At 45.6% G+C, this 57,671-nt stretch carries 50 protein-coding genes; 31 read left to right on the top strand and 19 right to left on the bottom strand.

Annotated elements, in window-relative coordinates; translation table 11 throughout:
• Positions 1–103 precede the first annotated feature (103 nt).
• The 11 genes from ACS8E3_RS11645 to betT all read left to right on the top strand — a co-directional run bounded on the left by ACS8E3_RS11645 (position 104) and on the right by betT (position 12,437).
• Positions 104–712 (top strand): YceI family protein, encoded by a 609-nt coding sequence (locus ACS8E3_RS11645; RefSeq protein WP_439244371.1) that lies wholly within the window; start codon positions 104–106, stop codon positions 710–712.
• Between the two features lie 136 nt (positions 713–848).
• Positions 849–1,757, top strand: coding sequence for a LysR family transcriptional regulator (locus tag ACS8E3_RS11640; protein WP_439244370.1), 909 nt, complete (start codon positions 849–851; stop codon positions 1,755–1,757).
• A gap of 129 nt (positions 1,758–1,886) precedes the next feature.
• Positions 1,887–3,011, top strand: coding sequence for an MBL fold metallo-hydrolase (locus ACS8E3_RS11635; protein WP_439244368.1), 1,125 nt, complete (start codon positions 1,887–1,889; stop codon positions 3,009–3,011).
• Positions 3,011–3,814 (top strand): SDR family NAD(P)-dependent oxidoreductase, encoded by an 804-nt coding sequence (locus ACS8E3_RS11630; protein WP_439244365.1) that lies wholly within the window; start codon positions 3,011–3,013, stop codon positions 3,812–3,814. Before ACS8E3_RS11635 ends, ACS8E3_RS11630 begins: the two co-directional genes overlap by 1 nt.
• 37 nt (positions 3,815–3,851) lie before the next feature.
• Positions 3,852–5,063 carry a low temperature requirement protein A gene (locus ACS8E3_RS11625; RefSeq protein WP_439244363.1) on the top strand — a complete coding sequence of 404 codons (1,212 nt, stop codon included), beginning with the start codon at positions 3,852–3,854 and terminating at the stop codon, positions 5,061–5,063.
• Between the two features lie 140 nt (positions 5,064–5,203).
• Entirely contained in the window at positions 5,204–5,362 is a 159-nt protein-coding gene (locus ACS8E3_RS11620) for an amidohydrolase family protein (RefSeq protein WP_439244380.1), read from the top strand.
• 359 nt (positions 5,363–5,721) lie between these two features.
• Positions 5,722–6,066 (top strand): DMT family transporter, encoded by a 345-nt coding sequence (locus tag ACS8E3_RS11615; protein WP_439244362.1) that lies wholly within the window; start codon positions 5,722–5,724, stop codon positions 6,064–6,066.
• 32 nt (positions 6,067–6,098) lie between these two features.
• The gene (locus ACS8E3_RS11610; protein ID WP_439244361.1) at positions 6,099–6,674 is read left to right on the top strand and encodes a TetR/AcrR family transcriptional regulator; all 576 of its coding nucleotides are present in this window, start codon (positions 6,099–6,101) and stop codon (positions 6,672–6,674) included.
• Positions 6,675–6,742: 68 nt separating this feature from the next.
• Positions 6,743–8,257, top strand: coding sequence for a betaine-aldehyde dehydrogenase (betB, locus tag ACS8E3_RS11605; RefSeq protein WP_439244359.1), 1,515 nt, complete (start codon positions 6,743–6,745; stop codon positions 8,255–8,257).
• 117 nt (positions 8,258–8,374) lie between these two features.
• Entirely contained in the window at positions 8,375–10,075 is a 1,701-nt protein-coding gene (gene betA, locus ACS8E3_RS11600) for a choline dehydrogenase (RefSeq protein ID WP_439244357.1), read from the top strand.
• A 316-nt stretch (positions 10,076–10,391) separates the two neighbouring features.
• Complete coding sequence (gene betT / locus ACS8E3_RS11595; RefSeq protein WP_439244355.1) at positions 10,392–12,437, top strand: choline BCCT transporter BetT; 2,046 nt, start codon at positions 10,392–10,394, stop codon at positions 12,435–12,437.
• A 47-nt stretch (positions 12,438–12,484) separates the two neighbouring features.
• Here the strand turns inward: betT and ACS8E3_RS11590 are convergent, their stop codons facing one another.
• On the bottom strand, positions 12,485–14,629 hold the full coding sequence (locus ACS8E3_RS11590) for a heavy metal translocating P-type ATPase (protein ID WP_439244354.1): 2,145 nt from the start codon (positions 14,627–14,629) through the stop codon (positions 12,485–12,487).
• 138 nt (positions 14,630–14,767) lie between these two features.
• On the opposite strand from ACS8E3_RS11590, the gene cadR reads away from it, so the two are divergent.
• Together cadR and ACS8E3_RS11580 are read left to right on the top strand one after the other, a co-directional pair.
• On the top strand, positions 14,768–15,202 hold the full coding sequence (gene cadR, locus ACS8E3_RS11585; protein ID WP_439244352.1) for a Cd(II)/Pb(II)-responsive transcriptional regulator: 435 nt from the start codon (positions 14,768–14,770) through the stop codon (positions 15,200–15,202).
• A 284-nt stretch (positions 15,203–15,486) separates the two neighbouring features.
• Complete coding sequence (locus ACS8E3_RS11580) at positions 15,487–16,413, top strand: bestrophin family protein (RefSeq protein ID WP_439244351.1); 927 nt, start codon at positions 15,487–15,489, stop codon at positions 16,411–16,413.
• A gap of 37 nt (positions 16,414–16,450) precedes the next feature.
• Here the strand turns inward: ACS8E3_RS11580 and ACS8E3_RS11575 are convergent, their stop codons facing one another.
• Both ACS8E3_RS11575 and ACS8E3_RS11570 read right to left on the bottom strand, forming a co-directional pair.
• A complete protein-coding gene (locus ACS8E3_RS11575; RefSeq protein WP_439244348.1) occupies positions 16,451–17,281 on the bottom strand; it encodes an IclR family transcriptional regulator in 831 nt (276 codons plus the stop codon).
• A 32-nt stretch (positions 17,282–17,313) separates the two neighbouring features.
• Positions 17,314–18,468, bottom strand: a complete 1,155-nt coding sequence (locus ACS8E3_RS11570; RefSeq protein WP_439244347.1) for an acyl-CoA dehydrogenase family protein — start codon at positions 18,466–18,468, stop codon at positions 17,314–17,316.
• A 223-nt stretch (positions 18,469–18,691) separates the two neighbouring features.
• Here ACS8E3_RS11570 and ACS8E3_RS11565 point away from each other — a divergent pair, with 223 nt between their 5' ends.
• From ACS8E3_RS11565 to ACS8E3_RS11530, 8 genes are all read left to right on the top strand, one after another.
• Positions 18,692–19,468, top strand: coding sequence for an enoyl-CoA hydratase (locus ACS8E3_RS11565; RefSeq protein ID WP_439244345.1), 777 nt, complete (start codon positions 18,692–18,694; stop codon positions 19,466–19,468).
• A gap of 161 nt (positions 19,469–19,629) precedes the next feature.
• Positions 19,630–21,219, top strand: coding sequence for a 3-hydroxyacyl-CoA dehydrogenase (locus ACS8E3_RS11560; protein ID WP_439244378.1), 1,590 nt, complete (start codon positions 19,630–19,632; stop codon positions 21,217–21,219).
• Positions 21,220–21,306: 87 nt separating this feature from the next.
• Complete coding sequence (locus tag ACS8E3_RS11555; RefSeq protein WP_439244342.1) at positions 21,307–22,509, top strand: 3-oxoadipyl-CoA thiolase; 1,203 nt, start codon at positions 21,307–21,309, stop codon at positions 22,507–22,509.
• 499 nt (positions 22,510–23,008) lie between these two features.
• The gene (locus ACS8E3_RS11550; protein WP_439244340.1) at positions 23,009–24,160 is read left to right on the top strand and encodes an acyl-CoA dehydrogenase family protein; all 1,152 of its coding nucleotides are present in this window, start codon (positions 23,009–23,011) and stop codon (positions 24,158–24,160) included.
• Between the two features lie 115 nt (positions 24,161–24,275).
• Positions 24,276–25,484 carry an acetyl-CoA C-acetyltransferase gene (locus ACS8E3_RS11545; RefSeq protein ID WP_439244339.1) on the top strand — a complete coding sequence of 403 codons (1,209 nt, stop codon included), beginning with the start codon at positions 24,276–24,278 and terminating at the stop codon, positions 25,482–25,484.
• A 55-nt stretch (positions 25,485–25,539) separates the two neighbouring features.
• On the top strand, positions 25,540–27,717 hold the full coding sequence (locus ACS8E3_RS11540; protein WP_439244338.1) for a 3-hydroxyacyl-CoA dehydrogenase NAD-binding domain-containing protein: 2,178 nt from the start codon (positions 25,540–25,542) through the stop codon (positions 27,715–27,717).
• On the top strand, positions 27,710–28,819 hold the full coding sequence (locus ACS8E3_RS11535) for a CaiB/BaiF CoA transferase family protein (protein ID WP_439244337.1): 1,110 nt from the start codon (positions 27,710–27,712) through the stop codon (positions 28,817–28,819). Before ACS8E3_RS11540 ends, ACS8E3_RS11535 begins: the two co-directional genes overlap by 8 nt.
• Before the next feature lie 43 nt (positions 28,820–28,862).
• Positions 28,863–30,554, top strand: coding sequence for an AMP-binding protein (locus tag ACS8E3_RS11530; RefSeq protein WP_439244336.1), 1,692 nt, complete (start codon positions 28,863–28,865; stop codon positions 30,552–30,554).
• A gap of 76 nt (positions 30,555–30,630) precedes the next feature.
• Here ACS8E3_RS11530 and ACS8E3_RS11525 read toward each other — a convergent pair whose 3' ends face one another.
• Both ACS8E3_RS11525 and ACS8E3_RS11520 read right to left on the bottom strand, forming a co-directional pair.
• Positions 30,631–31,365: a TetR/AcrR family transcriptional regulator gene (locus tag ACS8E3_RS11525; protein ID WP_439244334.1), complete on the bottom strand. Its 735-nt coding sequence runs from the start codon at positions 31,363–31,365 to the stop codon at positions 30,631–30,633.
• Between the two features lie 222 nt (positions 31,366–31,587).
• Positions 31,588–31,749, bottom strand: a complete 162-nt coding sequence (locus ACS8E3_RS11520) for a hypothetical protein (RefSeq protein ID WP_439244331.1) — start codon at positions 31,747–31,749, stop codon at positions 31,588–31,590.
• Positions 31,750–32,014: 265 nt separating this feature from the next.
• Here ACS8E3_RS11520 and ACS8E3_RS11515 point away from each other — a divergent pair, with 265 nt between their 5' ends.
• The gene (locus ACS8E3_RS11515; RefSeq protein ID WP_439244330.1) at positions 32,015–34,513 is read left to right on the top strand and encodes an SDR family NAD(P)-dependent oxidoreductase; all 2,499 of its coding nucleotides are present in this window, start codon (positions 32,015–32,017) and stop codon (positions 34,511–34,513) included.
• A 23-nt stretch (positions 34,514–34,536) separates the two neighbouring features.
• Here the strand turns inward: ACS8E3_RS11515 and pstB are convergent, their stop codons facing one another.
• From pstB to pstS, 4 genes are all read right to left on the bottom strand, one after another.
• A complete protein-coding gene (gene pstB / locus ACS8E3_RS11510; protein ID WP_439244377.1) occupies positions 34,537–35,316 on the bottom strand; it encodes a phosphate ABC transporter ATP-binding protein PstB in 780 nt (259 codons plus the stop codon).
• A 231-nt stretch (positions 35,317–35,547) separates the two neighbouring features.
• Positions 35,548–36,462 (bottom strand): phosphate ABC transporter permease PstA, encoded by a 915-nt coding sequence (gene pstA, locus ACS8E3_RS11505; RefSeq protein WP_439244329.1) that lies wholly within the window; start codon positions 36,460–36,462, stop codon positions 35,548–35,550.
• A gap of 69 nt (positions 36,463–36,531) precedes the next feature.
• Positions 36,532–37,482, bottom strand: coding sequence for a phosphate ABC transporter permease subunit PstC (gene pstC, locus ACS8E3_RS11500; protein ID WP_439244327.1), 951 nt, complete (start codon positions 37,480–37,482; stop codon positions 36,532–36,534).
• A gap of 44 nt (positions 37,483–37,526) precedes the next feature.
• Positions 37,527–38,678: a phosphate ABC transporter substrate-binding protein PstS gene (gene pstS / locus ACS8E3_RS11495; RefSeq protein WP_439244325.1), complete on the bottom strand. Its 1,152-nt coding sequence runs from the start codon at positions 38,676–38,678 to the stop codon at positions 37,527–37,529.
• A 421-nt stretch (positions 38,679–39,099) separates the two neighbouring features.
• Between pstS and phoB the strand changes: the two genes are divergently transcribed.
• Positions 39,100–39,798 (top strand): phosphate regulon transcriptional regulator PhoB, encoded by a 699-nt coding sequence (phoB, locus tag ACS8E3_RS11490; protein ID WP_439244323.1) that lies wholly within the window; start codon positions 39,100–39,102, stop codon positions 39,796–39,798.
• Positions 39,799–39,819: 21 nt separating this feature from the next.
• Complete coding sequence (gene phoR / locus ACS8E3_RS11485) at positions 39,820–40,932, top strand: phosphate regulon sensor histidine kinase PhoR (protein WP_439244321.1); 1,113 nt, start codon at positions 39,820–39,822, stop codon at positions 40,930–40,932.
• A gap of 96 nt (positions 40,933–41,028) precedes the next feature.
• On the opposite strand, the gene maiA is transcribed toward phoR, so the two are convergent.
• Positions 41,029–41,670: a maleylacetoacetate isomerase gene (gene maiA, locus ACS8E3_RS11480; RefSeq protein WP_439244376.1), complete on the bottom strand. Its 642-nt coding sequence runs from the start codon at positions 41,668–41,670 to the stop codon at positions 41,029–41,031.
• 110 nt (positions 41,671–41,780) lie between these two features.
• Here maiA and ACS8E3_RS11475 point away from each other — a divergent pair, with 110 nt between their 5' ends.
• Positions 41,781–42,656, top strand: a complete 876-nt coding sequence (locus ACS8E3_RS11475; protein ID WP_439244319.1) for an IclR family transcriptional regulator — start codon at positions 41,781–41,783, stop codon at positions 42,654–42,656.
• Positions 42,657–42,730: 74 nt separating this feature from the next.
• Here ACS8E3_RS11475 and ACS8E3_RS11470 read toward each other — a convergent pair whose 3' ends face one another.
• From ACS8E3_RS11470 to ACS8E3_RS11455, 4 genes are all read right to left on the bottom strand, one after another.
• Complete coding sequence (locus ACS8E3_RS11470; protein WP_439244316.1) at positions 42,731–43,306, bottom strand: VOC family protein; 576 nt, start codon at positions 43,304–43,306, stop codon at positions 42,731–42,733.
• A gap of 155 nt (positions 43,307–43,461) precedes the next feature.
• The gene (gene fahA, locus ACS8E3_RS11465; RefSeq protein WP_439244314.1) at positions 43,462–44,751 is read right to left on the bottom strand and encodes a fumarylacetoacetase; all 1,290 of its coding nucleotides are present in this window, start codon (positions 44,749–44,751) and stop codon (positions 43,462–43,464) included.
• Between the two features lie 247 nt (positions 44,752–44,998).
• The gene (locus tag ACS8E3_RS11460; protein ID WP_439244312.1) at positions 44,999–46,195 is read right to left on the bottom strand and encodes an amino acid aminotransferase; all 1,197 of its coding nucleotides are present in this window, start codon (positions 46,193–46,195) and stop codon (positions 44,999–45,001) included.
• Positions 46,196–46,381: 186 nt separating this feature from the next.
• Positions 46,382–47,314 (bottom strand): LysR family transcriptional regulator, encoded by a 933-nt coding sequence (locus tag ACS8E3_RS11455; RefSeq protein WP_439244310.1) that lies wholly within the window; start codon positions 47,312–47,314, stop codon positions 46,382–46,384.
• A 163-nt stretch (positions 47,315–47,477) separates the two neighbouring features.
• Between ACS8E3_RS11455 and hppD the strand changes: the two genes are divergently transcribed.
• From hppD to ACS8E3_RS11435, 4 genes are all read left to right on the top strand, one after another.
• Positions 47,478–48,578 carry a 4-hydroxyphenylpyruvate dioxygenase gene (hppD, locus tag ACS8E3_RS11450; protein ID WP_439244308.1) on the top strand — a complete coding sequence of 367 codons (1,101 nt, stop codon included), beginning with the start codon at positions 47,478–47,480 and terminating at the stop codon, positions 48,576–48,578.
• 129 nt (positions 48,579–48,707) lie between these two features.
• Positions 48,708–49,610 (top strand): phenylalanine 4-monooxygenase, encoded by a 903-nt coding sequence (gene phhA / locus ACS8E3_RS11445; protein ID WP_439244306.1) that lies wholly within the window; start codon positions 48,708–48,710, stop codon positions 49,608–49,610.
• A gap of 125 nt (positions 49,611–49,735) precedes the next feature.
• Positions 49,736–50,077 (top strand): 4a-hydroxytetrahydrobiopterin dehydratase, encoded by a 342-nt coding sequence (locus ACS8E3_RS11440; protein ID WP_439244304.1) that lies wholly within the window; start codon positions 49,736–49,738, stop codon positions 50,075–50,077.
• 168 nt (positions 50,078–50,245) lie between these two features.
• A complete protein-coding gene (locus ACS8E3_RS11435) occupies positions 50,246–51,670 on the top strand; it encodes a Na+/H+ antiporter NhaC family protein (protein ID WP_439244302.1) in 1,425 nt (474 codons plus the stop codon).
• Between the two features lie 385 nt (positions 51,671–52,055).
• On the opposite strand, the gene ACS8E3_RS11430 is transcribed toward ACS8E3_RS11435, so the two are convergent.
• Entirely contained in the window at positions 52,056–52,595 is a 540-nt protein-coding gene (locus ACS8E3_RS11430) for a peroxiredoxin-like family protein (RefSeq protein ID WP_439244300.1), read from the bottom strand.
• Positions 52,596–52,741: 146 nt separating this feature from the next.
• A complete protein-coding gene (locus ACS8E3_RS11425; RefSeq protein ID WP_439244297.1) occupies positions 52,742–53,434 on the bottom strand; it encodes a haloacid dehalogenase type II in 693 nt (230 codons plus the stop codon).
• A gap of 209 nt (positions 53,435–53,643) precedes the next feature.
• On the opposite strand from ACS8E3_RS11425, the gene ACS8E3_RS11420 reads away from it, so the two are divergent.
• A complete protein-coding gene (locus ACS8E3_RS11420; RefSeq protein ID WP_439244295.1) occupies positions 53,644–54,252 on the top strand; it encodes a TetR/AcrR family transcriptional regulator in 609 nt (202 codons plus the stop codon).
• 42 nt (positions 54,253–54,294) lie between these two features.
• Here ACS8E3_RS11420 and ACS8E3_RS11415 read toward each other — a convergent pair whose 3' ends face one another.
• From ACS8E3_RS11415 to ACS8E3_RS11405, 3 genes are all read right to left on the bottom strand, one after another.
• Complete coding sequence (locus ACS8E3_RS11415) at positions 54,295–55,389, bottom strand: RNA-guided endonuclease InsQ/TnpB family protein (RefSeq protein WP_439244293.1); 1,095 nt, start codon at positions 55,387–55,389, stop codon at positions 54,295–54,297.
• A 218-nt stretch (positions 55,390–55,607) separates the two neighbouring features.
• Entirely contained in the window at positions 55,608–56,162 is a 555-nt protein-coding gene (locus ACS8E3_RS11410) for a carboxymuconolactone decarboxylase family protein (RefSeq protein WP_439244291.1), read from the bottom strand.
• A gap of 283 nt (positions 56,163–56,445) precedes the next feature.
• Entirely contained in the window at positions 56,446–56,946 is a 501-nt protein-coding gene (locus tag ACS8E3_RS11405; protein WP_439244289.1) for a lactoylglutathione lyase family protein, read from the bottom strand.
• 108 nt (positions 56,947–57,054) lie between these two features.
• Between ACS8E3_RS11405 and ACS8E3_RS11400 the strand changes: the two genes are divergently transcribed.
• The coding region (locus tag ACS8E3_RS11400; protein WP_439244287.1) for a LysR family transcriptional regulator at positions 57,055–57,671 on the top strand (617 nt) is incomplete at its 3' end.

Raw genomic sequence — 57,671 nt, 5'->3', positions numbered from 1 at the left:
CTTAGTTTCGTAAAATATTAAACAGGCTTAATAAAAATTGAGCTTAAACTCATTTAAACCTCTGTACTCAACAAGGCTGTACTTAATAAAAGGATTATTCAATATGACCTCACAATTTTTAAAGCAAACCAATCGTGCTATCGCTATCGCCGCTATCAGTGGTCTTGGGGTGCTGAGCACTGTCGCTCACGCTGCAACTTATGAGCTTGACCCCCATCACACTGCAGTACGCTTCTCTGTAGACCACTTTGGTACTTCTACCAATGCAGGTGGTTTCTATGACTTGTCAGGTATTCTTGAGTACGCGCCTGAAGCAAAAAAGGGTTTTGTTGGCATTACCATTCCCATGGGCAGCTTAAGCACAGGGCTCAAAGCCTTTGATAATCATCTTAAATCTGAAGATTTTTTTAATGTTAAAGAGTATCCAACGGCTTATTTTAAATCTACCAACTGGCAGTTTGCTGGTGACAAAGTTAAGACAGTCACCGGCGATTTAACTTTATTAGGTGAGACGCATCCAGTGACTCTAACAGCGACTAAGTTTAATTGCTACGATAGTCCAATATTAGGCGTTGAGGCTTGTGGTGGTGATTTTGAGACCACTATTGATAGAACCAAGTGGGGTATCGATACCTATACGGATGGCGGCATAATGAAAAACGTCAAGCTAGTGGTGCAAGTTGAAGGCAGCAAAAAAGCCGATCTTAAATAGACGGTTTTAAGTGATTAAAGTGCTACTGATAAGTATATAGCCGCTTGATTTGTAGCTCATTTTTTAATGTAATAAGGGAGGTTCTCTAGATAGAATCTCCCTTAGTTTTTCAAACAAACAATAAAAGGCCGTTAAGATGGGACAGCTTGAAGACATGGCGATGTTTGTACGTATTGTCGAGGCGGGTAGTATTACCAAGGCCGCTGAGCAATTAAATATCGCCAAATCAGCGGTAAGTCGGCGCTTAAAAGATTTAGAGACGCGCTTAGGTAATCAGCTCATCAGCCGAACCACGCGTCAATCTAATCTGACTGAGGCGGGTGAGCAGTACTATCAGCGCGCATGCAGCATATTGAATGAGGTCGACGCGCTCAATGAGCAGACTAGCGGCGCGCCTACGCGTATCGAAGGTACGCTGAAAATGACCGCGCCTTTGACTTTTGGTTTGATGCATCTTAGCGGGGTGATTGACGATTATGCCAATCAGCATCCCAACTTGAACTTCGAGTTAGACTTCTCTGATCGTCATGTGGATTTGGTCGAGGAGGGCTTTGAGTTAGCCATTCGCATTAGAGAATTGCAAGACTCTACTCATCAAGCCAAGCGTTTGGCGCTGATTCGTTATGCCCTCTGCGCCAGTCCTGATTATCTCAGCGAAAGGGGTACGCCCAAAACCTTAGAAGATCTTAAGCACCATCAGTTTTTGCAATATGGTCTTGGCAAAGATGGCAGTATAGAGCTAACGGACGCCAAAGGTAAAACTCATACGGTCGCTACTCAGTCAAAAATAAAAGCCAATAATGGCGACTTTTTACTCGATATGGCGGTAAAAGGTCAAGGCATTGCTTTTTTGCCCACTTTTATCACCTATAAGACCGTAGCACGCGGTGATTTAGTTCCGCTCCTTGAGGAGTATCAATTGCCGACCTTAAACGCTTATGCTGTTTATCCCAAAAATCGATTCTTATCTCAGCGCTGCCGCTACTTGATCGACTTTATTGCCGAGCGTTTGGGGGATGATCCTTATTGGGATAAAGCGATATAGGCGCTGATGAGCAGACTTAGTAGTCTTTAAAAGCCGCTATAAAGCTTAAACCATTACTGCTAATATGATTTCAAAATAGTACGGCATCAAATAGTACTATCTTAAAATCCACTAATCATAAGGAGATGTATGATGGATCTACAAGCACTAGGGATGACAGCCCTTGATGACTTCGACAATGTACGCACAAGTCCATTACCGCAAGAGCGCCTAACAGCGGCGCGTAAGGCAGCTGAGGCGTTTCGAGAGCGCTTTATGGATGAGCCGGAAGTTGCCTACTATCAAAGTGTCAATCTGGTCCGGGTGCCTTATCCGACATGGTACGCCTACAGCGGTGTCTACACGCAAAGCACTTATAAGTTCCCTTATCTACATATTCTTAATCGTCTGTTCATCGTGCAGTTTCGCAATGCTTTGGGCGAGCTTAAGACCTTGTTGTTTTCACCCTCTGATATTGAGGCGGATCGCGAGACTCCCTTCTTTAAGCGCTTAACGAATAAAATGCCAGATTGGTCGCCGCTTGAGAGTGTAGTTGCGCCTATTTTTCGTGACGTGACTCAAGCTCTAGATGAGATTGGTCTAAAGCCTGAAGATGTCGACTACATCAGCTATGATCACTTGCATACGCAAGATGTACGGCAATGGCTGGGCAGTAAAACCGCCGATGAGGATAGAGCGGCTTATTTTCCCAATGCCAAACTACTAGTGCACGAAAAAGAATGGCAAAGTGCGCAAGGCTTACTCCCTGTGCAAGCAGAATGGTATTGCCCCAACGGTATCGAAGGCGTCGATCCTGATAAGGTGGTTACCTTTACCAGCAGTCTTAAGTTAGGGGACGGCTTGGCCCTGGTGCATACCTCAGGTCATACTGAAGGCAACCACTCGTTAGTGGCTAGAGTCCCTGATGGCATCCGCGTCACCTCAGAAAATGGCGTAGGGGCAGATGCTTATGCACCGATGAATTCTAAGGTAAATGCCATTCGCCGCTATGCCAAAAAAACAGGGATGGAAGTTATCTTAAATGGCAACACGCTGGAAGATAGCACCGATCAATACATCTCTATGATAATGGAAAAAACGATTGCTGGTCCCTCACTAAATCCTGACTTCCCTAACTGCGCTTCAAGTAGCGAAGCGACTCCTTATTGGCTCATTCCGGGTCATAAAGTCAGTCATCTAATAGGTGAAGCTAAGTTTGGCTCATTGCACACCGATGTAGCAAACAATAGCTCAACCCAAAAGGTAGGTGCTTGATGAGCTACTATAAAGATAAAACTGTCTATATCACTGGCGCCGCCTCGGGTATCGGGTTTGAAACCGCAAGACAGCTCATTGGGCAAGGTGCTCACTTAGTATTATTCGATGTACAATCACTCGATGACAGCGTCGCTACTTTGCAAAGCTTAAATAAAGACAATGCTACTATCAGCGCCTATGATTTAGACGTCACGGATGCCGAGATGACGACTCAGCAAATAGCGGCTGCTGCCAATGAGAGGTCTCCTGATATTCTTATGCATTTTGTCGGTATTACTGGCCCTTGGAGCTTTGATGAGATGAGCCAAGAGCAGTTCGAGCGCGTGATGGCGATCAATGTTTTTGGCACGCGTAATGTACTGGCAGCAATGCGGCCTTTCTTAACCCGTGGCAAACAAGTCATGGTCACCGCTTCGATGGCCTCATTCACCGGTAGCTACGGCTATAGCTCATATAGCGCCTCAAAATTCGCTGTTTGGGGTATGATGCAATCGATCAGTTATGAGTGGCAACCGTTAGGCATAGATATCACCGTGTTTGCACCGCCGCCCATCGATACCCCTCTTACTCAAGCCGAGGTCGGCGTGATGGCAGAAGCAGGCGTCGGCATGAAAAAGCTAGCAGGTGAGCTGAAGATTGAAGACGCGGTCAAATCTATGCTCAAAGGCGTAAAAAACCGAGAGTTCTTAGTCGTACCTGGCATCATGGCCAATATCATCCGCTTACAGCTGCGCTTTTTCCCGGTCAGCTGGGTGAATTGGATAGGTCATAAAACCGTGGCTTTTTCGCTCAAAAAATAATAAGGTAGAGCCTTTTTTAGCTTAGCGAATATAGCCCATGATGACCTTGCCTGCTATTGATAACATTTGTGCTCGCGATCCTGATGAGCCCAATCGCGCTTCAACCACGCTTGAGCTGTTGTTCGATTTGGTTTATGTGATAGCCGTTGCTGCCGCTGCAAGTGGCTTACACCAGCGTTTGCTTGTCCATGACTTTTCAGGGTTTTTAACCTTTGTTATCGCCTTTTTTATCTTATGGAATGCTTGGACAAGCTTTACTTGGTTTGCCTCAGGCTATGACCCTGATGACTGGTACTACCGGCTGTCAGTGATGCTACAGATGTTTGGCTCGCTGATGATCGCGGCTAATATCAACCAGTTTTTTGAGCAAGGTCTGACGTGGATAGGGGTGACGGGCTATGCGATCATGCGCCTTGCCAGCTGTAGTCAGTGGTGGCGCGTCTACCGACAAGTAGAGGGTCATCAGCGGGTAGCCAGTCGTAGTATTGTAGGATTACTCACTCTACAAAGCCTTTGGATACTCTGGTTGTTTTTACCAGCTACAATGCAAATGCCTGCGCTATTTATCTTTATAGTGGCTGAGTTAGTGATGCCATTATGGGCGCGGGCGGCGCAGAACCTCAACTGGCACCCGCATCATATCGCTGAGCGCTACGGTCTGCTGACCATTATTGTTTTAGGCGAAGGCGTGCTCGGCGTCAGTAACAGTATTCAGTACTTTTTAGTCAATTCCGACTCAGCAGCTAGTGTTATTATTTTATTAGGGTCAAGCCTAGTAGCACTGGTGTTTGCCTTATGGTGGCTGTACTTTACTATTCCCTTTGGCACTATCTTAGATAATGTGCGCCGGCGTTATGACTTGTTTTTATTTGGTTATGGGCATTTTTTTGTTTTTGCGACCCTTGCCGCACTTGGCAGCGCCCTTAACTTAGTGACGAATGCCCGGGCGGATACGATGGATCGTACCATTACCCAGCCTTACGCTATGGGGCTATTAATGATTATGCTCTTGGCATTTTTGCTGACACTAACCTTACTTCGATCTTTGATGTGCCGAAAATCAAGTCACAATCTCATCGCGATTGTCTTCGCCGCTATTATTATTGGCTTAAGCTATCTGGCAGTCACCCAAGGCTTACCTATTACTTATGGCATTTGGCTAAGCATTCTTGCGCCTATAACCATGACTTGGTGCTTTAAACAAGACAACAAAAAATGGCAGCCGCAAGCTATAGCCAGTTCGAAATAAAATCGATACTCTTTATCAAAACGCCCTATTTATTAACACGCACTGAGTTTATTCAGTGCGTTTTTTTGTAGCAAAATTTTTTATGAATTCTATAAAGACTTGTTAAATAAACCTAATTAGAAAGTACTTGATTCTCAAATATACAAACAGTTAAAGGGACGCTAGAATCTGGTAAGTATGCAAATTTTGTACTGTTGTCTGATGGTGACTTTACCGTTCCCGAAGAAAAAATAAAAGGGATCGAATCTGTGCTAACCGTTGTCTATGGCAAACCTGTTTATGGGGCCAAGGAGTATTAAAAGTACGAACTTAAACTGTCTCCGGTCATTCCAAGCTGGTCCCCTGTGAAGTGCTACGGCAGAGTTCAAAATAATACCAATAAATAGTTTTATCTACGGGGCCAACAGCCGATCTATAAGTAGATCGGTTTTTTTATGGTGCTAAAATTAGTCGCTAAGAATTGTCTAAATAGACAGGAATAGACATTAACGAATACTGGCTAGGTCAACAAAGTGACATACTAGCCCTTCACATTGCTAGTTTATTTCTATAAAATACCGACCGTGTGGTTTCTTTGGTATATATTCATACTATTTATTGTTGATCCTTTTACGCTTAATCGAGAGAGTATGCTTGATTTAAAATAGGTAATTTAACTATGAGTCCTACCACTATTGCTTACAGTTATCTTGCGATTGCTATCATTTGTGAAGTGGTTGGCACGACGTTTTTGGTCAAGTCAGAGCAGTTCACACGTTTGGTACCGACCCTGATTATGGGCGTGCTGTATGCCATCTCGTTTTATTTATTGACTCAGACTATCAAGACCATACCTCTTGGCATCGCTTATGCGCTGTGGGGCGGTCTGGGTATCGTGCTGACTTCGCTGGTCGGTGTGTTCTTTTTTAAGCAAAGCCTCGATACAGCTGCCATGGTCGGCATTGCGATGATCGTCGGCGGTGTGGTGGTGATGAACTTATTGTCTAATTCTGTGGTGCACTAGCCAGTTAGGTGAAAATGAGCATGGAAATAAAAATGGAAATACAAAACGCGCATAAACGTAAGAAACAACCAGAGCTTGTACGGCGGGCGCTGCTCGATGAAGCGGCACGTATCACGCTAGAGCAAGGCTTGTCTAAAGTGACCTTTCAAGCGGTGGCGGATGCCGTCGGCGTGACCAAAGGCGGTGTGATGCATCATTTTGCTACCAAAGATGCGCTAATCTTAGAGGTGTTTTATGATGCGATGGCCAAGTTTGAGGCAGAAGTTAATCAAGCCATGGCAAAGGACCCTGTTAGCTATGGCTCGTTTACCCGCGCTTATATCGATGCCACCATCAGCTTGGGCGAAAAAGGGCAGGCAGAGTTTAATAGCCAAGCGACCTTGTATGTGTTGATGCTAGGAGATCGGATGCTGCGTGAACGCTGGGCTGAGTGGTCAAACGAGCAGCTAAAAAAACACGCCAACACCGACAATACCGAAACGCTATGTATGGTGCGTCTGGTCGCCGATGGGATTTGGCTCTCGGACTTTTCGGGTATCGACATCTCGGATAAATCTTCACTACGTACGCGCTTGATAAATATGACGCAGCGCGACTTTGACGCTTAAAAGTGCATACAAACAGCGTTTATTTTTACTCTTAACCTATAACGGCATGATTTACTTAAGGAAAACTTATGACAACTACTAAGACAAACATAAATAACTTAAACGACATCATCGACTTAACACAAACACAGACCGCTTATATCAACGGTCGCTATCTGGCGGTCGATGATTCCCTAACTACCTTTGACGATATCAACCCAGCGACAGGTGAAGTGCTGGCGACCATTCAGCAAACGACGACTGAGCAGATCGATGAAGCGGTGAAAGCGGCGCAACAAGGCCAAAAGGTGTGGGCTTTGATGACCGCAGTTGAGCGTGGCCGTATTTTATCAAAGGCCGTTGAGATATTGCGCGAGCGTAATGATGTTCTGGCGTTGCTCGAAACCAAAGACACGGGTAAAGCTTACTCTGAGACCAAGTATGTCGATATCGTCACTGGTGCTGATGTCGTTGAATATTATGCCGGTCTTGCGCCAATGATTGAGGGTCGTCAGATTCCACTACGTGATAGCAGCTTTGTCTATACGCGCCGTGAGCCACTCGGCGTGGTCGCCGGTATCGGCGCGTGGAATTATCCGATTCAAATCGCCATGTGGAAAGCAGCACCCGCATTGGCTGCAGGTAACGCGATGATTTTTAAACCATCAGAAGTTACGCCATTAACCGCATTAAAGCTAGGAGAAATTTTTACCGAAGCTGGGCTACCAGATGGCGTCTTTAACGTCGTGCAAGGTGATTATAAAGTAGGCGAAGCCTTAACTCAGCATCCTGATATCGCTAAAGTTTCGTTCACGGGCGGTGTGCCAACTGGCAAAAAAGTCATGACGAGCGCGGCATCATCGTCGCTTAAAGACGTGACCTTAGAGCTTGGTGGTAAGTCGCCATTGATTATCTTTGACGATGCCGATATCGATACCGCTGCTGACATTGCGATGATGGCGAACTTCTATAGCAGTGGTCAGGTCTGTACCAATGGCACGCGCGTCTTTATCCCTAAATCGCTACAAGCCAAGTTTGAAGAGGCCATCTTAACGCGCGTCGAACGTATCAAATTGGGCAATCCAATGGATGAAAACATCAATATGGGGCCACTGGTGAGCTTCCCGCATATGGAGCGGGTGCTGGGTTATATCGAGCAAGGTAAAGCGGGCGGCGCGCGTTTATTGGCGGGCGGTGAGCGAGTGACAACCAGCGAGCTTGCTGATGGTGCGTTTGTCGCGCCAACGGTGTTTACCGGTTGCAGCGATGATATGACCATTGTGCGTGAGGAAATCTTTGGCCCAGTGATGTCGATATTGACGTACGAGACCGAGGAAGAAGTCATTCGCCGTGCCAACGATACCGAGTATGGCTTGGCCGCAGGGGTGGTGACCGCTGATTTGACTCGCGCGCATCGAGTCATTAGGCAGATTGAAGCCGGTATCTGCTGGTTAAATACGTGGGGTGAATCGCCTGCGCAAATGCCAGTTGGCGGTTATAAGCATTCAGGTATCGGCCGCGAAAACGGCATCGAAGCCCTTGAGCACTATACACAGACCAAATCTATCCAAGTAGAGCTTGGCAAGTTTGAGTCGGTATTTTAATCATTTGAACTTATGGAACCTTTAATAAGTAAGCAAGTATTCTGAGGGCTAATTTGTCCTTTTTACTCAACCTTACTGATATCAAATGATTTATTTCTTACTATTATGGAGCGTTTTATGACATCAACCACACCTGAATATGACTACATCATTGTCGGTGCAGGCTCAGCAGGCAATGTGCTGGCCACACGTTTGACCGAAGATGCCAACATTAAGGTGTTGCTGTTAGAAGCGGGTCGTCCCGATCACCGTCTAGACTTTCGCACGCAGATGCCAGCGGCGCTCGCCATGCCGCTGCAAGGCACCACGTATAACTGGGGTTATAAAACCGATCCTGAGCCTTATATGAATAACCGCGTCATGGACTGTGGCCGCGGTAAAGGGCTTGGCGGCTCATCACTGATTAACGGTATGTGCTATATCCGTGGCAATGCGCTCGATTTTGATGACTGGGCAAAAATAAAAGGCCTAGCAGATTGGACGTATCTCGACTGCTTGCCGTATTTTAAAAAGTCAGAAAACTGTGATGCAGGCGAAAACGACTATCATGGCGTCGGTGGTCCAGTTGAGATGACGACCTCAAAGCCAGGAGTCAATCCGCTATTTCAAGCGATGATAGAAGCAGGCGTGCAAGCTGGCTATCCGCGTACCGACGATCTAAACGGCTATCAGCAAGAAGGCTTTGGGCCAATGGATCGCTTCGTCACACCCAATGGTCGCCGCGCATCAACGGCTCGCGGGTATCTTGACCGTGCCAAACCGCGTAGCAATATCACCATTTTGACCGGTGCTTTGACCGATGTAATTTTATTCGATGGCAAGCGTGCTGTCGGTGTCAAAGTCGAGCATCAAGGTCAGACCAAGAACTTCTATGCCGCTCGTGAAGTAGTTATCTCGTCGGGCGCTATTGCTTCACCGCAGTTGCTACAGCGCTCTGGTATTGGCCCTGGTCAGTGGCTCAAAGACGTAGGCGTTAACGAAATTTTAGAGTTGCCAGGTGTCGGTAATAATCTACAAGACCATTTAGAGCTGTATATGCAGTATGAATGCAAACTGCCGGTGTCGATTGCCCCTGCCAATAAATGGTGGAATAAGCCTGCGATTGGTGCTGAGTGGTTGTTTATGGGTACTGGTCTTGGTGCGTCCAATCAGTTTGAGGGTGGCGGCTTTATCCGTACCGATGAGAAATTTACCCATCCTAATATCCAATATCATTTCTTGCCATTAGCTGTGCGTTACGATGGTCGCAGTGCAGTCAACTCTCATAGCTTCCAAGCACACGTCGGTTCATTGCGCTCGCCAAGTCGTGGCCGTGTCAAGCTCACCTCAAAAGACCCAAGCGCGCATCCAAGTATCTTATTTAACTATATGTCGCATGAGCAGGACTGGCAAGAGTTCCGCGCGGCGATGCGTATCACCCGTGAGATTATGCATCAGCCAGCGCTTGATCCTTATCGTGGCCGTGCTATCGCCCCAACCGATGATTTAGTGACTGATGCGCAGTTGGATGAGTACGTCCGTAATCACAGTGAGACCGCTTATCATCCGTCATGTACTTGTCCAATGGGTGAGGGCAATGATTCGGTGGTCAATGGTGAAGGGCTAGTGCACGGTATCGATGGTCTGCGCGTCGTTGATGCGTCAATTATGCCGAACATCATCAGCGGCAACCTAAACGCCACCACTATTATGCTGGCCGAAAAAATCGTCGATAAGATGCGCGGCAAGCAATTACCACGCTCGACAGCGGACTATTATGTCGCCAATGGCGCGCCGCTTCGAGCTGAGCCGATGCGCGCTTATGGTTCTGTTGTTTAAACTATTGGACAATGAATAATATAAGACAATTTCAATAAGAAGGCCTTTCAAAGTAAAGGTCTTTTTTATCAGCGCTAATCTGTTCACGCTATATCTTTTCTATCTTTACCGGGTTATAGCGTGACAGTTATTTCAGTTCGTATTGTTAGTTTTTGAGGTTTTGCTAAGGGTGGATTTCATTGCTTAGCAAATTATTATTGATTGGTACTGCTTTGTGCGTCATGTGTTCATGTATATATGACGTGGTGATTTTTCATTATGTTATGACGGACAAAGCAATATCAGACTGTGTTTCATTTACCTATTGAGGTCTTTTATGTACAGTTCGCCATCAGAAGATGCGACGAAACCCCTGAGTCTAAATAAGACTGTTTTTTTAGGTTCAGCTATTATTTCTATTTTACTGATTATTTGGACGATAGCGTTTCCAGATTATAGCGAGACATTATTAAGTAATGGCATGGCATGGGTATCAGAGAGCTTTGGCTGGTACTACATGCTGGTGGTTGCTGCTTATAGTATTTTTGCGTTGTTTGTGGGCTTTTCTAAATACGGCGATATCAAGCTGGGACAAGATCACGAAAAAGCTCAGTTTCCCTTTTTGGCGTGGGCAGCGATGCTGTTTTCAGCCGGTATCGGTATCGATTTATTATTCTTTGGTGCCTCTGAGCCGTTGATGCATTATCTGACGCCGCACACAGGGCTTGAGCCTGCCAGTGCCGAGGCGATGCGTGAAGCACTGTCGCAAACCTTTTTACATTGGGGTCTGCACGGCTGGGGGATTTATGCACTCATCGGTATGGCCTTGGCTTATTTTGCCTATCGTAAAAACATGCCGCTTGCGCTACGCTCACCATTGACTCCGGTCTTTGGCGAACGTTTAATCAAAGGCTGGCTCGGCGATGGTATTGATACCTTTGGTGTCGTCTGTACCTTGATGGGTATTGCGACCAGCTTGGGCATCGGTGTGTTGCAGGCCAATGCAGGCTTAACCCACGTTTTTGGTATCGAGTCGAGCAAAATGGTGCAGAGCCTTATTATCTTAGGTGTGGTCGCTGCTGCGGCTATCTCTGCCATGACTGGTGTAGAGCGAGGGGTACGTCGTTTATCTGAATTCAACATGCTATCGTCGATATTACTATTGATTGCGATACTGGTGATGGGCAATACGATATACTTGCTCAATACCTTTACCCAAAGTATCGGTCAGTACTTCCAGACCATCGTTTACAAGACTTTTGATGTTTATGCTTATGATGGCAGCGCTGGTGCCGACTGGAAATCAGGCTGGACGATATTTTTCTGGGCGTGGTGGGTCGCTTGGGCACCGTTTGTCGGCTTATTTATCGCGCGTATTAGCCGTGGCCGCACGTTGCGTGAGTTTGTATTTGGGGTGATGTTTATCCCGCTTGGCTTTATCTTTGCTTGGTTCTCTATCTTTGGTAATTCAGCGATAGACCTAGTGGCCAATGGTGCGACAGAGCTTGGTGAAATCGCTGTCAATGATGCGGCGATGGGCATGTTTGCCTTGTTTGAGTACTTTCCTTACAGTGATATTTTGTCATTCGCAGGCGTGGTCATCGGTTTAGTGTTCTTTGTAACCTCAGCGGACTCCGGCGCCTTAGTACTGGCGAACCTAAGCTCAAGAGGTATGACCAATGACACCGACGCACCGGTTTGGCTGCGTTTGTTTTGGGCAGCAGCGACCGGTCTTATCACTTTAGGTTTACTGTTCGCAGGCGGGTTTGCTTCCTTGCAATCGGTATCTGTGATTGCTGGTTTGCCGTTCTCGCTTATCTTGGTGCTCTACATGATGTCGATGTGGAAGTCGCTCAAAGAAGAGGGTAATAAGCGCAAAGCCAGTACCGTTGGCACCGCAAACGTCCTCGATAACGGTAAGAGCTGGAAAGCACGTCTGCAACGTATCGTCAGCTTCCCAGGTCATGCACAGGTGGAGAGATTCTTGCAAACTGTAGTCATGCCAGCCATGAGCGAGTTTGAAAAAGAGATGCAAGCAGGCGGTCTTAATACTGTTTTAGAGAGTCATAATGTGGAAAATATTAGTGACACTATCAATGCTAGTATGGATCATAATACCGATCATATAGATGGTGTCAAACTGCGCGTTGGTCATGGCGATGAGGATGACTTTGTTTATGAAGTCAATCTCATTAAAGCTGAACGTCCTAATTTCACCCTGAATACCTCAACCAAGCATGCCGAGTTCTACTACCGTGCTGAGGTGTTCTTGAGTGATGGCTCGCAAGAGTATGATTTGGTAGGTTATACCAAAGAGCAAGTGCTCGTCGATATCTTGCATCAGTACGAATGCCACTTGCAGTATTTACACTTAGAGCGTTAATTCTTAATAAATATAGCTTTGTAGAGACCCTATAAGTTCAAGATAACTTATAGGGTTTTTTTAAAGCGCAGCAAGCGCAAGGCGTTCAGCGTCACGAGCACCGTCGCGCCAGTATCGGCGAGTACGGCGATCCATAACCCCGTGATGCCGAGTATGGTAGTCATAAGAAAGATACCTTTGAGACCGAGCGCAAAAATGACGTTCTGATGGATATTAGCTAAGGTCGCGCGTGACAGAGCAATGACATGAGCGACGTCGGTGACGCGGCTTTTTAATAGGGCAATGTCAGCGGTTTCGATGGCTACATCGGTACCACCGCCCATCGCGATGCCGACATCTGCGCTAGCTAGGGCTGGCGCATCATTAATACCGTCTCCTACCATCGCTATTTTGTTATTCTTCTTCATCTCGCTGAGTAAACGTAGCTTGTCTTCGGGTAACAGCTCAGCTCTCCATTCTATGTCTAAATGACTGGCAAGCGCCTGCGCGGTGAGATGGTTATCGCCTGTCAGCATAATAGAGCGCACGTTCATGGCATTGAGCTGAGCCACACCTTGCCGCGCATCGTCTCGTAACTCATCTCGTAGTGCGACTAAGCCAATCACTTCAGCGCTGTGTTCATCGAACAGCACTGAAACCGTTTTGCCTTCATTTTGCAGCGACTCAATTTGTACTTGCTGCTCGGGTAGTAGTAAGCTCTCATCAGCGGCATAAACTGGGGAGCCTATGACTAAAGATCGCTCATTGACAGTAGCATGTACCGCTTTACCAGCGGTCGCAAAGGCATTGGTAGCGTTAGGAATGGCAACCTCAGCTGCTTTAGCATGATCCACGATAGCATTGGCAAGCGGATGGTTAGAGCTGGACTCAACACTAGCGAACAGCGCCAATACTTCATTTGTCCTGTGCAAATCAGGGCGTGCCTCTGTAAAGGCAACAACATCAGTAACGCGTGGCTTGCCCTCGGTTAAGGTGCCGGTTTTGTCAAAGGCCACGGTATTGACTCGGCCAATGATTTCCAAGGCGCTACCGCCTTTGATCAATAAGCCGCGGCGCGCGCCAACCGCTAAGCCTGAAGCGACGGCAGCCGGGGTAGATAGTACCAAAGCGCATGGACAAGCAATCAGTAACAGTGCCAAACCACGATAGAGCCAGGTTCCCCATTCTCCTCCTAGCGCTATTGGCGGCACGATGATCACTAAGGCGGCAACAGCCATTACTATCGGGGTGTAGTAACGACTAAATTTTTCAATAAAACGAGCAGTGGGGGCTTTGGAGGCTTGGGCTTGCTCTACCAGCTCAATGATACGCGCAATAGTGTTATCAGCCGCTGTTTTTTGCACGCGTACGTGTAGCGCGCCATCGACGTTGATGGAACCTGCAAATACTTCATCGCCGATGGTTTTGACAACCGGTATCGACTCTCCTGTCACCGGCGAATCATCTAAGCTGGAGGAACCTTGGATAATAATGCCGTCAGCAGAAACCTTGTCACCAGGACGGACGAGCACTCGATCATCTACTTGTAGTGATGCGGCAGAAACCTCACGCGCCGCGCCGCCTTGCTCATCGATTAACACGGCTCTCTTGGGCACCAGTGAGGACAAAGCTCTAATACCCGCGCGCGCCCGATCAGCGGCGACACTCTCTAATAGTTCACCCACGGAGAATAAAAAAACTACCGCAGCCGCTTCTTCAGCCTCACCAATAATAAGGGCGCCAAGCGCTGCGACCGACATCAGCATCTCAATCGAAAAAGGCGAGCCTGTTGTGGCCAGTGCCAAGGCTTTGCGAGCAAAAGGGAGTACGCCAATAACCACAGCGATAATGAAAGCCCAAGCGCCGTATGCAGGAAAAATTAAAGATAGCACATAGGCTGCGCTCATCAGCAAGCCAACGCCGATGACCTGCTTGCCTTTCATCGTTTGCCACCAGTGCTGATCGTCTACAATGGCCTCATGACCAATGATGTCATCTTGATGTTCGGTTATTTCTGACATACCGAACCCAAGGCGCTTGATGGTTTTTTCGATATCTTTGAACTCAGTCGTGGCATCGGGCGCTAGGGTTAGCGCTAACTTTTGCGTCGCAAAGTTTAGCTGAACGTCAGAGACGCCTGGCATACGGGTTAGCGCTGTTTCAATCTTGCCCACGCAGCTGGCGCAGTCCATACCTTCAATATGATATTGCATAGTGATTTATCCTCTTATTAAAGGTATTATGAACTCTGAAGTGGCTTTAGGGTCAAGATATTGCCCGCAATTCGTTTGATTTTTTACAATCAAACCTTGCAGCTACTTTATGGTTTAGAGTGATAAAAGGAGATAGTAATGGCAGTCAAAGCAGTACTTAAAGCACCGATCAAAATCGGTGAGCTTGCCAAGCGTACAGGGGCGACAGTGGAGACCATTCGTTATTATGAAAAGGAGCAGTTACTGCCGAAGCCTTTTCGCAGCCAAGGCAACTATCGGTTATACCGAGAAGAGCACATTGAACGCATGCAGTTTATCTTGCACTGCCGTACGCTCGATATGAGCTTGGATGAAGTGCGTGTGTTACTACAGTACTGGGATACTCCGGACAAAAACTGCGGCGAGGTCAATGAGTTGTTAGATGAGCACATCGAGACCGTAGAGGCACGTATGCAAGAATTGAGGCAATTAAAGCGGCATCTACTAGAGCTGCGACAAAAGTGTACCACACAGGCGCCCGCTGAAGCATGCGGGATACTACATGCGCTTGCTGATGACTCTTGTCATAAATAGTCAAATATTCTAATTATTAATAACGGTATGCAAGTTATTACCTAAGCACTGCCACCGCATAAAAAAATTTCGTGCTAAAATCGCCAGTCATTATTGCCCCAATAGCTAGCGATTGGTTGTTTAGCCGATTTAATATAAAAAATACCCTGCTGCTGGGATAAGTTTTTGTAGCCTCAAGAGTCGTACTTTTTTATTTGGGATGAGCCGGATAGACTTATCAACTCAGGCATCCGCCCAAATATTTGACCCCGCGTACCTTCATATTAGATTTATAGGAAGCTGTCATGATCGTTTGGCAAAAACCGAATGCCTTTAGAATACTTTTTACCTTACGCGGCTCTGTAATTCCTCATATCTATCTACAAGTTTTACTGATTACTTTACTTAGCGCAGTCATTTCAGCCGTTCAGCACTGGATTCCCGGCTCTTTTCCCTCTTATGGTGCTGCGCCTTTTACCTTACTTGGCATTGCCTTATCTTTGTTTCTTGGCTTTCGCAATAATGCCAGCTACCAGCGCTGGTGGGAGGGCCGCTGCTTATGGGGTCAGTTGGTATACGATGCTCGCAGCTTTACTCGGCAGGTACTCTCCTTTATAGATGACGAGACTGTTAATGGACAGCGCGCGCAGCGCGCTATGGTGCAGCTAACGATTGCTTTTACTCATGCACTCAGGCATAGGCTTCGCAGCACTTCTCCTTGGGAAGATGTTGAGCGTTTTGTAGCGCCAGAGCATCATGCCAGTATGCGTAAGGCCGGCAACCTCCCTGAGTATTTATTGCGATTGATAGGCAAAGAGCTGAGCCGTAGTCGACGTGAGCAGCTGACATCCGATCTTATGATCCAAAATATGGATGAACGGGTCACCTCTATGACGATAGTCTTGGCGGCTTGCGAGCGCATTCATAATACGCCATTGCCCTTTGCTTATACCTTACTAGTGCACCGTACGACTTACCTTTACTGCTTTATGCTACCGTTTGGCTTGGCGACGTCTCTTGGCTGGGTTACCCCTCTAATTTGCGGCGTCATTGCTTATACCTTTTTTGGCTTAGATGCACTCAATGAGGAAATCACCAATCCATTTGGTGTCGATGCTAACAACCTGGCTCTTACTGCTATCTCGCGTACTATCGAGATTAACCTGCTAGAAGCTTTGGGCGAGACAGATCTACCGCCTGAGCTTATGTCTAAGGGCGGCTATTTGCAGTAATTGGCTTTAAGTTGAGCGTACATGCTCCTTAATTGAGCTAAAGGCTGCTTTTAATATTGTGCTTCATATGCAGCAAACGCGGGGCAATGTCCTCTTCAAGCTTAGTACGGCTCAGTACAAAACTAGGCGCGCCGCAGTTAAAGGTTAGCAAGCCCTCGGTAGGGTGCATGATAGCAGTGGCCACCGCATTGACCTGATTTTGCCAATCGCCAAATGAAAAACAATAGCCAAAGTCATCATAATCTTTAAAGGCTTGTTCTAGGCTAAGCTTAATGGCTGGCCAGTCCTCACGATATTTTGTATGAATCGCCTGTATAATGAAATCTTGCTCAGCTGGCGGCATACTAGCTAAACAAGCGCGCCCCATCGCACTTAAGTGAATAGGTAAATACGAGCCAACGTTACGCCGCATCGTTGTCGTTCCAGCACCTTGCACCACATTGAGATACACCATCATTAGCCGATCGCGGGTTGCCATAGCGACGGCGCTATTGGCATAATCTGCCAGCTCCTCCATATAGGGAGTGACCAAATTATTGATAGCCATATTCGCTATCATGGTATAGCCAAAGCCCAATACGCCAGCCGCTAGCTGATACTTGCCATTGTTTGTCGCTTGCTTCAGATAGCCAAGTTTGACTAAGGTATAAGTGAGACGGGTAACAGTGCCTTTAGGAAGGCCTGTGAGTTGGCTGAGTTCTTGATTGCCTAGCAATGGCTGCTGCGGGTTAAAACAACGCAGCAGTTCGAGCCCGCGTGCTAATGCGGTGACAAACTGCCGATCATTTTTATCTCTCATCTCAGCGATAGGCTCTAAGAGCTCTAAATGAGCGTCACTATGAGTGTCATCAAAGATAGGGGTAGTCATAAAATATCTTGATCTCAATTAAATTATAAAACTTACTCGCTGACTTCTTTAATCATATTGCGAGCGATAATGATCTGCTGAATCTGCGTGGTCCCTTCATAGAGACGGTATAAGCGCACGTCACGATAAAACCGCTCGATACCATAATCAGCGATATAGCCTGCGCCGCCATGGATCTGCACCGCACGATCCGCCACGCGGCCACACATCTCAGTGGCGAACATCTTGGCGCATGAGGACTCGGTCACCACATCTTTGCCGTCATCACGTAGGCGCGAGGCGTCAAGTACCATAGATTTGGCCGCATAAATCTCCGCCTTGGAGTCCGCTAGCATCGCTTGAATGAGCTGAAAGCTGGCAATCGGTTGACCAAACTGTTTGCGATCGACAGCGTAACGCAGTGCGTCATCTAACATACGAGAGGCGGCAGCGGTACTGGCAGCAGCGATATGCAGGCGACCTTTATCCAACACTTTCATCGCTGTTTTAAAACCGATACCTTCGACGCCTCCTATCAAAGCACTCGCTGGCACGACACAATTATCAAAGATCACATCGCAAGTATGCGCGCCTTTTTGCCCCATTTTTTTATCCCATTTACCTAAGGTAATACCAGGGGTGTCGCTCTCAACGATAAAGGCAGAGATGCCGCCTGCGCGTTTGTTCTCAGGGTCAGTACGCGCCATGACGGTAAAGACACCAGCTTCTGGAGCGTTGGTGATATAGCGCTTAGTGCCATTGATGACATAAGTGTCGCCGTCTTTGATAGCTGTGGTGCGCAAGGAGGCGGCATCTGAGCCTGCTTCAGGTTCAGTCAGACAAAAAGAGCCGATAATCTCACCGCTAGCAAGTTTGGGCAGATATTTTTGTTTTTGCTCCTCGGTGCCATCGATGACGAGTCCTGAGGAGCCAATGCCGTTATTCGTGCCAATAAGCGAGCGAAAAGCAGGGGAGGTGCGCCCCATCTCAAAAGCGACAATCACTTCTTCTTCCATTGTTAGGCCCAGTCCACCATATTCTTCTGGAATGGTCAGCCCAAACAGACCCAGCTCGCGCATTTGATTGATAATCTCGTCTGGCAATCGGTCATTCTCTGCGACCCAATCCTCCATAGGTATCAACTGATTATTGACAAACTGGCGAACGGTGTTAACGATATGGTCGAGGACTTCTTGATCTCTAATCATGGGACTTCCTTGTCTGATGTGGCTGAATGTTAAAAGCTGAATGTTAAAAATAGTGCCGATGAGTTTGGCGCTAATATCTGATTGTGCAATGACTGTTTTACATAAAGAGCTTGTATGAGCTAAATAGCATAATCTATACTAACTTAGATTACAACAATTTCGGTTATGAAAACCGCAGTGCGGTATTTTTTAATATCGATAAGTACCTATTAAGGATAGCTTCATGGAAGAATCAATTATTACTTGTGAGACACTAGATAGTGGCGTGAGTGTGATAACCCTTAATCGTCCCAAAGTTCGCAATGCTTTGAATGCTGAATTGCGCGAGCAAATGGCAGAGATTTTCGTCAAATTAAACGATGATCCAAAGACCAAAGCTATCGTACTTACTGGCGGTAATAAAGTGTTCGCTGCTGGTGCCGATATCAACGACTTCTTAACCGCAAAAACAGTCGATATCTATCTACGTCATAGCGAACAATATTGGGATGCTATCACCAATTGTCGCAAGCCTATTATTGCCGCTGTTAATGGCTATGCTCTGGGTGGCGGCTGTGAGCTTGCCATGCACGCTGACATTATTGTCGCGGGCAAGTCGGCTAAGTTTGGGCAACCTGAGATTAAAGTAGGCTTGATGCCGGGAGCAGGGGGCACGCAGCGGCTATTTCGCGTGCTTGGCAAACACAAAGCTATGAAGCTGATATTGACGGGCGATATGATAAGCGCTCAGGAAGCAGATCAGATGGGGTTAGTGTCCGAAGTGGTTGACGATGAGGCGACTATTGATCGTGCTATCGAGTTCGCTGAACAGCTGGCAGGTTACTCGCCCATTGCCTTAAGCCAAATCAAAGAAGTTGCCAATCTAGGCGCCGATATGCCATTGCAAGCGGCGTTAGCTTTAGAGCGTAAAGCCTTCCAGATTTTGTTCGATACCGAAGACCAAAAAGAAGGGGCAAAAGCTTTCTTGGAAAAACGCACTGCTGAATATAAAGGGCAGTAGTTTGTTTAAGTGTGGCTAATTAGCGCTATAGTGCGCAACTGGTACAAATTTTCCTTGCTTGCTGCAGCGTTGCTGGCAGAGGCGTCGAAAAATTTATCCCAGTTACTCTAGCCTGCTTTTATATATATTGAAATGACTATAAGAACAAGACTGTATAAGGGATTATTATGACTGTTAAATCATTGGCCATTATTGGCACTGGCGTTATGGGTATGGGTATTGCCCAAATCGCCGCGCAAGCGGGCATTGACGTACTCTTGTTCGACGCTAAAGCAGGCGCCGCTGAAGAAGGACGTCAATCGCTCAAAGCTACCCTTGAAAAACTGGCGGCTAAAGGTAAGTTTACCGATAAGCAGCTGCAAGCGACCTTATCAAACCTAACCGTGATTGAAGATATAGCCAAAATTGCCGAGGTAGATGTCGTTATTGAAGCGATTATCGAAAATTTAGAGATCAAACAGCAGTTATTTAAACAGTTAGAGGGTCTTGTTCCTAAAGACACCATTTTGGCCACCAATACCTCATCGCTAGCGGTGACCGCGATTGCCTCCGTCTGCCAGCATCCAGAGCGGGTGGCAGGATTTCACTTTTTTAACCCCGTGCCACTCATGAAAATAGTGGAAGTGATTCCGGGACTCTCTACTGACCATCGTATTGTAGAAACGCTGACAGATTTAGCCAAACGCATGGGGCATCTAGGCGTCTTCGCAAAAGACACTCCAGGATTTATTGTCAATCATGGCGGCAGAGCTTTTGGTACAGAAGCGCTAAAAATACTAGGCGAGGGGATCGCTAGTTTTGAGGATATCGATCGTATTTTACGTGATGGCGCAGGCTTTCGCATGGGGCCGTTTGAGCTCATGGATCTCACTGGCATCGATGTGTCGCATCCAGTTATGGAATCAATTTATAACCAATATTATTTTGAGCCTCGCTATCGCCCGCATCCCTTGACCCGTCAAATGCTAATAGGAAAAAAGTTGGGTCGTAAAGTTGGTGAGGGCTTTTATCATTACACAGAAAATAAAAAACAAGACGCTCAAAAAGCGACAGCAAATACGAATCAACAATCACCTTATAAGACAGATTGTGATACCTCAAACATATCAGTTTGGATTGGCGCAGATTTAGCAGCAGATAAACAAAAGCTGGTCGATTATCTAAATACTAAAGACATCGCTATCGACGACAACGATAAGCCAAATCCTGACAGTTTGATATTGCTGGCCATCTACGGCGAAGATACTACCAATGCGGCTATGCGCTATCAGGTTAATCCCGAGCAAGCGGTCGCCATCGATATGCTGACTGACTTATCCAAGCATCGTACATTGATGCCAAGTATCGTTACTAAAGATAAATTTGTGGCGCAAGCTTATGCCTTGTTTGGTAGAAATAATAAGTTTGGTAAGAGCTCCGATGGCGCTGATACTGCGGTCGATGCTACGCTCATTACCGAAAGTACTGGCTTTGTCGCACAGCGAGTCGTTGCTATGGTGATTAATTTAGGCTGTGATATGGCGATGCAAGGTATTGCCACGTCAAAGGATATCGACAATGCGATCAAGCTTGGACTGGGATATCCATACGGTCCTATCTCATGGGGTGATGAGCTTGGTGCTTCGCGGGTTTTACTTATCTTACAGCGTATTTACGCGCTCACAGGCGACCCACGTTATCGCCCAAGCCCTTGGCTACAGCGCCGCGCCAAACTGGGCATTTCATTATTTACTCAGCAGAGCAATTACTAATACCAATACTGATGCTAAGCGGTGGCTCAATTCTATAAACGCTATATTTTACTTATACAAACGCTTAAAACATAACAAGGAACAGTAATGTTAGATGCCTATATTTATGATGGATTAAGAAGCCCTTTTGGTCGCTATGGAGGCGCATTAGCCACCGTGCGTCCTGATGATATGATTGCGGCAGTGATAAAGGCCTTGGTCGGAAAGCACCAATTACCTAGCGATGTCTTCGATGAAGTACTGATCGGCAACACCAATCAAGCCGGTGAAGACTCACGCAATATCGCCCGTAATGCTGCTCTACTAGCAGGATTAGATGTCACAACGCCCGGTCAAACCGTCAATCGCTTATGCGCCTCAGGGCTGTCCACTGTCATCGATGCCGCCCGTAGTATTACCTGTAACGAGGGTGAGATATTTTTAGCAGGTGGCGTGGAGTCAATGACCCGCGCGCCTTTTGTCTTTGCTAAGACTGAAACGCCTTTTAGTCGTGAATGTAAAGTATTTGATACGACAATTGGTAGCCGCTTTCCCAATCCTATTTTGATCAAAGCGTTTGGCAGCGATAGCATGCCGCAAACGGGTGATAATGTTGCGCGCAAATACGACATCAGCCGAGAAGAGGCAGATAAGTTCGCGGCGGCCTCGCAAGCGAAATATCAAACGGCCAAACAATCCGGCTTCTTTGATGAAGAGATCACGCCCATCATGGTATCACAAGGTAAAAAGCTACCTGATAAAGCGATAGTAGAAGATGAGCATCCGCGTGCCAGCTCTACTGTGGAGGCGCTACAAAAACTTAAGCCTTTAAATGACAATGGGGTGGTCACAGCAGGCAATGCCTCAGGTATCAATGATGGGGCAGCGGCGCTCATTATTGGCTCAAAGCAAGCAGAGGAAAAGTTAGGCTTTAAGCCTATTGCTAAAATTCTCTCATCGGGCGCGATGGGCATTGAGCCAAATATCATGGGCGTAGGCCCTGTTGAGGCGATAAAGCTAGCGTTAAAACGTGCTGACTTAACCCTTGATGATATGTCTATCATTGAGATTAATGAGGCCTTTGCCGCGCAGGTACTGGGCTGTCTAAAAGGTTTGGATATTGATTTTGAGGATAAGCGAGTTAACCCTAATGGGGGGGCAATTGCCGTCGGACATCCGCTTGGCGCATCAGGCGCAAGGCTGGCGTTGAGTACGGCACGGGAGCTACAGCGCACAGGTGGGCGATATGCGGTAGTTAGTTTATGTATTGGCATTGGGCAAGGACTGGCTATGGTGATAGAGCGCGTCTAAACCTATAAACCATCTCTCATTCAAAAGGGCCTGTTTTCGCACCTTGTTTTACTTATCTATTCTTTGATATTTTAATGATGATACGGCCCTTCTATGTTTCTTTATCTAAACCTTTTAATTTAGAATTCTTAAACTTCTATCTCATTTTATCTATCGATGCAGCCATCTATGCGGCCGTACAAGACAGCCTACGTTGGTATTTATCTAAAGATAACGTAAGCTTTTCAATTTTTCCATAATGGCTATGAGCAATCGCGTTACCAACCTACATCATCCAATCATATATATAAAGGTAATAAAAATTACCATTAATAAAATATGGGTTGCAACCTAATACTTACTATTTTAGTATAAATTGCATAGTCTACTACTTAAAAATGACAATTGATATTTTGCAATGGTAATTAATATTACTATTTATAATTAATTGATCATTAACGTTTTCAGACTATCATTATTGATTTAATTATTACTAAGAAACCTGTCAAGGAAAGATGATATGAGTATTCGAACATTTTCAGCAAAATGGATGACTGAAGAGCACGAAATGGTATACGACAGTGCCTTAAAAATGTTCCAAAGCTGGGAAGATAGAGACGAAGGATGGCGTGATAAGGGTATGATCGACCGCGATGCTTGGGAAGAGGCTGGCGAGATGGGCTTTTTATGTGCGTCAATACCAGAAGAATACGGCGGTGGCGGCGGCGACTTTGGTCATGAAGCCGCTATTCTATTGGCGCAAGCGCAAGCGAACCAAGCAGGTTATGGCGGTATGGTGCATTCAGGTATTGTAGCGCCCTATATCTATAAGCTTGGCACCGAAGAGCAAAAAAAATCCTTGTTGCCTAAGATGGCAACGGGCGAGTACATCGGCGCTATTGCGATGACGGAACCGGGTACGGGTTCTGATTTGCAAGCCATTAAGACTTATGCGACAAAGGACGGCGACGACTATATCATTAATGGTTCCAAAACTTTTATCACTAACGGTCAACATGCCAATATTGTACTATTGGCCTGTAAAACAGACCGCGATAAAGGCGCGCAAGGCGTCTCTCTTATTCTGGTTGAGACGGATGGTTTACAAGGTTTTTCGCGCGGCCGTAACCTCAAAAAGACGGGCCTTGCTGGACAAGATACCTCAGAGCTCTTCTTTGATAATGTTCGTGTGCCACAAAAAAACGTACTAGGCGGTATGGAAGGTCTAGGCTTTATGCACATGATGCAAGAGCTGCCACAAGAGCGCCTGATTATTGCCCTGAGTGGCTGCGGCGCTATGAAGCTAGCTTTAGAGCTGACACTCGATTATGTAAAACAGCGTGAAGCCTTTGGCAAGCCGATTTGGAAGTTTCAAAACACGCGTTTTAAGCTCGCTGAGGTGCAAGCGGATTATTTAGCAGTAAAAACCTTATGCGATTCGGCAGTGGAAGCGCAAATAGCGGGAACACTTGATGCTGCACAAGCCTCGCTCATTAAGTACTGGGTGACTGAAAAACAGTGCAAAACGATGGATGAATGCTTACAGTTATTTGGTGGTTACGGTTATATGTCCGAATATCCAATCGCTCGTATGTATGCTGATGCTCGCGTACAAAAAATCTACGGCGGTACCAATGAGATCATGAAAGAGCTGGCGTCACGCTTTATGTAATTTCTATAATCGAGACAGAGCTATAGACTTGTAATATTAAACATTAATTGAGAAGGATACGTCCTTCTTACTATCTTATTATTTATCACTTATCAAAAATACTAAAGGGATTTTTATGACTGAGACCGCTTACATCTATGACAGTATTCGTACCCCACGCGGTAAAGGCAAAAAAGACGGGTCTTTATATCAAGCCTCACCTACTTGGCTCGTTCGCGGCTTATTAAAAGAAATGGAGCAGCGTCATCACTTGGATACGAGCTTGGTTGACGACGTGGTGCTCGGCTGCGTAACCCCTGTGGGTGAACAAGGCTCTGATATTGCGCGTACCGCGGTTCTTGATGCGGGCTGGGCGCAGAGCGCTGCAGGATTGACATTATCTAGATTTTGCGCCTCAGGCCTTGAGTCTATCAACCTTGCTGCGGCCAAAGTCATGTCTGGTATGGAGGATTTAGTCGTCGCAGGCGGTGTTGAGTCTATGAGCCGCGTGCCGATGGGATCAGACGGCGGTTCATGGTATATGGATCCGCGTGTTAACGATGCCACAAGCTTTGTCCCACAAGGCGTTGGTGCTGATACCATAGCGACGCTCAAAGGCTTTAGTCGTACTGATGTCGACGAGTTTGCCACTCAGTCACATCAAAGAGCCGCCAATGCTTGGGAGCAGGGTTATTTTGATAAGTCGGTGGTACCCGTCACAGACCTTAACGGTATGTTGTTATTAGCTAAAGACGAAACCATCCGTCCCAACACGACGGTTGAGACATTAGCAGGGCTGAATCCTTCTTTTATTATGCCTGGCAAGATGGGCTTTGATAGCGTCATCTTGGACAAATACACCACGATCGAAACTGTCAATCATGTGCATCACGCAGGTAATTCATCTGGCATCGTCGATGGTGCAGCGATATGCCTAGTCGGTAGCGCTGCGGCTGGCAAAAAAGCGGGTCTCAAGCCGCGCGCCAAGATTACTATGGCCTCAGTCATCGGCTCCGAGCCTGCCATCATGCTGACCGGTCCGACGCCTGCCTGCCAAAAAGCGCTAGACAAAGCGGGCATGCAAGCCTCCGATATCGATCTTTGGGAGATCAACGAAGCCTTTGCCGCTGTTCCTATGAACACCGCTCATGACTTAGGTATCTCGCTGGATATCGTCAACGTCAATGGTGGTGCTATTGCCATGGGTCATCCGCTAGGGGCGACGGGTGCAATGCTGATGACCACTGTATTAGATGAGCTAGAACGCCGTGACCTAAAAACCGCCATGCTGACGTTGTGCGTTGGTGGTGGTATGGGTATTGCGACTATCATCGAGCGCGTTTAAACATTTAATCATCACATAGATAGTGATAACTAAGAGATCATTTAAAGGATAAAAAATGACTACAAATACAGATAGCATTGATACTATTAACAATCTAGCTAATTTTTCAGCGCAACGTGATGATGACATCGTTACGGTCAGTATCGATCAAAGCGCGCGCAAAATGAATGTCATCGGCGACGGTTTTACCGAAGCTTTCGCTGTTATGACGGACAGCTTTATCAATGATGAGTCTGCCAAAGGTTTGATTTTGACCTCAGCAAAAGATAGCTTTGTCGTCGGTGCAGATATCGATCAGCTGTCTAACATAGAAACCGCAGAGCAAGCCTTTGATCTGGTTGAAGACTTAAAAGGCAGCCTACGTAAACTTGAAACCTCGGGTAAACCTGTGGTCGCTGCCATGACTGGCACAGCATTGGGCGGCGGCTTGGAGCTTGCTTTAGCCTGTCACTACCGCATTGCGATCGACTCGCCAAAAACCAAGCTGGGCCTGCCTGAAGTCAAGCTTGGCTTGCTACCGGGCGGCGGTGGTACTCAGCGTCTACCAAGACTGGTTGGTATCCAAAAAGCGCTTGAGCTGATGACTCAAGGGGTAGAGTTGCGTCCGTCCGCTGCCAAAGAGATCGGTCTTATCGACGCCACCGCGACGGATAAGGATGATATGTTAGCGCAAGCAAAAGCGTGGATAAAAGCCAATCCAAATGCGCAGCAACCGTGGGACAAAAAAGGCTTCAAAATCCCGGGCGGTGATAGCAAGCATCCAAAAGTGGTGCAAGTATTCTCTATCGCGCCTGCCATGGCCAATCAAAAGTCGCATGGTAACTATCCAGCGATTACCCATATCATGTCCTCTGTCTTTGAAGGCTGCCTAGTAGATATCGATACTGGTCTTGAGCTCGAATCGCGCTATTTTGCTGCTTGCGTGCTGTCAAGCGAATCCAGAAATATGATCAATACCCTCTGGACGCAGCTTAATAGCATTAAAAAAGGTCAGTCACGCCCAGAAGGATATGAGCGTTATAAAACCAAAAAAGTGGGCATTTTGGGCGCTGGCATGATGGGGGCTGGTATCGCTTACGTGTCCGCTAAGGCAGGTATGGAAGTGGTATTGCTCGATACGGCTATCGAAGGCGCTGAAAAGGGCAAAAGCTATTCTACTAAGCTGCTAGACAAGGCTATCAGCCGCGGGCGCTCAACAGAGGACAAAAAACAAGCGTTGCTTGATAAGATCAAAACCACCGTATCTTATGAAGATTTAGAAGGCTGTGATTTAATTATTGAAGCGGTCTTTGAAGATGTGGACATTAAAGCAGAATGTACGCGCAAATCGGAAGCCGTTATTCCAGACACTGCCGTTTATGCCTCTAACACCTCAACCTTGCCTATCACTGAGCTTGCTAAAGCCAGCAAGCGTCCAGATCAGTTCATCGGTCTGCATTTCTTCTCGCCAGTCGATAAGATGCCCTTGGTTGAGATTATCGTCGGTGAACAAACCGATGATGCAACCTTAGCAAAAGCCTTTGACTATGTCGGTCAAATCGGTAAGACGCCAATCGTGGTCAATGATAGTCGCGGCTTCTACACCTCGCGCGTTTTTGGAACTTATGTGTCAGAAGGTATTGCGATGTTAGGTGAGGGTATCCATCCTCGCAGCATCGAAGTAGCAGGTATGAAGTCTGGTATGCCGATGCCGCCGCTGGCGCTACAAGATGAAGTCTCGTTAAGCCTGTCACTACACGTGATGGGGCAGACTAAAAAGGCCATGCAAGCGGAAGGTAAAACCTTTACGCCGCATCCTGCCATGCCAGTGGTTGAAAAAATGGTCAACGAGCTAGGACGCGAAGGTAAAAAAGTCGCCAAAGGCTTTTATGAGTATCCTGAAAAAGGCGACAAGCACTTATGGCCCAAGCTCACCGAACTGTATCTAACAAAAGATGAGCAGCCGTCTCAGCAAGACTTGATAGACCGCCTACTTTACGTCCAAGCCAATGAGACTGCAAAGTGCTTAGAGGAAAACGTCGTCCGTACAGTGGCTGATGCCAACATCGGCTCTATCTTCGGTTGGGGTTTTGCGCCAAACCAAGGGGGTACGTTGCAGTTCATCAACTCAGTAGGCGTCGATAAGTTTGTCGCGCGTAGTCGTGAGCTGGCACAGAAGTATGGCGCACGTTTTGAGCCTGCGCAGATATTAGTGGATATGGCTACGAGTGGCGAGGAGTTTGTAGATGGCTAATCAAGCGGATGCTATGAAAGACTGCTTACAAGGGCTGCGCGTCGTTGATTTGACGCGCAACCTGCCCGGGCCTTTTGCGACTAGGCTGCTTGCAGATTTGGGTGCTGAGATTATAAAAATTGAGCCAAAGGGCGGCGATCCAGCCCGCGCTTTTGGTGAGCTGTTTAGCGCATTGAACCATGGTAAAGAGACCCAAAAAATTGATTTCCGTGATCCAGCAGGTATTGAAGTCATCAAAACGCATCTTAAAGAAAGCGACGTGATGCTCGACAGCTTTCGCCCTGAGGTGCTTGAGGGCATGGGGCTAGATGCTAAGACCTTGCATGCCATTAATCCAAAGCTGGTCATGGTATCTATTACGGGCTATGGCGTAGCTGATGGAATATCTGATGGCAGTGACGATTCTCAAATAGCTCATGACTGGGCGGATAAAGCAGGACACGATATCAACTTTATGGCGATGAGCGGGGTACTCGATCAGTTAAAGACGGCAAATGGCGAGCAGGCTATGCCTAACATCCAGTTTGCCGATTTGGCGGGCGGTAGTGATACCGCTGTCATTGCCCTGCTAGCAGCAGTCTTTGCCGCCCAGCGTACGGGCAAAGGACGCCATGTCGCTGTCAGTATGACCCATAGTTTATATAACCATATGGTCATGCCAAAAGCGACTGGAAAACTGGTTGCGAGCTTTTCTGGCAAAAATCCAAAGCCGCAACATGATTTCTTAGGTGGTCTGTTGCCTTGCTATCGGTTGTACAAAACCGCAGACGGCCGTCATATGGCAGTAGGCTCACTCGAGCTAAAATTCTGGCAAGGGTTATGCGAGGTGTTAGAGCTACCTGAGCTCAAAGACGCTCATTGGCAACGTGGGGTTATGCCCAACCTACCTGAGAGTCAAAAAGCGACAAAAGCGGTCGCTGAAAAGTTTGCCAGTCAGCCTTTAAGTCATTGGCAGCAAGTATTCGCGTCAGCCGATGTTTGTGTGACGCCTGTACTTAGTTTAGAAGAAGCCAAAGCACATGCGTTATTTGCCCATCAAGATAGTCATCACAGCACCTTAGGGTGGCAGATGATTAAGGAATCACGCACAGATAATGCTTGAGAAGTATGAATTCTCTTAAACCAATTACCAAGGAAGGTAAGTTATGGATAAATTTTGGACACAGAGTTATCCAGCGGGGGTCAATGCACATATAGATCGACCACATAGTACCGTGCTAGATATATTCGATGATAAATTGCAAGAATTTGCTGCTCTTGAGTTTACTAGTAATATGGGCGTGAGCTACTCTTATGCGCAAATTGATAAAATGTCATTGAAGATTGCCGCTTGGATTCAAGGTTTGAGACTTGCCAAAGGCTCAGTCATAGGGATTATGATGCCTAACGTCCATCAGTACTTACCTATTGTCATCGGCGTTATACGTGCAGGTATGGTGACCACCTTAATCAACCCATTGTATAGCCCTCGCGAGTTAAAACATCAGCTGATTGACTCCAACGCCTCAGCAATTTTTATCTTAGAACCCTTTTGTAATACGCTCGAGAAAATAGTTGATGAAACCTTAGTCAAGACCGTCGTTATTAGTAAAATTGGCGATATGCTAGGAGCGGCAAAAGGCGGGCTTGTAGATATCGCTGCAAAATATCTAAAAAAAGCCATCCCTAATTATCAGCTTGCATCCAATGCCAGCTATAGTGTCATTAGCTATAAAGGCCTGCTAAAACAAGCGAAATATCTGCCTTATACGCGTCCAGATATTAGCCAAAATGACTTATTAATGTTGCAATATACGGGCGGCACGACAGGTGTTGCCAAGGGTATCTTGATCAATAATAAAAATGTGGTCACGGCGACTTATCAGTACGTTGAATGGTTCAAACCGGTTTATGCTGACATTGCTGATGGCGTTCAGATGAACACCATTATTGCCCTGCCGCTTTATCATATTTATGCTTTTATCTGCTCGATAGTCGGTTTGACGGTAGGTCAGCATCTCACGTTAGTCACTAACCCTCGTGATATTGATAGCTTTATTAAAATATTAAGTAAGCGCCCTTTTCATCTTCTGCCGGGGGTGAACACTTTATTTCAAGCCTTTGTCAATAATCCTAACTTTAAGAAACTAGACTTCTCAGAATGCAAATTGACGGTGGTTGGCGGTATGGCAGCGACTCCTGAAACCGCTAAGCGTTGGCTTGAAGTCACAGGATTACCTATCCTCGAAGGTTGGGGAATGTCAGAGACCTTAGGGGTAGGAACCGCCAATCCGTTTGACGGTACTGAGTACAGTGGCAATGTTGGCTTACCGCTACCTGGAGTCGATATTAGTATCCGAAATGATGAAGGAGAGATTTTAGAGTTAGGTGAGGTGGGCGAGATGTGCATCAAAGGCGATAACGTCATCACAACTTATCATAATATCGACAATGCTAAGTTTTTTACTGCTGACGGCTACCTAAAAACCGGTGACATCGCTTCTATGAATGAGCAAGGCGCTATCAAAATATATGATCGCAAAAAAGATATGATTATCGTCAGCGGCTTTAATGTGTATCCCAATGAAGTCGAAAATATCATCGAGACCCATCCCAAGGTGGCGGAGTGCTCCGTGGTTGGTATGGCTGATAAGCGCCAAGGTCAATCGGTTAAAGCTTATATCGTAAAGGGCGATCCTAGTTTGAATGAAGAAGATATAAAAGCGCTGTGTAAAGAAAATCTAGCCGGCTACAAATGTCCGCGTCATATTGAGTTTATAACCGAGCTACCCAAATCTACTGTCGGTAAAATACTACGTCATGAGCTTAGGAAATCAGCCAATACCGCTGAAATATAGTTTTCAGTCATAAGGTATACATAAGCTGAGCTAAAAAACTCAGCTTTTTACTGTGTGGATTTGTTTAATGATCTGTTCATAGTGCCGATAGCTCAGGCTTAGACATAGAGCGCCACAATATACTAAATAAAGCATCAAAATTTGCGTTCAATGGCTCTTTGGCTTGACGAATAGTTTGCATAATACCAAGGCGACTGATAAACCCCATAAACACATCGAATAAAATGTGCAATGGAACCGTATCAACCAATACTCCGCGCTTTTGACCATCCTCAAGCACACTCAAAAAAGCATTAATAAGCTCTTTGTTATTGTAAATAGCGATGTTATGAAAACGCGCTATTGATACTTTGGATAACACCATCACTGCGTCGGGATGAGTATCGACAAAATCCAAGCAAACCCATAGCGTTTTACGTAGACGATCTTCTACGCTATCAATGCCTTGCAAGTGATCCATCATCCTTGTCGCGAGCCTGCCTAACACTAAATCCATAATGGTATAAAGCACCGTTTGCTTATCGCCAAAATACTTATAGAGCGTCTGTAGCGATACGTTTGCAGCCTTGGCAATTTGTATCATCGTAATATCGCTAGCATCACTACCCGCAAAAAGCTGGCGCACGGCTTTCTCTATTTTATCTAAAGTAGCCGGGCGCATATCGGATAATGGCGCTAGCGCTACAGGTTTGGTTTCACCGTCTACTTTAGAGCTTTCACTATTGATTTTACTGTTTTTACTAGCTGCGTCTGTCTTAGTGCTAGCTTTATGCCTAGTACTGGACTGCGGTTTTGAGCGAGTATTTTTCATAGCTCATTTTCCTTTATACACTGTCTTTTGAATTATTTAATTTTAGAGGTGTTTATAACGATAATTATAATTACCACTATATAATAAATACTTGCGGAATCAGTATTAATTTTATTAAATAGAGATAAGTTATTTTGATTTATATGTGATGTCGGTAAGAAATTAATAGTAACCTTAATTACTATGAATTCTGTAAATACATATTATTCTACTTTAGAAAGATTAGTTATGCTGGTATTCTTTGTCATCGACTCGGGTGAGATTGTCATCATTAGACAGATATACCCAAAGCGCGTCATTGGTTTTAGCAGGATTAAAGGCAAGATTAGGAAGCCTACCGAGCACCTTTGAAAAGGTGATGAGACCAGAGTTGTACGCGCTCATAAGATATCCTTATCTTAGGCGAGGATTATCAGTACCATGCCTTAAAGCATTAGGAGGTTTTTGGCTTAGTGTACACTTGTAAGTCATTATAAAACTTACGATTAGTAGATAATTGTAAGATAATAAATAATCTAAAAGATTACCTCATTTATCATTTTTTGTTATCTATAGTTAAATTAACTTTATTAATGAGGGCTGTTTTATTAGTAGGCTCAGGATGCTTAAGAGAGCTTCAGGCTTTGGCTCATCATGGAGAGGGATTGATATGGATATTAAACGGACTGCAAAACCCAAACGTACGCCTGCCGATCGTATTGCCGATCTGTTATTAGAAGCTGAGCCTACCCGTCAATTCCGTCGAATCAAACGTTTGCTTGCTGGTCGCTCTTTCGCGGACGAGCTGCGCCGAAAAGTGCAAGGCAAGCGTATCTTAGTCACTGGCGCGTCTTCAGGAGTGGGTCGTAGTGCGGCTTTATCTTTGCTTGAAGCTGGTGCACACGTGTTACTCGTCGCGCGCCGTAGCGATAAACTGCAAGAAGTCGCTGACGCCGCGGCTGGCTTTGATGGCAAGGCCTTTATCTATACTTGTGATCTCAGTGAGGATAATGACCGTGAAAACCTCATTGCGCAGGTGATTAAAGAGCATGGCGGTGTCGATACCATCATCAATAATGCCGGTCGCTCTATCCGCCGCACGATTTATGACGCTGCCGAGCGCTTACATGACTATGAGCGCGTCATGAAAATTAATTACTTCGGCGCGATTAACCTCACCATTCCTTTAGTCGATCGCATGCGCATCAGCGGTACTGGCGGCCATGTCATCAATATCTCAACGATGGGCACGCAGCTCTCAGGGACGCCAAGATTTGGCGCTTATATCGCCTCAAAGAACGCGCTAGATGGCTTTGCTGAGAGCGTATCTGCCGAGACTTATAATGATGGTATCAACTGGACGACGGTGCATCTGCCACTCACGCAAACGGAGATGATCGCGCCTGCGCAAAATACTTGGAACGCTTATCCTAAGCTATCAGTTGAAGCCGGCGCGGACATGATTTTGTATGCCGTCGCCTATGAGCCGATACGCGTCTGGCATCCGGGTATTTTGGTGATGGGCGTGATCGATCGTCTATTTACCAAGTCGGCACTTAAATATAAATCGCTTGAGTTTCCAAGATATCAACCAAAAGAGCCGCTACCCAAAGTCGCTATTATTGGCGCTGGCATGTCAGGTATTGCGATGGCCAAAGCGCTAAAAGAAGCCGGAACCTCCAATTTTGTGATGTATGAAAAAGCGGACGCTGTGGGCGGTACTTGGCGGGATAATACTTATCCGGGCCTTGCTTGTGATGTTCCTGCGCATTTTTATTGTTATAAAGATGAGCTATCGCCAAAGTGGAGCCATGTATTTGCGCCCGGTAAAGAGCTGCGCGATTACTTTGAATACGTCACCGAAAAACGCGGCTTGACCGAACACATTAAATTCAATACTGAAATTGACGCAGCCAAATTTGAAGACGGTCGCTGGCAGATCAGCACTAAAGCTGGCGAGACTGACGAAGCTGACGTGCTAGTTTGTGCCACAGGAGTACTGCATCATCCTAATATGCCAGATATCAAAGGTATAGAAACCTTTGCAGGCGCAAGCTTTCATAGCGCGCGTTGGGATCATAGCGTTGATTTAGAGGGTAAGCGTGTTGGTATCATCGGTAATGGCTCAACTGGCGTGCAAATACTCAGTGCATTATCCGAGCAGTGCGCGCAAGTGACTTTGTTTCAGCGCAGCGCGCAGTGGGTCATTAGCGCGCCGAACCCAGAGATTCCTAAACCGCTACGCACGCTAGCGGCAAAAGTACCTGCCATTCAGCGCTTGGCTTATAATGCTTCAGGTAAGCTATTTACCAATTTATTTCAAGCGCCATTGACACCTGGGTGGCAGCGGTCTTTCTTTAGTAAGGGTGCTAAGGGCAGTCTATCCCGAGTGGCTAACGATGGTTTGCGCGCGCGCTTGACGCCAGATTATGCACCGATGTGTAAGCGCATGATTTCTTCCCCGACCTTCTATAAAGCAGTACAGCAGCCCAATGTTGAGGTTTGCACCACCCATATCGAACGTATCGATCCAAAGGGCGTGATGACCAAAGACGGTCAACTACATGAGTTTGATATTTTAGTCTTCGCTACGGGCTTTCATGCGCAGTCTTATATGCGTCCAATGCAAGTGACAGGGCGTGATAGTATCGCCTTAGATGCCGCTTGGAACGAGGGACCCATTGCCCATAACACTACGATGATCCCAGGATTCCCTAATTTATTCACACTGATGGGACCTAACAGTCCTATTGGTAACTCCTCATTGGTGCCTATCGCCGAAGCGCAAGCCCAGTATGTCATAAACTGGATGGATCGCATGCGCCGTGAAGGTATTAGCGAGATTGAGCCGACTGTAGAGGCCACCGACGCCTTTTATGAAGAAGTGAACGAGGCGCTCGGGACGACAGTGTGGACGAGCGGTTGTAATAGCTGGTATCTGCATGAGGATGGTCGCCCCATCTTATGGCCATGGCCGCTTGATGAACTTACCCGTCGTCTTACGCAAATCATCGAGTCCGATTTTCATATCAAGCGTGATGACAAGGCCGACGCCAAGATTGCAGACGGCTATAGTGCCGATTCAATTGAAGAGTTCAACAGTCAACTACTTAAACCCGATACCTTGAGTCCTCGGCCAGATTTGGCGGATAATGCCTCAACCAGCTAAACCGGGTTTAAAGCAACAGCCACTTAGCCATAACGACCGGTAATATAATCTTCAGTCGCTTTTTGTGCTGGATTGGTAAACATTTGATGGGTATCACCCATCTCTATCATGTCGCCTAAATACATATAAGCAGTGTAGTCGGAGACGCGCGCGGCCTGCTGCATATTGTGCGTTACGATAGCAATGGTATAGTCGTTTTTTAAATCGCTAATCAAATCTTCAATCGCACCAGTAGAGAGCGGGTCAAGCGCTGATGTTGGCTCATCTAATAGCAAAACCTCAGGCTTCGTTGCTACTGCGCGGGCGATACAAAGTCGCTGCTGCTGTCCGCCAGATAATGACAAGCCTGATGCTTTAAGCTTGTCCTTCACCTCAGGCCATAACGCCGCTTTTTTAAGCGCCCACTCGACACGCTCATTTAGCTCTGCTTTGCTGAGCTTTTCATAGAGGCGAACGCCAAATGCGACGTTGTCATAAATGGACATCGGGAAGGGTGTAGGCTTTTGAAAGACCATGCCGACTTGTGCCCGCAGCAAATTAACATCGGTATCTTTTGCCAAAATGTTTTGACCATCGAGGGTGATTTGACCTTCAGCATGCATACTCGGATACAAGTCGTACATACGGTTAAAGGTACGTAGCAGCGTTGACTTTCCGCAGCCTGATGGGCCGATAAAAGCGGTGACCTTTTTTTCTGCAATATCAATATTGATATTTTTTAACGCTTGAAAATCGCCATAATAAAAATCCAAATCGCTAATAGTCATCTTGGCAGGCGGCATGTTGTCAGGCATATCTGTCATAGTTTGTTTGATAAGATGGGCGATGTCTGGTTGAATATCCTGATTATTATCAAACATAGCGTCATCTAGTAAACAACGTTTGCGGCTTGTATGTGTTAACGGTTTAGTTGCTCTTCTTTCTAATACATCAGTCATAATAGTATCCTCTTCTTTTAAAACTTTATTAATTTGAAAGCTTATTAAATGCAGGTATGGTTTCTACTCTTAGCCTTGTAGCTGGTTAGCCTTAAGCTATCTGCTATGGTCTTGCCCGCCGATAAAGCGCGCGGCAATATTTAATAGCAAGACCGTCGCAGTAATGAGCAGCGCCGCCGCCCAAGCTAATGCATGCCAATTGTCATAAGGGCTCATGGCAAATTGATAAATCGTATTGGGTAAATTGGCCATTGGCCCACTCATATCGGTACTGAAGTATTGGTTGTTCAGCGCGGTAAATAGCAAGGGCGCGGTCTCACCAGTAATACGCGCGAAAGCGAGCAGCACACCGGTGGTCAGACCTGCTTTGGCGGCTTTAAGCGTCACGGTACTGACCAGCTTCCATTTTGGTGTGCCCAGTGCATAAGCCGCTTCGCGCAAAGTATTGGGCACTAGGTTTAGCATGTTTTCCGTCGTACGCACGACAATAGGAATGACAATTAGCGCTAGTGCCAACGCACCGGCCCAACCTGAAAAGCTCTGTCCTTTAACCATCAGCGCATAAACAAACAGACCAATCACGATAGATGGCGCGGACAATAAAATATCATTTAAGAATCGAGTAACCTTACCGAGCATACTGCCATTTGAAAACTCTGCTAAATAAATGCCAGCCATCATGCCCACTGGTGCGCCAATCGCTAATCCTGACACCGCCAATAGCGCTGAGCCAATAATGGCGTTGCGTAGACCACCTTCGGCCATTGGAGGCGGGGTATCTGCGCTAAAGACAGGCATCTCTATTAACCCTTGCAAGCCTTCCACAAACAGCGTAAATAAAATCCAAACTAGCCAAAATAGGCCAAATATAAGCGCTGATAAGGCAAAACCAAGCCCCAATCTATTGATAAAACGGCGCTTGTTATAAAGACGCTTGTTATAGCGATCTTCAAAGCGTACAGAAGGCTGGCTTGGCTGCGTAGTTTGCGTGGTGACTGGTGCGAAAGTCATGAAGTGTTTGTCCTTCTTAGGTCAAATAATTGCTGCTGTATCTTTGTTATATTGAAATTATTAGCGGTATCAATTGCCTGCTTTTTGGTCAATACGCATCAGCATGAGCTTAGATATTGATAAAACGATAAAGGTAATCACAAACAGTATTAATCCTAAATGCAGTAGTGACGCTAAGTGCAACTCACTGGACGCTTCAGCAAACTCATTGGCTAGCGCTGAAGTAATGGTCACTCCAGAGGTGAATAGACTGGGGCTGATATTAAAAGCATTACCAATCAAGAAAGTAACAGCCATCGTCTCGCCAAGCGCCCGACCAAGTCCCAAAATCACGCCACCAACCACACCTGTTTTGGTATAAGGCAAGATAATTTTGAACATTACCTCCCAAGTGGTGGCACCCATGCCGTACGCCGATTCTTTTAGCAGGTCTGGCACCACAGAAAAAACATCGCGCATAGTAGCGGCGATAAAGGGAATAATCATAATTGCCAGTATTAACGAGGCGGTAAATAGTCCCAGTCCCATCGGCGCTCCGGTAAAAACCTGACCAATAATAGGTAGGGGGCCAATATTTTCAATAAACCAAGGCTGAACGTGATCACCAAAAAACGGCGCAAAAACAAACAACCCCCACATACCGTAGATGATGGAAGGGATACCTGCCAGCAGCTCGATGGCAATACCCAATGGCTTTTTCAAAAAATTGGGGCAAAGTTCCGTTAAAAAGATGGCAATCCCAAAGCTGACTGGCACGGCAATACAGAGAGCGATGAGCGAAGTGACTACCGTTCCGTAAATGGGGGCAAGCGCACCGTATTGATCGTTAACCGTATCCCAATTGTTGCTGGTATAAAATCCCAAGCCAAACTCAGTGATACTTGGCCACGCACCGATTATCAATGACAGCAGGATGCCGCCAAGCGACAACAGCACCAAAATTGCAAATGCTTTGGTGGCGTTGACAAATACTGCGTCAAAGCGTTTTTGTTTTGTCAGTTGCGATTTTAGATCTGCCATAAAAGCCTCAATAATCTAATAAGCTTGCTTGATGAGGGGTAGTATTAATTGCTTTGAGTTGCGGTATAAACAGGCTTACCTTCGCCGTCTACCACCTCGTTCCATTTCGCTTTAAATAAAGCCACGGCCGTATCTGAAAAAGGTACGTAATCAAGGCTCATTGCATCATCATCGCCCTGAGCATAAGCCCAATCGAAAAAGTTAAGAACACCTGCCACTTGTTTGGCATCTTGCGGCTGTTTGTGAACTAAGATAAAGGTAGCAGCAGCGATAGGCCATGCTTGTTCGGTCTCAGAGTTGGTGATGACTTTATAAAAGCCTTCTTGCTTTGACCAATCGATGTCGCCAGCGGCGGCGAATGTCTGCGCAGAAGGCTGTACAACGTTGCCAGCGGCATTTTTTAGGGCAACGTGTGACATGCCATTTTGCTTCGCATAGGCGTATTCAACGTAGCCGATGGAGTTATTCATACGCGTTACATAGCTTGAGACGCCCTCGTTGCCTTTACCGCCTGCACCAGTGGCTGAGGTAGGCCATTTCACCGTTTTATCAACGCCAACGCTATCCTTCCAGTCGTTTGAAACTTTGGCTAGATAATCTGTAAAGTTAAATGTCGTACCCGAACCGTCTGAACGGAACACTGTCGTAATAGCTGCGTCAGGAAGGCTTAAATCGGGATTCATGGCTGCAATGGCAGGGTCATTCCAGTTGTTGATTTTGCCAAGATAGATGTCAGCGAGCATTTTTCCATCGAGTTTTAACTCACCTGGCTCAATGCCATCGATATTGACGACAGGAACCACGCCGCCGATAACGGTCGGAAATTGAATCAGACCCGCTTCGTTTAACTCGCTTGGCGTCATCGGCGCATCGGATGCGCCAAAATCAACGGTTTTTGCGATGATTTGTTTGATACCACCTGATGAACCAATCGATTGATAGTTCACTTGACCGCCTGTTGCTTTATGATAGGCATCTGACCATTTAGCATAGATAGGCTGCGGAAAAGAAGCACCCGCACCGGTGATATTCATCGACACGTTTTCAGCTGATTTAGTATTAGAATTGTCGGTAGCAGTGGTGGTTGATTGCGCCGAAGGAGTTGGCTCATTGCTTTCATTGTTATCGGGAGTTTGGTTACAAGCAGCTAAGGTCAAGGTACTTGCGACTGCTAAAGCTATGAATGAATAACGCATTATTTCTCCTAAAAGGTAATCAGATTTAAGTATTGGGCGTTTACAAATAATAAGATTGATTTCGGTTTTTTATAAATGGTGCTTTATTTATACTGCTTTACTAAAAATATTTTGCTACAAAGACGCTTGGTGGTCGATGAACCCATTGTGCCGAGCAAATATGACAGTTTGATGAAATAAGATATTTTTTTGGAAAAGTCATTTAATTAAAATAGAGGTGTGATAAAGGGCAGAGCTACGGCTAATAGCGGCTGATATCTAGAGTAAAAGTCGTTATGATGTGAGATGAGTTTTTTGTCAGCAACGGTTTGAGGGTAAATGTCATCAAACTGTCATAATTAGGCGGTTTAATGGCCAGATAGTTATTGTTTTAATTATTTCTACGTTTTTTAACTTTGTCTTTCAATAATGAGGCGATGGCATGCGCAATGAGCAGATTTTGATTGTCGAAGATGAACCTGCAATTCGTGAGATGGTGGTGATGACGCTAGAGATGGCGGGCTTTGAGAGTTTAGAAGCGACTGATGTTGCAGAGGCGCATCAACAAGTTGTGGATCACAGACCGGCGCTTATTTTGCTAGATTGGATGTTACCGGGTGATAAGAGCGGTATTGATTTTTGCCGCATGCTCAAAAGCAATGAGCTGTTGGCTGAGATACCCGTGATTATGCTGACCGCCAAAAGTGAAGAGGATAGTAAGGTGCATGGACTTGATGCGGGCGCTGATGACTATATGACCAAACCTTTCTCTACGCGTGAATTAATCTCAAGAATCAAAGCCGTGTTACGTCGTAGTCGTGCGCTTAGTGGCGATAAGCCAATTGAAATCGGCAAGCTGAGTCTCGATCCTAAAAGCCAACGGGTGAGTGCAAACGATACACTTATCGAGCTTGGTCCAACAGAGTATCGACTGCTGGCATTTTTTATGAGTCATCCGGAGCGTGCTTATACGCGCACCCAACTGCTCGATCAGGTGTGGGGCGGCAATGTCTATATCGAGGATCGCACGATTGATGTGCACATTCGGCGTTTACGCAAATTACTCCAGCCTCATGATTGTAGTACCTTGATTCAAACGGTTCGCGGTACCGGTTATCGTTTTTCTAGTTTGGCTCAATAAAGATAAGGAGTATGTATCATAATGCTTAGAGAAAACGCATCACAGGATAACGCACCAAAGAATAACGAACAGCAAGAAAACCAAAATCAGCTCGCCCTGCAAAATTCCACCGATCAGCTTAAAAAAATCAGAAGTGCCTTACGTGCCCTGCGAGATGCGGTCATCTTGTTAAATGACGATGATGGTTTGGAGTGGTGGAATCAGGTCGCCGAAGATTTATTATTATTACAGTCAGCGGATCATGGCAAAAGTATCTTTGATTTTATCGATGTTCCTGAGTTTCGCCAGTATTATCAGAGTACAGAGACATCTGATGATGGGGTGAATATAGCATCGTGGCGTGACCCTAACCGTTATCTCAAATGTGAACTCACGCCTTTTGGCGATGAGAAGTTGCTGATTATTTATGATGTGACCCGCTTACAACACCTAGAGCAAATGCGCCGCGACTTTGTGGCCAATGTTTCTCATGAGCTACGAACGCCGTTAACCGTGCTGATGGGATATTTGGAGAATTTTTCTGATCAGCCTGATATACCAGCGCAGTGGCGACGCGGTTTTGAGCTGATGACGCAGCAGACTGCGCGCATGAATAGAGTGGTCAACGATTTGTTGTTATTGTCTCGGATTGAGATCGAAGAGACCCATGAGCTGCATTATATCGATATGACTAAGCTGCTCACTCAGGTTTATGATGATGCGCAGGCGTATAATCAGGAGTATGACCATACGCTGCACTTGCAGATAGACACCTACGATGGCCTCTATGGTTCAGAGATGTATTTAAACAGTGCTTTGTCTAATTTAGTTATCAATGCCATTAAATATACACCAAAACAAGGTGATATCGTCATCAGTTGGTGCAAGACGTCAGGAGGTTGCCGGTTTGCGGTTGCTGATAATGGGATTGGTATTGCCCCAAACCATGTGGCCCGTTTGACCGAGCGCTTTTATCGAGTCGATAGCGGTCGTAGTCGAGCCACAGGTGGGACTGGATTGGGACTAGCGATTGTAAAGCATGTGCTTTATCAATATGATACTACTTTGCAAATTGAGTCGGTAGAAGGGCAGGGCTCAACCTTTAGTGCTATCTTCCCAGCGGCGCATGTACGGGTGGCTGCTAGTAACGAATAATAATACAGCCGATACAAGCGCCAATATGTTTTTGTCACGCCGTCTATATTTTGTCTATGACTATATAGTCTCTATATTGTCACGCAGCCTATATGGTTACTGAGGGGCATCAGGCTGCATCATAGGATCAGCGTTACCAAAGGCTTTTAGCGTACGACAATGCGTGTCAACAGCAACAATATTAGGATAAGCATTTAGATCGACTTTGAAACGACGAGCCGAAGAAACCTGCGGAATCAGGTAACAGTCTGCCAAAGTAGGACTATCGCCATGGCAGAAATCCCCACGCGCCTCATCCGCGGCTAAGCGCTTCTCTAGTGCGGCAAAACCATCGCTCATCCAGCGATTACACCACGCCATAACGTCCTCTTCTTCCACTGATAGCTCATTACGTAGATATTGCAGTATGCGCCGATTATTGATCGGGTGCATATCACAGCCGATCATAGCACTGATAGCGCGTACCTGCATGCGCCCAGCGGCGTCTTTAGGCAGCAACGCAGGCGTAGGATAGACTTCTTCTAACCACTCCAAGATAGCAGGGCTTTGATACAAGAGTAAATCGTCGGTTTGCAGCACAGGCACTAACCCTTGTGGATTCAGCGCTTTAAAATCAGCCTCCAACTGCTTATCCTTCGCTAGATTGACCGACACATTATCATAATCTAAGCCTTTTAAGTTTAGCGCTATACGCGTGCGATACGCGGTACTACTACGAAAATAGCCATAAAGTGTCATCATTATAAAATCCTTTTATTATGTTATGTTGTATATAAGGCAGGTGATATGGTTATAATCACCTCTACCACCGCTACTTTCAAACTTTTAAAAATGCAATCGAGCCAAACATGCCAGCAGCTAAAAACCCTGTAGATAAGCCTATGAGCGCAAATAAAACCCAAAACGGCGTCCAATCACTAGAAGTGGGGCTATCGATATTAGATGTGCTTATCGATTATAACGAGCCTATGATGCTAAAGGACATCGCGCAAGCGATACAGATGCATCCTGCTAAGTGCCATCGTTATTTGGTCAGCCTGATCCGCACAGACTACGCGCGTAAGCTCGATGATGGCCGCTATGGTCTTGGCGATAGAGTCAGTTCATTGGCAGCTCTAAGCGCAATGGGACATACAGGGCTTAATTCTAACAATATCTTAGAGCGGCTCACTTATATTGCCAATGATATTCAAAAAATGACAAATTGCGCGGTACAAATCGCTAAATGGTTCAATGAAGGCCCTATTATCATTCAGTCTGTCGAACCTGATAGTCCCATCAGTATCATCACGCGTATTGGCTCACGTATGCCGCTGACAACATCGGCTACAGGTCAGCTGTTTGCCAGCTATCAGCCTGACGCTATCATCAAATCGCTGGTCATCGCCGAATGGCAAACGAGTGATGCCGCGCTAATAGCAAAAAAATGGCAGCATTTTACGCAATTACAAGCTCAAATTCGCCAGCAAGGGTATGCAACAGTAACAGGTGATATGCTGATGGGTATCAATGCTATTACCATTCCTGTACTCTTACCAGCGCCTGATCGTACGAATAATATGGACAGTACCGATAAATCTACCAATAGTCGCTCGTTTACTGAACATCCCCCGTTAGAGTATGCGATTACCGTTATTGGCACTACAGAGCAGCTACCGATGAGCGCCAAGCATAACGTGGTTGAGCAGATCATGGCCATCGCACAGCGCTATCAAATTGCGTAGCGACTGCTTTATCTTATGAACAATGAATCTTTATAAACAGCTACTGACTTATCTAAGTGAGTATCAGTGCAGCCTTATTCACCGGCAGGCGCGACCTCTCTTGCTTCTGCCAATTCCTCAGCGTGTAAGAACTGTGTATGGGCGGGAGCACGCTTGGTACGTGACCACTCATCAAGCATGTCTTGTTTAATATCTTCGGTAATCATAGACACTTTGTCTTCTGAGGTCGGGTCATCATAAGTCAGCTCTAGACGATGACCATTGGGATCGAAGAAATAAATAGAATGGAAAATGCCGTGGTTGGTCACCCCTATAACATCAACTCCGCCATCTTCTAATTGCTTCTTGGCCGCTATCAAAGTATCGCGGTCTTTCACTTTCAGCGCCAAATGTTGAACCCAGTTCGGGGTATTAGGATCAAAGCCCATCTCAGGCTGATTAGGCACTTCAAAAAATGCTAGTACGTTGCCATTACCTGCATCTAAAAATACATGCATGTAAGGGTCAAAGGCTTTTGTTGAGGGCACATGATCTTCGGCAAAGGCTAAAATAAAATTCATGTTTAAGTGCTTTTGGTACCATTCGACGGTTTCTTTAGCATCTTTGCAGCGATAGGCCACGTGATGGATCTTTTCAATTTGAAAACTCATATCAAACTCCTTTTGATAAGGTGATGCAATGTATACCTATCAATGAGCTATCAATAGTTATGAATATAAATCAATGGCTATTGATAGCTTAATTGTATTGTTTGCACACCTTTTTATAGGTAAGCGTTGCTTGTATAAAGCTCGACAGATAAGCATTATTTATCAAAATTAAAATTCAGCGCAGGCAACACTTTGCCGCGTACTTCACCAAAGCCCACGCGAATGCCGTCTTTTTCGCTATAGCCTTTCATAATGACGGTGTCACCATCTTCGATAAAGCTACGTGTCTCACCGCCTTTTAGGCTGACAGGTTTGGTCGCATTCCATGCAATCTCAAGCATTGAGCCATAAGAGTCAGGCGTAGGCCCCGAAATCGTCCCTGAACCCATCATATCGCCGACTTCTACTTTACAGCCTGTGATGGTGTGATGAGTCAACTGCTGCGCCATCGACCAGTACATGTATTTAAAGTTGGTCTCACAAACAACCGTTGTCTCATCGCTATTTTCAGGCATTAGCTCTACTGATAGATTGATGTCATAGCTGTTATTGGTCTCTTTTTCGTTGAGATACGCTAGCGGCTTTGGCTCTTGGGTAGGGCATGGCGTCTTAAAAGGAGCTAGAGCATCCATGGTCACAATCCAAGGTGACACCTCAGAGGCAAAAGTTTTGGCGTTGAATGGTCCAAGCGGTACGTATTCCCATTTTTGAATATCACGGGCTGACCAATCATTTAGCAGCACCATGCCAAAGATATGCTCGATAGCATCATCGACCGCAATCGGCTGACCGATATTATTGCCACGACCGACCACAAAAGCGGTCTCAAGCTCAAAATCCAAGCGCTTACAAGGTGAGAAGATAGGGCGCTCATCAGCGTTAGGCTTTAGCTGACCTGATGGACGTACGACATCGTCACCACTGACAATGACAGTGCTGGCGCGGCCGTTATAACCGACCGGCATTTCTGTCCAGTTCGGTAGTAGGGCGTTGCTTGGGTCACGGAACATAGTACCGACGTTGGTAGCATGCTCTTTAGAAGAATAAAAATCGGTAAAGCCCGGCACTTGTACCGGCAGATGCATAGTGACGTCTGCTTGCTTAAACAAAGCCTTGTCTATTAAGTCTTGGTTGTCACTCAAATCTTTGTTATCAGTAGACAGTAGCGTTTGGATGGTCTTGCGTGCTGTCGTCCAATTATCACGACCAGAGTCGATAAAGGCATTGAGCGTTGGCTGGTCAAAATACGGACCACCCTCTAAGCTGAGTAAGCCCTCTGACTCAAGGATGGACAAGTCTAGTACCTGCTCGCCAATCGCTACGCCTGCGCGGCGTTGCTCATTAGCTGTTTCACTAAAAATACCATAAGGTAAATTATGGATTGAAAAATCAGAATCTTTAGCGACATCGATAAAAGAGGTGAGGTTTTTGTCAATCGTTGACATAAAGTGCTCCTTGCTAGATATGAATTGAATATATTTTAAATTACGATATAGGTAATTACTTACGTATAATGTAATTTATCAAATTGCAGATTGCAAGCCTTTTTATAAATGCTATACATAAAACAGCTTCAAAAGCAGCTATAAAAAGAGGGCACAAAAAAAGGCTGAGACTGGCTCAACCTTTTTAATTTATCTATATTTTGCTAAAGCTTATGGTTATTGGCTTAGTTGTTGTTTAGTACTTTGCTTAGTCCTTTAACACGTCCGCCATAGCATTGGCGACGTAATCGATATTACTAGTGTTAAGACCAGCGACACACATACGCGAGTTAGCTATCATATAAATACTATACTCGCTCTTTAGGCGCTCGACTTGTTCAGGGGTCAGACCAGTAAAGCTGAACATACCGTTTTGACGGGTGATGTAGTCAAAGTTGCGCTGCGGAATTTTGGCTTCTAACACTGATTTGAGCTTGAGGCGCATGGCTTTGATACGGTCACGCATCGCATAGACTTCACCGATCCATTGCTCGTGCAGCGCTGCATCGTTCATAACGATATCGACCACATGACCACCATGTGACGGTGGGCTTGAGTAGATACGGCGTACCATAGAGTTTAGCTGACCGAAGACACGCTCAGCTTCATCTGCTGTTGGGCAAACTACGGATAGGCCACCGACACGCTCGCCATATAGCGATAAGTTTTTGGAGAATGAGTTACTGACAAATAACGGCAAACCCATATCCACAGCTTTACGAATAGCATAAGCATCGCTGTCCATATCTTCGCCAAAGCCTTGATAAGCGATATCCATAAATGGAATCAGCTCACGTGCTTGAACGACATTTAAGACCGTATCCCATTGCTCACGGGTCAAATCTAGCCCCGTTGGGTTGTGGCAGCACGGATGAAGCAAGATCACATCGTCTTTATTTAACGTTTCAAAAAATGCAATCATCTCATCGAATCTGATGCCACCAGTTGCGGTATCGTAGTACGGATATTTACCGACTTCTACATCAGAGCCTTCAAAGATAGCAATATGGTTGCCCCACGTCGGGTCACTCACGTAGCATTTAGATTGCGGGAACCACTGATTGATAAACTCGGCCCCAACTTTTAGCGCGCCTGAGCCGCCGATAGTGGCAATAGTGGCAACCAAGCCATCTTTCAGAACTTGGGCATCTTTACCGAACAGCAGATCTTGACAGCCTTTGCGATGCCCCGGCAAGCCTGCCATAGGTAAGTACGGACGCGCAGAAATCGAGTCAGCGATACGCTTTTCTGCCGTTTTTACGCAATCAAGCACTGGCATGACGCCATTTTCATCATAATAGATGCCAATACCTAAATTAACTTTATTAGGATTTTCATCTGCCAAAAACTTTTCTACCAACCCTAAGATTGGGTCGCCAGCATAATAATCGATACGTTCAAACATGTTGCTTCCTTGTGTTCTTTATACAGCAAAATATAAATCGAGCCGGCAAAAATCATAGAGCAAATTGACCATGAACTCAATATGAGATTTCATTACCTTAAAAAATTAACGAGACGCTTGGCTAAAACTATCTTTGTTTATTCTGTTTTTAGTACGGCTGAGCATGGTATATCATTAAATCAATCACTACGAACTGTGCTGCAAGTCGTCAAAGTGATCAGAAAAATAGCGCTGCAAAAACTCCTTAAAAGCGATAGTTGCAGGCGATAAGGCACGTGACGAGCGCTGATAAATAAAGAATTGTCGCATCTTGCTCGGCTTTGCCAATGGCCGCATTTGTAAACCATTAGCGCTGACCCAATTAATGACCTCAGGCATGTAGGGCAGACATAAGGTAATGCCAAAGCCTTGACGGGTCATCTCAAGTGCGGTGGACATAAAGTTGACTTTATAGCGTGCCTGCTGCACATGGCTTGCTACATCGTCAGCGAGCTCAGCGGTAACTTGCTCCAAAAAAGGCCCTTGTAGGGTAATAAGCGGACTAAGTAATAGATCCTGCCAAGTGATGTCCGCTTTTTTTGCTAAGGGATGATCGTCTGGCATGACCACACAAAATGGTAGCTGATATAACAAATCGGCTTTGATGTCGTCCTCATTGTCTATAAATTTAAGCTCAGTACCTACTCCTAAGTCCACTTCAATACCTTGAATATGTTTGAGTAGGTTTTCAGCTGAGCAATCCAATAGCGACACGCTAATGTCAGGATAGTGTTTGGAAAATTGCGCTATCACCGCTGGCATAGAGGAGGCGGCAAACTGCGACACTGCTAGGCGTACATTGCCTTGCGCCAAGCTTGTCAAGCTGCTGGCCTCGTTCTCAAACAGTTGCATCTCATTCAAGATACGTCGCGCTTGTGGCAGCAAGTGATGGCCCACGACTGACAGAGACAGCTGGCGCGTGGTGCGATCGAATAATACCACACCGAGACTCAATTCTAATTCTTTGATCAAGCCACTGACCGCAGATTGAGTCAAATACATCTGGTCGCTGGCACGGGTAAAGCTGCCGTTATCAGCGACTTTGATAAAGGCGTTTAGTTGGCGAATGCTAATATTCATAAGTAAACCTGATAAATAAATCATAAAAAACAATTAGTCTTATAAATAAAGCTACTCTACTATAAATACATCGTCAATAAGCAGTACTGATGAAACTATCTTTTTATATTATTTTTGCTAATTTTAGCTTTATAACCACCGATTGAAATTAAGGATGATTGCAATGGCAGATTTATTTGACAACCCAATGGGCTTAAACGGATTTGATTTTGTTGAATTCGCCTCACCGCAGCCTGATGCCGTTGAAGCCTTGTTCAAACAGCTAGGCTTTACGCATATTGCCAACCACCGCTCAAAAGACGTGGCCCTTTATCGCCAAGGTGATATCAATCTCATCTTAAACCGCGAGCCAAAGAGTCAAGCCAGCTATTTCGTTGAAGAGCATGGCGCTGGTGCTTGCAGCATGGGCTTTCGCGTAAAAGATGCCAAACAAGCTTATGAGCGTGCAATCGAAATGGGCGCACAGCCAGTTGACGTCCCAACTGGCGTCATGGAGCTTAGATTGCCTGCTATCAAAGGCATCGGCGGTTCATTGATTTATCTTATCGACCGCTATAAAGATGGCGAGTCTATCTATGATGTCGATTTTGAGTTCTTTGCTGATGTCGATAGAAATCCTATCGGTCATGGTTTTAAAGTTATCGACCATTTAACCCATAACGTTTACCGTGGCCGTATGGCTTATTGGGCAAACTTTTATGAGCGTATCTTTAACTTCCGCGAAATCCGTTATTTCGATATCAAAGGCGAATACACAGGTCTGACCAGTAAAGCAATGACCGCACCGGACGGCAAAATCCGTATTCCACTAAATGAAGAGTCAAAGCAGGGCGGCGGTCAAATCGAAGAGTATTTGATGCATTTCAATGGTGAGGGCATACAGCACATTGCTTTAGCCTGTGATGATCTGCTTGCCAGTATCGATAAGCTAAAAGACGCTGGTATCCCGCTTATGACTGCCCCTAATGATACCTATTATAAGATGCTAGATGAGCGTTTACCGGGTCATGGTGAAAATGTTTCTGAGCTACAAACGCGGGGTATCTTATTGGATGGTACGACGGAGAGTGGCTCGCCGCGTCTACTGTTACAGATTTTCTCTGAAACTATCTTAGGCAGTCCTGTGTTCTTCGAGTTTATCCAGCGTAAGGGCGACTACGAAGAAGGTTTTGGCGAAGGGAACTTTAAAGCCTTGTTTGAATCCATTGAGCGCGATCAAGTTCGCCGTGGTGCGGTTGGTCAGTCAGAAACTGAAACACCATAATAAAGGCGCTAAACGGGCAGGGCAAAAGGAGTCTGTTCTGTCCTTATTAAGCTGTTATCTAACTGATTAAAGTTCAATGACAGTGATTAAAAAAATATTTTTTGTGATAAGTATAAAAGGAGCATGGGCATGGAACGCCGATTATCTAGTACGATGCAGCAAACCGGTAGCGCCAATAGTGCGCCTACTGCTAGAGCGTCTACTCGCCATGATTCTACTCATAATGTCTCTACTCACAAACAGCAAGCGGATACAAAGCAGCCTTACGTATGGCGTCATCCAGATGAGCATGGGCATATTCATTATAGTGCTGATGAAAATATGATGTGGCACACGCTACTTGAACGGCAAGCCGCACAAATTCCCAATCGTGCTTGTTCAGCTTATCTAGATGGTTTAGAAAAGCTGCAACTATCTACTACTCATATCCCTCAACTCTCTGCTATCGATGAAGTGCTACAAGCTACTACTGGCTGGCAGACCGCAGCAGTACCAGCGCTGATTAATTTTGGCAAGTTTTTTAAACTCTTGGCCAATAAGTCCTTTCCCGTAGCTACTTTTATCCGCCGCTTCGAGGACATGGATTATATCGAAGAGCCTGACATATTCCACGAAATTGTCGGACATTGCCCATTGCTGACCCATCCTGCGTTTGCCGCCTTTAATGAGACTTATGGCAAGCTAGGGCTTGATGCCAGTAAGGAGGAGCGCTGGTTTTTGGCGCGTCTTTATTGGTTCACTATAGAGTTTGGTCTGATGGGTGCCACCAAAGAGAGCCGCAGAATCTATGGGGGCGGCATTTTAAGCTCACCGTCTGAGACTATCTACGCATTGAGCGATGAACCCGAATGCCGAGCGTTTGATTTGATCGATGTGCTGCGTACCCCTTACCGTATTGACCAAATCCAGCCTATTTATTATGTCATTGATGATTTGGATACGTTATTTGATATCGTAAATAGCGATATTATGGGCGCGGTAAAAAAAGCCATGAGTATGGGTCTGTTTGCACCCGCTTATGCTGAGCAGTAGCTAGCTGATTATTCAGCTATAGGCTTTAATCCTAAAGATCAATAGCTATTAAATAAAGTAGGCTTAAAAACAATTAACCCTCAAAAAAATTATCAATAGAGAAAAATTAAAAAAAGGAGACTATTATGTCCGCATTATCCCAAGCCAGCTGTGAAGTCTGCCGTGTCGGCGCGCCAAAAGTTAGCGAGTCAGAAGCTCAAGAGCTGCTACAGCAAATTCCTGAGTGGTCATTGATTGATGTCGATGGTATTCAGCAATTAGAGCGTCAATATAAACTTAAAAACTTTGCACAGGCGATGGCGTTTGCCAATCAATTGGCTGAGGTTGCTGAAACTGAAGGCCATCACCCAGGTATGCTTGTTGAATGGGGCAAGGTGACGGTCACGTGGTGGTCGCATAGTATCAAGGGTTTGCACAAGAACGATTTTGTGATGGCGGCAAAGACTGATGCTTTGCTGGATGAGTAAGGCGCTAGTTTTGTTTTAGTAGTGATTTTTTTGGAAACGCTTTTTTTTGAAAATATTTACTGTTCTTTAATCCTTGTTATTTACTATTAGACTTTTAGCCGTTTGTTTTTAATCATTTAAGCCTCTATTTTAGAGCTTTAACAAAAACAGGCAACATAAGGATGTGTTATGCCGCCACAAGTACTTACCCAGCTATCCCCTAAATTAGCCTTTATCATTGCCAGCGCCGTCATCGCGATTATGGGTGTCACCATGATCGGCTTTGGCTGGGTGCCGCACCTGTCATTAATGCTTGCTATCGCGGTTTTGCTCGCCCTAGGTATGTTTAAAGGGTTAAGCTTTGAGAAAATGCAAGAGCAAATGTCATCGGGCGTCGTCAGTGGTATCGGCGCGATCTATTTATTATTTTTTATTGGTTTACTAGTCGCCGCGCTGATGATGTCAGGGGCCATTCCCACCATTATGTATTATGGTTTTGAGCTCATCTCGCCGCAGTATTATTATATCTCCGCTTTCGTCTTAACCTCGATTATTGGCATTGCCTTGGGCAGTAGTTTGACTACCGCTGCTACTATCGGTGTGGCATTTATTGGCATGAGTAATGCCTTTGATGCCAATGTCGCTATCGCTGCGGGGGCTATCGTCTCAGGTGCGTTCTTTGCCGATAAGATGTCGCCGTTATCTGATACTTGCACACTAGCATCTTCTGTAGTGGGTATCGATTTATTCGAGCACATACGCAATATGATGTATACCACAGTGCCGGCGTGGCTTATTACCGCAGGATTGTTTTGGTTTTTCTCTGGGCAAGCCGGCAGTGGTAATTTAGACCAAGTGACGCTATTGCAGTCGCAGCTGGTCGATAGCGGCTTAGTCCATGGTTATTCTGTTATACCATTTATCGTATTAGTCGTTTTGGCGCTTTGCCGAGTGAACGCCATTTATACTATCATCTACACCATTGCTAGCGCTTTAATTATTACCTATTTACATAGTATGCCGAGCATTGGGCAATTAGGCGGCTATATGTTCGGTGGCTATGCGCCTGCCGAAAACTTGGAGCTTGGCGAAGTAGGCGGTATGATTTCACGTGGCGGTATGCAGAGTATGTTCTTTACTCAAACCATTGTGATATTGGCATTGAGTTTAGGCGGTTTGCTGCGCGCTTTGGGTATCTTGCCTGCGTTATTATTGGGTATTAGAGATATGCTGACCAGTTCAGGTCGCGCCATTTTTGCCGCCGCTATGGCAGCTCTTAGCATCAACGTGCTCATCGGTGAGCAGTACCTCAGTATCCTGTTATCAGGCACTGCCTTTCGTCCGACGTTTGAGCGCTTGAACTTACATCCCAAAAACCTATCGCGTACCATTGAGGATGCGGGTACGGTCATCAATCCATTGGTGCCGTGGAGTGTATGCGGGGTGTTTATCAGCCAAGCGCTCGAAGTACCAGTGCTTGATTATCTGCCCTATGCATTCTTCTGTTATTTATCGCTGCTGCTGACGATAATGTTTGGCTTTACTGGATTTACGATTACCCGTAAAGATGGCAGTAATGTACGTAAGTACCAGCAAGCACAAGCCGCTAGCTAAGCAGTGGTATAAAAAGACAGCGACATAGCAGAACAGCATTAATTATAAAGTGCAAAATAATCCCCGTAAGCTGATACTTATGGGGATTTTTAATAGATAGTAACAAGTGTTTAAGGCTAATAACTAGATACGTCACTCGCCACTTAGTATAAGTTATTGTAGGGAATCAAAATTAATCTGCGATAAGTAGAAGCATACCACTATATGAAATTGGCTATAGTCCACCTCTGTAGCACACAGGGTCGCCTACCGACAAAAGGCAAAGTCAAGCGTGTCACAGCAGCTGGAAATCGGCGCCGCAAAGATGGTGATGTGGTAATCCCAAATCAGCGGTGTTCTCGACTTAGGATTAGCAAACACGATTAGCCCTTATGGATAATGACATTCAACCGTGTGTACCGCGGATAGGGTAGTCATTTTCTCGAATAAAAGATAAACCTTCAGCAAGCGCTTCAAGCTCAGGTCTTGCAAACGGAGCGTTCGAGAGGTCAATGATTTGAATCTTGCCTTTAGCATTAATAACGAATACGCCAGGCTCGGCAAAGGGATGATCGGTCTCTTTTTCTGAGCGTGGATCTGAGATGTACAGCCCAAGCTCATTCATCTGCTCAACGGTCAAGCCATAAGCTATCGGGAAACTGATATCTACTAGCTCTTCTAAATGCTCCTGTAACTGCGGTTTACTATCGCCTGATATAGCAAGGATATCCACACCTGCATCAGCAAATGAGGATTTAATTTTTTCTAATTGATTGAGGTATTTGGTACAAATCGGGCAATGTTTACCGCGATAAACCACCACTAACTTCCAATCGTGACCATTCTTTGGTGTGCCTAATGAAGTCATCTCGCCATCAAGCATTTGTACTTGTATGTCAGGAAACTGACTACCGGCGCGAAGTTTTTTCGTGTTATCTGATTGCATGGTTTATCCTTATCCGTTTAAGTGTTTAATATCACCAGTCTCAATCGACTAGTTTGTTATATGTGCTTGTTCATTGTTCATTGTTCATTAATCATAATTGAGGTGAGTATAAGCCTTGGCTAATATGGGATCAGTATGAAACTCTCCTACTGTTGATAGTCGATAATCTGATCGCTCAGCGTGACTAGATCTGAAGCCATAAAGTCTGGCGTTGGTACACTCGCAGCAGGCAGAACCGCGTTATAAGGCCGAGTCAGAAACGCGCCGTGGCCGCCCGCTGCTTGCGCGCCGATTGTGTCCCAAAGATGACAAGCGACAAGGCACAGCTCTGACATCTCAACAGATAGCTCGCTTGCAACCATCTGATACGTTTCAGGTGCAGGTTTAAATTTCTCGATGCTCTCAACGCTAAAAGAGCGCTCAAAAAATGTACTCAAACCCGCCTTCTCAAGCGGCGTCGGGGAGGCGCTACTCGCTGAATTGGTCAACGTCACTAGCCTGAATCCGGCATCACATAGTTTAGTTAATGCAGGCACGGCATCAGCGTGAGCAGGCATCTCACTCATGCGCTGTTTTAGCTCGTCGATATCATCATCTGTTAGCGAGACTTTATGAATATCGGCGGTCATCTGTAAGGCACCAACGCCAAGCTCACCAAAGGGCGCATAAAGTCTCGATAAGGTCATGGTTTGTGAATAAAGCACCAATTGGGCAAACCATTCTCTTAACATATTGTCATCATCGAATAGGCGAGTAAATAACGGGGTCAGCGTCTCGATATCGAGTAGGGTTTCATTAACGTCGAACACGATAATCGAGGGCGATGGAATAGAGGACATAGAAACTCCGTTTTCAGTCATGGCAGATATGGTAATCAAAGACTATACTAATAATAGCGACAACTACCATAGACATATGAGGTCGATAGCTGATCTTACTTTAACTGGACTTGAGCAATCATTCAAGATAAAATTGAGTAATCATTCAAATTGTGCTGCCGTGCTTATCTCATCATTTGAGGTCACCGCTCTTTAGATTGGACTATATTATGTCGCGAACTACTTTATATAATCGCCATGAAGCGTTAGAACGTGCTATCGCGCTGTTTTGGCAAAAGGGCTTTCACGCTACTTCCTTAAAAGATATTGAACACGCTCTCGACATGCGCCCGGGCAGTATTTATGCCGCTTTTGGTAACAAAGATGGCCTGTTCCAAGAAGCACTGGATTACTATGCGCAATCTTCACTCACTGAGCTTGAACGTATACTAGCCAATCATCAGTCGCCGCTGTTGGGACTGGCCGCTTTTATGCGTCAGCTTGGCGGTATTCGTGATAAAGATCTGCCCAGTCGCGCGTGTATGCTCGTCAAAAGCTTGCTTGAGCTTGGGGCACGTGAACAAGTGGCGCTAGAGAAGGTGGAAAAACTACTCGCTAGCATGGAGGCGCGCTTCACAGAATGTTTTGTAGAAGCGCAGCGCATAGGGGAGTTCGATAGTGATCTTGACGCAAATCGACTTGGGCGCCGAGTACAGGCTGAGGTGATGGGCTTGCGTGCTTTTGCTCAGCGTGATGTAGATAGTATAGCGGTGCATGCCTTGGCAGAAGATATGGCGACCTCCATAGAAAACTTGCGACATGATGCGCTTGCTAATTAAACTGCTTTATTAGCCCTTAATTATTTTGACTTCCTCCCCTCCCTAAACGGAGGGGATTCCTTCTACAAGACGGTCAAGCCCGACCGCAAGAATGTTTTTGGCCGCGTTAATATCGCGGTCATGAGTGACACCGCACTCGCATATCCATTCTCTGATTCCAAGATCTGCTCTACCTTTCGGACTGTTTTGGCGTGAGCCGCAACACGAACAAGTCTGGGTGGTGTAACTTTCATTAACTTCGATATAGTGACAACCTGCATACTTGCATTTATAGTCCAGTTGTCGCTTCATCTCAAACCATCCTGCGTCATAGACAGACTTAGCTAGTTTGCTTGAAGTAAATGAGCTTGATTGAAGTTTACCGACCACTATCAAGGCGTTGTCCTCAATCAGACTGGTGGTAAACTTGTGAATTAAGTCTTGACGAGTGTTTTTTATCTTAGCGTGAATGGCTTTTACGCGCTTTTTATGGTTTGCTCTTTGGGCAATGGTAAGTTTTTTAGCCCATTTCTGGGTTTGCTTAATGGTTAGCTTGTCGCCTTGGCTGCTGGTAGCAGCATCCTTACACCCTAAATCAACACCAACCTTACCATCACCACCTTTAACCTTAGGAAAGTCCTTAACGGTGATACAGGCATACCAGTGGCCGCGATTGTCTTGCACTAGCTCCAGAGTATTGATGCGGTACAGAGCTAGGTTATAGCTGTCCCATAGGTCTATTGTGAGCTTTTTACCCTTAGCGAGGCTTAGTTGGATAGTGGACTTAAGGCTTTTCTTGCCTGATTGACGGGTTGCTAAGTGCTTAATGGCGGTCTTTTTAAAAGGAATCCAGCCCAATGATCTACGTTTGGCCTTTGGGTGATTGGTGCGCCAGTTGAGTTTGGCTTTTTTAAATTGCTTACGGGATTTAGCGTGAACCTCACTAATAGCTTGTAAGGTCTGACTGTGCAGATTTAGGTATTCACCTGCGCCTTTGGTGTAAGTGGCCAAGTCATAGGCTGAAAAGAATTTGCCTGTGCGCTTAAGATGTTTAAAACTAAGCTCATTGACGTAATTCCAGACAAAGTTGACCGCACCAGCTAAGATATTGAGCTGCTTGGCGTGTTTGTCTTTGATGCGTAGTTTGAGCGTTTTCATGGAATAATTATGATCTCAATGGGTTTGGGTATCAAGGTGCTTTTAATCTTAGGTGACAACGGTTGACGCCTGATATCCACGCTCTAGAAGGATGTGGTTTTACGGCGCTGGTGATAAATTAATAAAAAAAAGAGCGACTTGATATTTCAAGTTGCTCTTTTTTAGTTGGGTTCTGATAGTTAAATCAGAGTTATCGATTTCTCAGATTAGTTACAATATTAGTCCGCTTTGTGCCACTCAAATTTTTCAAACGGTTTATCTACTGGGGTATTGGCAAGATGATTGGTGTAATTACTCATTACTTTTTGCGCTGCCCCTAATACCACCTCTAATACTTGGCGCTTAGTAAAACCTGCGTCCAAAAATGCTTGTACTGCCTCATTATCGACATTACCACGATTGCGGACGACAGAGAGCGTGAAGTCGCGTAATGCTTCTAACTTAGACGTCGGTAGTGGCGTCTCATTACGTAATGCTTCGGTTATCGCATCATCCACTTTCATGCTTTTTGCAATACCAGTATGGGCAGGCACACAGTAATGACATTCATGCTCGACGTTAATAGCCTGCCAAACAACGGTGGTTTCTTCATCGTCAAAGCTGCTGTCTAAGAACAGTTGATGAAGGCGCTGATACCCTTCAAGCAAACCAGGCGCTTCAGCCATAACGGCGTGTAAGTTTGGAATCATACCAAAGGCGCTAAGCGAGTTATCTAGTAAAGCATGGCTGTCTTTTGGGGCAGTCTCTATATTGTGTAATGTAAAATCGGTCATATAAAATCCTTAGCAAAATATTTTAGTGAAATTAAGATGGGTTTGATGGATAGCTAGAAACTAAGTCAGATAATGCAAGTAACGTCTGGTTATCTGACTCAATGCGCTCACTGATAGCACTATAAATTATTTTGAGCAATCACTCAAATATAAATTGAATGATTGCTCAAATATTTGTAACCCTTGTTAACATTACCGCTTTTTAGCCGAGTTGCGATACGCCAAAAGCGACCTTTACGTATTATAAAGACCGCTTTGAAAAACCTATTGCTATAGTTATAACTTAGTAGGCGCCCTTGCTATAAATAAGCTCATAGCTGTGGCTATATATCTCAACAATGTTGCCGAACGGGTCTTCCATATAAATCATACGGTAAGGCTTCTCGCCAGGATAGTAGTAACGCGGTTTTTCCATACGCTGCTTACCACCAGCGGCAACAATACGTTCAGCAAGTCCCTCTACATTTGGATCTTGAACACAGAAATGAAAGATACCTGTCTTCCAGTATTCAAAGTTATTTTCAGGATCTTCTTGATTTTTGAACTCAAATATTTCAACACCGATGCGATCACCCGTCGATAAATGGGCAATACGAAAGCTACCCCAGCCAGCACCAAACACTTCGGTACACATCTCACCAATTGCACTGTCATCTTCAACGATTTCAGTCGGCTCCATAATGGTATACCAGCCCATAACTTCAGTATAAAACTTCACCGCTGCTGCTAAGTCTGGGACGGATAGGCCGATGTGTGAAAAACTTCTAGGATAAATATTACTCATTACTGTTGCTCCTGTTTGATAGGTTTATTATTTAACCTGGAGCTACTATACAAAGTTATATTTATTACGTAAAATTATCATTTATTATAAATATAAGTATGGTTTGTAATGATAAATACCACCTGGTTACGTACTTTTTGTACTTTGGTAGAAGTTGGCCATTTCACTCGTACGGCTGAGCGCTTACACATGACGCAATCTGGGGTTAGCCAACATATCAGTAAACTTGAATCACAGTTAGATATCGCACTACTCATACGCCAAGGGAAGCAGTTCTCGCTAACTCATGCTGGCAAGACGCTTTATAAAGAGGCTTCGGGTATCTTGTTAAAGCTATCTAATTTAGAGCAGCAGCTTAGTCATGACTCAGCATTTGAAGGTAAGGCGCGCTTAATGTCACCTGGTAGTGTTGGGCTGAAGCTCTATCCCAAACTATTGTCATTACAACAGCAGCACCCTAAGCTCATCATTGATTATCGTTTTGCTCCAAATCCAGATATCGAACAGGCACTTGTTAATCATGAGATTGACATAGGTTTTATGACAACTATTTCAGCGTCAGAGACGATAAGTTGTCAAGTTATTGCCACAGAAGCTTTGATGTTAGTGACGCCGGCTAGTGTTGAGACGCCAAGTTGGGAGACTCTCATACAACTTGGATTTATTGATCATCCTGACGGCGCACATCATGCCAGCATGTTGCTCAGCGCCAATTATCCAAAGTT

The organism is Psychrobacter sp. 2Y5 (assembly GCF_051847375.1).
Lineage (GTDB): Bacteria > Pseudomonadota > Gammaproteobacteria > Pseudomonadales > Moraxellaceae > Psychrobacter.
Note: the sequence above shows the minus strand (reverse complement) of the source record. Positions and strands in the feature narration are given on the sequence as shown.

Coding starts and splice junctions, on each gene's coding strand:
- ACS8E3_RS11590 (WP_439244354.1), bottom strand. CDS start 14,629: ATGCAATATCATATTGAAGGTATGGACTGCGCCAGCTGCGTGGGCAAG.
- betT (WP_439244355.1), top strand. CDS start 10,392: ATGTACAGTTCGCCATCAGAAGATGCGACGAAACCCCTGAGTCTAAAT.
- ACS8E3_RS11415 (WP_439244293.1), bottom strand. CDS start 55,389: ATGAAAACGCTCAAACTACGCATCAAAGACAAACACGCCAAGCAGCTC.
- ACS8E3_RS11635 (WP_439244368.1), top strand. CDS start 1,887: ATGATGGATCTACAAGCACTAGGGATGACAGCCCTTGATGACTTCGAC.
- ACS8E3_RS11525 (WP_439244334.1), bottom strand. CDS start 31,365: ATGAAAAATACTCGCTCAAAACCGCAGTCCAGTACTAGGCATAAAGCT.
- ACS8E3_RS11545 (WP_439244339.1), top strand. CDS start 24,276: ATGACTGAGACCGCTTACATCTATGACAGTATTCGTACCCCACGCGGT.
- ACS8E3_RS11530 (WP_439244336.1), top strand. CDS start 28,863: ATGGATAAATTTTGGACACAGAGTTATCCAGCGGGGGTCAATGCACAT.
- pstB (WP_439244377.1), bottom strand. CDS start 35,316: ATGACAGATATGCCTGACAACATGCCGCCTGCCAAGATGACTATTAGC.
- ACS8E3_RS11440 (WP_439244304.1), top strand. CDS start 49,736: ATGTCCGCATTATCCCAAGCCAGCTGTGAAGTCTGCCGTGTCGGCGCG.
- ACS8E3_RS11630 (WP_439244365.1), top strand. CDS start 3,011: ATGAGCTACTATAAAGATAAAACTGTCTATATCACTGGCGCCGCCTCG.
- fahA (WP_439244314.1), bottom strand. CDS start 44,751: ATGTCAACGATTGACAAAAACCTCACCTCTTTTATCGATGTCGCTAAA.
- ACS8E3_RS11625 (WP_439244363.1), top strand. CDS start 3,852: ATGATGACCTTGCCTGCTATTGATAACATTTGTGCTCGCGATCCTGAT.
- ACS8E3_RS11610 (WP_439244361.1), top strand. CDS start 6,099: ATGGAAATACAAAACGCGCATAAACGTAAGAAACAACCAGAGCTTGTA.
- ACS8E3_RS11645 (WP_439244371.1), top strand. CDS start 104: ATGACCTCACAATTTTTAAAGCAAACCAATCGTGCTATCGCTATCGCC.
- ACS8E3_RS11520 (WP_439244331.1), bottom strand. CDS start 31,749: ATGAGCGCGTACAACTCTGGTCTCATCACCTTTTCAAAGGTGCTCGGT.
- ACS8E3_RS11550 (WP_439244340.1), top strand. CDS start 23,009: ATGAGTATTCGAACATTTTCAGCAAAATGGATGACTGAAGAGCACGAA.
- ACS8E3_RS11575 (WP_439244348.1), bottom strand. CDS start 17,281: ATGACTACCCCTATCTTTGATGACACTCATAGTGACGCTCATTTAGAG.
- ACS8E3_RS11535 (WP_439244337.1), top strand. CDS start 27,710: ATGGCTAATCAAGCGGATGCTATGAAAGACTGCTTACAAGGGCTGCGC.
- ACS8E3_RS11420 (WP_439244295.1), top strand. CDS start 53,644: ATGTCGCGAACTACTTTATATAATCGCCATGAAGCGTTAGAACGTGCT.
- ACS8E3_RS11470 (WP_439244316.1), bottom strand. CDS start 43,306: ATGAGTTTTCAAATTGAAAAGATCCATCACGTGGCCTATCGCTGCAAA.
- ACS8E3_RS11455 (WP_439244310.1), bottom strand. CDS start 47,314: ATGAATATTAGCATTCGCCAACTAAACGCCTTTATCAAAGTCGCTGAT.
- phoR (WP_439244321.1), top strand. CDS start 39,820: ATGCTTAGAGAAAACGCATCACAGGATAACGCACCAAAGAATAACGAA.
- ACS8E3_RS11405 (WP_439244289.1), bottom strand. CDS start 56,946: ATGAGTAATATTTATCCTAGAAGTTTTTCACACATCGGCCTATCCGTC.
- maiA (WP_439244376.1), bottom strand. CDS start 41,670: ATGACACTTTATGGCTATTTTCGTAGTAGTACCGCGTATCGCACGCGT.
- ACS8E3_RS11460 (WP_439244312.1), bottom strand. CDS start 46,195: ATGTTTGAACGTATCGATTATTATGCTGGCGACCCAATCTTAGGGTTG.
- ACS8E3_RS11570 (WP_439244347.1), bottom strand. CDS start 18,468: ATGATTAGAGATCAAGAAGTCCTCGACCATATCGTTAACACCGTTCGC.
- ACS8E3_RS11540 (WP_439244338.1), top strand. CDS start 25,540: ATGACTACAAATACAGATAGCATTGATACTATTAACAATCTAGCTAAT.
- ACS8E3_RS11475 (WP_439244319.1), top strand. CDS start 41,781: ATGCCAGCAGCTAAAAACCCTGTAGATAAGCCTATGAGCGCAAATAAA.
- hppD (WP_439244308.1), top strand. CDS start 47,478: ATGGCAGATTTATTTGACAACCCAATGGGCTTAAACGGATTTGATTTT.
- ACS8E3_RS11410 (WP_439244291.1), bottom strand. CDS start 56,162: ATGACCGATTTTACATTACACAATATAGAGACTGCCCCAAAAGACAGC.
- ACS8E3_RS11425 (WP_439244297.1), bottom strand. CDS start 53,434: ATGTCCTCTATTCCATCGCCCTCGATTATCGTGTTCGACGTTAATGAA.
- ACS8E3_RS11435 (WP_439244302.1), top strand. CDS start 50,246: ATGCCGCCACAAGTACTTACCCAGCTATCCCCTAAATTAGCCTTTATC.
- ACS8E3_RS11515 (WP_439244330.1), top strand. CDS start 32,015: ATGGATATTAAACGGACTGCAAAACCCAAACGTACGCCTGCCGATCGT.
- ACS8E3_RS11565 (WP_439244345.1), top strand. CDS start 18,692: ATGGAAGAATCAATTATTACTTGTGAGACACTAGATAGTGGCGTGAGT.
- phhA (WP_439244306.1), top strand. CDS start 48,708: ATGGAACGCCGATTATCTAGTACGATGCAGCAAACCGGTAGCGCCAAT.
- ACS8E3_RS11615 (WP_439244362.1), top strand. CDS start 5,722: ATGAGTCCTACCACTATTGCTTACAGTTATCTTGCGATTGCTATCATT.
- pstA (WP_439244329.1), bottom strand. CDS start 36,462: ATGACTTTCGCACCAGTCACCACGCAAACTACGCAGCCAAGCCAGCCT.
- pstC (WP_439244327.1), bottom strand. CDS start 37,482: ATGGCAGATCTAAAATCGCAACTGACAAAACAAAAACGCTTTGACGCA.
- cadR (WP_439244352.1), top strand. CDS start 14,768: ATGGCAGTCAAAGCAGTACTTAAAGCACCGATCAAAATCGGTGAGCTT.
- betB (WP_439244359.1), top strand. CDS start 6,743: ATGACAACTACTAAGACAAACATAAATAACTTAAACGACATCATCGAC.
- ACS8E3_RS11580 (WP_439244351.1), top strand. CDS start 15,487: ATGATCGTTTGGCAAAAACCGAATGCCTTTAGAATACTTTTTACCTTA.
- ACS8E3_RS11430 (WP_439244300.1), bottom strand. CDS start 52,595: ATGCAATCAGATAACACGAAAAAACTTCGCGCCGGTAGTCAGTTTCCT.
- ACS8E3_RS11555 (WP_439244342.1), top strand. CDS start 21,307: ATGTTAGATGCCTATATTTATGATGGATTAAGAAGCCCTTTTGGTCGC.
- pstS (WP_439244325.1), bottom strand. CDS start 38,678: ATGCGTTATTCATTCATAGCTTTAGCAGTCGCAAGTACCTTGACCTTA.
- phoB (WP_439244323.1), top strand. CDS start 39,100: ATGCGCAATGAGCAGATTTTGATTGTCGAAGATGAACCTGCAATTCGT.
- ACS8E3_RS11640 (WP_439244370.1), top strand. CDS start 849: ATGGGACAGCTTGAAGACATGGCGATGTTTGTACGTATTGTCGAGGCG.
- betA (WP_439244357.1), top strand. CDS start 8,375: ATGACATCAACCACACCTGAATATGACTACATCATTGTCGGTGCAGGC.